Source organism: Streptomyces sp. C, assembly GCF_000158895.1.
GTDB classification, from domain to species: Bacteria; Actinomycetota; Actinomycetes; order Streptomycetales; family Streptomycetaceae; genus Streptomyces; species Streptomyces racemochromogenes.
The window spans coordinates 4,010,537-4,055,941 of sequence record NZ_GG657750.1; the positions used below are offsets into that span (position 1 = coordinate 4,010,537).

Annotated in this window: 43 protein-coding genes and 1 tRNA gene; 24 read left to right on the forward strand and 20 right to left on the reverse strand. The window is 72.1% G+C overall.

Features of this window, described 5'->3' with window-relative positions; translation table 11 throughout:
* Nucleotides 1–157: 157 nt before the first annotated feature.
* Complete coding sequence (locus tag SSNG_RS17930; protein WP_007265289.1) at nt 158–697, reverse strand: RNA 2'-phosphotransferase; 540 nt, start codon at nt 695–697, stop codon at nt 158–160.
* Nucleotides 698–831: 134 nt separating this feature from the next.
* On the opposite strand from SSNG_RS17930, the gene SSNG_RS17935 reads away from it, so the two are divergent.
* Complete coding sequence (locus tag SSNG_RS17935; protein WP_007265290.1) at nt 832–1,617, forward strand: aquaporin; 786 nt, start codon at nt 832–834, stop codon at nt 1,615–1,617.
* 115 nt (nt 1,618–1,732) lie between these two features.
* Here the strand turns inward: SSNG_RS17935 and SSNG_RS17940 are convergent, their stop codons facing one another.
* The 3 genes from SSNG_RS17940 to SSNG_RS17950 form a co-directional block, all read right to left on the reverse strand.
* Nucleotides 1,733–2,647 (reverse strand): MerR family transcriptional regulator, encoded by a 915-nt coding sequence (locus tag SSNG_RS17940; protein WP_007265291.1) that lies wholly within the window; start codon nt 2,645–2,647, stop codon nt 1,733–1,735.
* A gap of 171 nt (nt 2,648–2,818) precedes the next feature.
* Nucleotides 2,819–4,591 (reverse strand): SDR family oxidoreductase, encoded by a 1,773-nt coding sequence (locus SSNG_RS17945; RefSeq protein WP_007265292.1) that lies wholly within the window; start codon nt 4,589–4,591, stop codon nt 2,819–2,821.
* A gap of 5 nt (nt 4,592–4,596) precedes the next feature.
* On the reverse strand, nt 4,597–5,466 hold the full coding sequence (locus SSNG_RS17950) for a M24 family metallopeptidase (protein ID WP_007265293.1): 870 nt from the start codon (nt 5,464–5,466) through the stop codon (nt 4,597–4,599).
* 212 nt (nt 5,467–5,678) lie between these two features.
* On the opposite strand from SSNG_RS17950, the gene SSNG_RS17955 reads away from it, so the two are divergent.
* The 5 genes from SSNG_RS17955 (at nt 5,679) to SSNG_RS17975 (ending at nt 9,923) form a co-directional block, all read left to right on the forward strand.
* Nucleotides 5,679–6,668 carry an ABC transporter ATP-binding protein gene (locus SSNG_RS17955; RefSeq protein WP_007265294.1) on the forward strand — a complete coding sequence of 330 codons (990 nt, stop codon included), beginning with the start codon at nt 5,679–5,681 and terminating at the stop codon, nt 6,666–6,668.
* Nucleotides 6,658–7,545 carry an ABC transporter permease subunit gene (locus SSNG_RS17960; protein ID WP_007265295.1) on the forward strand — a complete coding sequence of 296 codons (888 nt, stop codon included), beginning with the start codon at nt 6,658–6,660 and terminating at the stop codon, nt 7,543–7,545. Before SSNG_RS17955 ends, SSNG_RS17960 begins: the two co-directional genes overlap by 11 nt.
* The gene (locus SSNG_RS17965; RefSeq protein WP_007265296.1) at nt 7,542–8,453 is read left to right on the forward strand and encodes an ABC transporter ATP-binding protein; all 912 of its coding nucleotides are present in this window, start codon (nt 7,542–7,544) and stop codon (nt 8,451–8,453) included. Before SSNG_RS17960 ends, SSNG_RS17965 begins: the two co-directional genes overlap by 4 nt.
* 14 nt (nt 8,454–8,467) lie before the next feature.
* Nucleotides 8,468–9,187: an ABC transporter permease subunit gene (locus SSNG_RS17970; protein WP_007265297.1), complete on the forward strand. Its 720-nt coding sequence runs from the start codon at nt 8,468–8,470 to the stop codon at nt 9,185–9,187.
* An 82-nt stretch (nt 9,188–9,269) separates the two neighbouring features.
* Complete coding sequence (locus SSNG_RS17975) at nt 9,270–9,923, forward strand: rhomboid-like protein (protein WP_007265298.1); 654 nt, start codon at nt 9,270–9,272, stop codon at nt 9,921–9,923.
* A 232-nt stretch (nt 9,924–10,155) separates the two neighbouring features.
* On the opposite strand, the gene SSNG_RS17980 is transcribed toward SSNG_RS17975, so the two are convergent.
* The 9 genes from SSNG_RS17980 to SSNG_RS18020 form a co-directional block, all read right to left on the reverse strand.
* A complete protein-coding gene (locus SSNG_RS17980) occupies nt 10,156–10,968 on the reverse strand; it encodes an HAD family hydrolase (protein WP_007265299.1) in 813 nt (270 codons plus the stop codon).
* Nucleotides 10,965–12,242, reverse strand: coding sequence for a serine--tRNA ligase (gene serS, locus SSNG_RS17985; RefSeq protein ID WP_007265300.1), 1,278 nt, complete (start codon nt 12,240–12,242; stop codon nt 10,965–10,967). Before serS ends, SSNG_RS17980 begins: the two co-directional genes overlap by 4 nt.
* 562 nt (nt 12,243–12,804) lie before the next feature.
* A complete protein-coding gene (gene pheA / locus SSNG_RS17990) occupies nt 12,805–13,740 on the reverse strand; it encodes a prephenate dehydratase (RefSeq protein ID WP_007265301.1) in 936 nt (311 codons plus the stop codon).
* Between the two features lie 42 nt (nt 13,741–13,782).
* Complete coding sequence (gene efeB / locus SSNG_RS17995; RefSeq protein WP_128637008.1) at nt 13,783–15,147, reverse strand: iron uptake transporter deferrochelatase/peroxidase subunit; 1,365 nt, start codon at nt 15,145–15,147, stop codon at nt 13,783–13,785.
* The gene (locus SSNG_RS18000) at nt 15,072–17,108 is read right to left on the reverse strand and encodes a copper resistance protein CopC (RefSeq protein WP_042801281.1); all 2,037 of its coding nucleotides are present in this window, start codon (nt 17,106–17,108) and stop codon (nt 15,072–15,074) included. The genes efeB and SSNG_RS18000 overlap by 76 nt, the downstream gene beginning before the upstream one ends.
* A gap of 22 nt (nt 17,109–17,130) precedes the next feature.
* Nucleotides 17,131–17,673 carry a copper chaperone PCu(A)C gene (locus SSNG_RS18005; protein ID WP_042801284.1) on the reverse strand — a complete coding sequence of 181 codons (543 nt, stop codon included), beginning with the start codon at nt 17,671–17,673 and terminating at the stop codon, nt 17,131–17,133.
* Nucleotides 17,670–18,323 carry an SCO family protein gene (locus tag SSNG_RS18010; protein WP_007265305.1) on the reverse strand — a complete coding sequence of 218 codons (654 nt, stop codon included), beginning with the start codon at nt 18,321–18,323 and terminating at the stop codon, nt 17,670–17,672. Before SSNG_RS18010 ends, SSNG_RS18005 begins: the two co-directional genes overlap by 4 nt.
* Nucleotides 18,324–18,403: 80 nt before the next feature.
* The gene (locus SSNG_RS18015) at nt 18,404–19,147 is read right to left on the reverse strand and encodes a YcnI family protein (RefSeq protein ID WP_007265306.1); all 744 of its coding nucleotides are present in this window, start codon (nt 19,145–19,147) and stop codon (nt 18,404–18,406) included.
* A 110-nt stretch (nt 19,148–19,257) separates the two neighbouring features.
* Nucleotides 19,258–20,073 carry a hypothetical protein gene (locus tag SSNG_RS18020; RefSeq protein WP_007265307.1) on the reverse strand — a complete coding sequence of 272 codons (816 nt, stop codon included), beginning with the start codon at nt 20,071–20,073 and terminating at the stop codon, nt 19,258–19,260.
* Nucleotides 20,074–20,398: 325 nt separating this feature from the next.
* On the opposite strand from SSNG_RS18020, the gene SSNG_RS18025 reads away from it, so the two are divergent.
* Nucleotides 20,399–20,890: an ATP-binding protein gene (locus SSNG_RS18025; protein ID WP_007265308.1), complete on the forward strand. Its 492-nt coding sequence runs from the start codon at nt 20,399–20,401 to the stop codon at nt 20,888–20,890.
* A 115-nt stretch (nt 20,891–21,005) separates the two neighbouring features.
* Here SSNG_RS18025 and SSNG_RS18030 read toward each other — a convergent pair whose 3' ends face one another.
* Both SSNG_RS18030 and SSNG_RS18035 read right to left on the reverse strand, forming a co-directional pair.
* Nucleotides 21,006–22,472 (reverse strand): aminopeptidase P family protein, encoded by a 1,467-nt coding sequence (locus tag SSNG_RS18030; protein ID WP_007265309.1) that lies wholly within the window; start codon nt 22,470–22,472, stop codon nt 21,006–21,008.
* Nucleotides 22,473–22,606: 134 nt separating this feature from the next.
* A complete protein-coding gene (locus tag SSNG_RS18035) occupies nt 22,607–24,196 on the reverse strand; it encodes a PP2C family protein-serine/threonine phosphatase (RefSeq protein ID WP_128637009.1) in 1,590 nt (529 codons plus the stop codon).
* Between the two features lie 423 nt (nt 24,197–24,619).
* Here SSNG_RS18035 and SSNG_RS18040 point away from each other — a divergent pair, with 423 nt between their 5' ends.
* Together SSNG_RS18040 and SSNG_RS18045 are read left to right on the forward strand one after the other, a co-directional pair.
* Entirely contained in the window at nt 24,620–25,348 is a 729-nt protein-coding gene (locus SSNG_RS18040; RefSeq protein ID WP_007265311.1) for a bifunctional DNA primase/polymerase, read from the forward strand.
* 118 nt (nt 25,349–25,466) lie between these two features.
* On the forward strand, nt 25,467–26,027 hold the full coding sequence (locus tag SSNG_RS18045) for a hypothetical protein (protein ID WP_042801288.1): 561 nt from the start codon (nt 25,467–25,469) through the stop codon (nt 26,025–26,027).
* A 181-nt stretch (nt 26,028–26,208) separates the two neighbouring features.
* Here the strand turns inward: SSNG_RS18045 and SSNG_RS18050 are convergent, their stop codons facing one another.
* From SSNG_RS18050 to SSNG_RS18060, 3 genes are all read right to left on the reverse strand, one after another.
* Nucleotides 26,209–27,183, reverse strand: coding sequence for a DUF5926 family protein (locus tag SSNG_RS18050; protein WP_007265313.1), 975 nt, complete (start codon nt 27,181–27,183; stop codon nt 26,209–26,211).
* Between the two features lie 167 nt (nt 27,184–27,350).
* Nucleotides 27,351–27,968, reverse strand: coding sequence for an ATP-binding protein (locus SSNG_RS18055; protein ID WP_128637010.1), 618 nt, complete (start codon nt 27,966–27,968; stop codon nt 27,351–27,353).
* 81 nt (nt 27,969–28,049) lie between these two features.
* Complete coding sequence (locus SSNG_RS18060) at nt 28,050–28,850, reverse strand: glycerophosphodiester phosphodiesterase (protein ID WP_007265315.1); 801 nt, start codon at nt 28,848–28,850, stop codon at nt 28,050–28,052.
* A gap of 290 nt (nt 28,851–29,140) precedes the next feature.
* Here SSNG_RS18060 and SSNG_RS18065 point away from each other — a divergent pair, with 290 nt between their 5' ends.
* The 15 genes from SSNG_RS18065 (at nt 29,141) to SSNG_RS18135 (ending at nt 43,652) form a co-directional block, all read left to right on the forward strand.
* Complete coding sequence (locus tag SSNG_RS18065) at nt 29,141–30,748, forward strand: trypsin-like peptidase domain-containing protein (RefSeq protein WP_042801292.1); 1,608 nt, start codon at nt 29,141–29,143, stop codon at nt 30,746–30,748.
* 125 nt (nt 30,749–30,873) lie between these two features.
* Entirely contained in the window at nt 30,874–31,779 is a 906-nt protein-coding gene (locus SSNG_RS18070; protein ID WP_007265317.1) for a LysR family transcriptional regulator, read from the forward strand.
* Nucleotides 31,780–31,878: 99 nt separating this feature from the next.
* On the forward strand, nt 31,879–32,427 hold the full coding sequence (locus SSNG_RS18075) for a cysteine dioxygenase family protein (RefSeq protein WP_007265318.1): 549 nt from the start codon (nt 31,879–31,881) through the stop codon (nt 32,425–32,427).
* Nucleotides 32,428–32,507: 80 nt separating this feature from the next.
* Nucleotides 32,508–33,473, forward strand: a complete 966-nt coding sequence (locus SSNG_RS18080; protein WP_128637011.1) for a putative sulfate exporter family transporter — start codon at nt 32,508–32,510, stop codon at nt 33,471–33,473.
* A gap of 188 nt (nt 33,474–33,661) precedes the next feature.
* Nucleotides 33,662–34,609, forward strand: a complete 948-nt coding sequence (locus tag SSNG_RS18085; protein ID WP_042801294.1) for a peptidase — start codon at nt 33,662–33,664, stop codon at nt 34,607–34,609.
* A gap of 60 nt (nt 34,610–34,669) precedes the next feature.
* A tRNA-Ser gene (locus SSNG_RS18090) sits at nt 34,670–34,757 on the forward strand.
* Nucleotides 34,758–34,989: 232 nt separating this feature from the next.
* On the forward strand, nt 34,990–35,391 hold the full coding sequence (locus SSNG_RS39905; RefSeq protein WP_165365006.1) for a DUF6344 domain-containing protein: 402 nt from the start codon (nt 34,990–34,992) through the stop codon (nt 35,389–35,391).
* A 492-nt stretch (nt 35,392–35,883) separates the two neighbouring features.
* On the forward strand, nt 35,884–36,195 hold the full coding sequence (locus SSNG_RS18100; RefSeq protein WP_007265322.1) for a hypothetical protein: 312 nt from the start codon (nt 35,884–35,886) through the stop codon (nt 36,193–36,195).
* 180 nt (nt 36,196–36,375) lie between these two features.
* On the forward strand, nt 36,376–37,527 hold the full coding sequence (locus SSNG_RS18105; RefSeq protein ID WP_042801296.1) for an acyl-CoA dehydrogenase family protein: 1,152 nt from the start codon (nt 36,376–36,378) through the stop codon (nt 37,525–37,527).
* A complete protein-coding gene (locus SSNG_RS18110; RefSeq protein WP_007265324.1) occupies nt 37,524–38,465 on the forward strand; it encodes a bifunctional MaoC family dehydratase N-terminal/OB-fold nucleic acid binding domain-containing protein in 942 nt (313 codons plus the stop codon). Before SSNG_RS18105 ends, SSNG_RS18110 begins: the two co-directional genes overlap by 4 nt.
* Nucleotide 38,466: 1 nt before the next feature.
* The gene (locus tag SSNG_RS18115) at nt 38,467–39,597 is read left to right on the forward strand and encodes an acyl-CoA dehydrogenase (RefSeq protein WP_007265325.1); all 1,131 of its coding nucleotides are present in this window, start codon (nt 38,467–38,469) and stop codon (nt 39,595–39,597) included.
* Nucleotides 39,594–39,983 (forward strand): MaoC family dehydratase, encoded by a 390-nt coding sequence (locus tag SSNG_RS18120; RefSeq protein WP_007265326.1) that lies wholly within the window; start codon nt 39,594–39,596, stop codon nt 39,981–39,983. The genes SSNG_RS18115 and SSNG_RS18120 overlap by 4 nt, the downstream gene beginning before the upstream one ends.
* Entirely contained in the window at nt 39,980–41,146 is a 1,167-nt protein-coding gene (locus SSNG_RS18125; protein ID WP_007265327.1) for a lipid-transfer protein, read from the forward strand. Before SSNG_RS18120 ends, SSNG_RS18125 begins: the two co-directional genes overlap by 4 nt.
* A gap of 134 nt (nt 41,147–41,280) precedes the next feature.
* Complete coding sequence (locus tag SSNG_RS18130; RefSeq protein WP_007265328.1) at nt 41,281–41,814, forward strand: SigE family RNA polymerase sigma factor; 534 nt, start codon at nt 41,281–41,283, stop codon at nt 41,812–41,814.
* 188 nt (nt 41,815–42,002) lie between these two features.
* Nucleotides 42,003–43,652, forward strand: a complete 1,650-nt coding sequence (locus SSNG_RS18135) for a long-chain fatty acid--CoA ligase (RefSeq protein WP_007265329.1) — start codon at nt 42,003–42,005, stop codon at nt 43,650–43,652.
* Nucleotides 43,653–43,662: 10 nt separating this feature from the next.
* On the opposite strand, the gene SSNG_RS18140 is transcribed toward SSNG_RS18135, so the two are convergent.
* Both SSNG_RS18140 and SSNG_RS18145 read right to left on the reverse strand, forming a co-directional pair.
* Complete coding sequence (locus SSNG_RS18140) at nt 43,663–44,238, reverse strand: antibiotic biosynthesis monooxygenase (RefSeq protein WP_007265330.1); 576 nt, start codon at nt 44,236–44,238, stop codon at nt 43,663–43,665.
* 14 nt (nt 44,239–44,252) lie between these two features.
* A partial coding sequence (locus SSNG_RS18145; RefSeq protein WP_241695077.1) for a response regulator occupies nt 44,253–45,405 on the reverse strand: 1,153 nt, incomplete at its 5' end.

Genomic DNA, 45,405 nt, shown 5'->3' on the forward strand with positions numbered 1-45,405 from the left:
GCTCGCTTGCTCGCGTGGTCGGTCGGCGATCGCGAGGTACCCCCCTCACTGATCCCGGAACGAGGAACAGCGTAGGTGGACGATCCGACAATCACTCCGTGAATTCCGTCCCGGTCGGCGTTCTCGGCCGGGGCCTTCGGTCGGGGCCTTCGGTCGGTCACCGGAAGCGGAGGAATTCCGGCGGTACGGCGTCCGCCAGCCACACCCCGTTGGCGCTGACCCGGAACACGTGCCCGGCCGCGCGCATCGCCGCCGCGTCCACGGCGAGGACCACCGGCCGGCCCCGGCGGGCGCCGACCCGGGTCGCCGTCTCGCGGTCGGGCGAGAGGTGCACGTGGTGGCGGGCCATGGGGCGCAGGCCCTCGGCGCGGATCGCGTCCAGGGCCGCGGCCACGGTGCCGTGGTAGAGGTACGCGGGCGGTTCGGCCTCCGGCAGGCCCAGGTCCACGGCGACGGTGTGGCCCTGGCTGGCCCGGATGCGGGTGCCGTCGACGGCGAACCGCTGCTTGTCGTTGGCGGCGACCACGTGGTCGAGTTCGGCCCTGCTGAACGGGAATCCGTGGTCCGCGGCGGCCCGTAGGAGATCGTCGATCTCCACCCAGCCCTGGGGGTCGAGCACCAGTCCGATCCGTTCCGGCTGGTGCCGCAGGTGTTTCGAGACGTATTTGGACACCTTCACGGTGCGCCGGTCATCCATGTGCCCAGCTTGACGGCTCGCGGGGGGCCGCGGCAGCGATTTTCCACCCCTCGGACGGGGGCGGCATCCCTCTATCGCTTTTCCAAGATACGGAATACATTTTCCGCATCACGACTTATCCAGAGGGAGAAACTATGACAAATAAGGCTTCACTGCTTCGGCGTGTGGCTGCCGAGCTCATCGGCACCGCAGGCCTGCTCGTGGTGGTGATCGGCTCGGGCATCCAGGCCGCGAACCTCAGCCGCGACACCGGTGTCGCCCTCGTCGCCAACTCGCTCGCCTCCGCGATCGGCCTCGGCCTGATCATCACCCTGTTCGGCCCCCTCTCCGGAGCCCACCTCAACCCGGTCGTCACCCTCACCGCCTGGTGGGCCCGGCGCACCGGCGGCGAGGGACTCGACGCGCGTGAGGCCTTCGCGTACGCCGCCGCCCAGACCACCGGCGCCATCGGCGGCGCCGTACTGGCGGAGACGATGTTCGGCCGCACCCCGGGAACCTTCTCCACCCAGGTCCGCGACGGGGGCCACCTGCTGATCGGCGAGATCGTCGCCACCGCCGGTCTGGTCCTGGTCATCCAGGGCCTCGGCCGCATCGGCCGGCCCAGGCTGATCCCGCCCGCGGTCGCCGCGTACATCGCCGCCGCGATCTGGTTCACCTCGTCGGGGTCCTTCGCCAACCCCGCCGGCACCATCGGGCGGGCCTTCAGCGACTCCTTCACCGGCATCGCACCGCAGTCGCTGCCCGGGTTCGTCGCGGCGCAGCTGCTCGGCGGCGTCCTCGGACTCGCCCTGGCCGTGCTCCTCTACGGCCGCGAGCGCCGTGACGACGGCACGACGGCACCACGCTCCGGACAGCCGGAGACAGAGGCAGCGGTGGCCGATATCCCCCGCACCGGCTCGGCGTTCGAAGCCATCGTCTAGCCGGCAACCCGTGTTGCCCACAGGCGGACGGGAGTTGTCCACAGCCGTTTCAGTGCGTTTCGGCGGCATCTGAGCGATTCGCCCGGGGGACCCCCTGTGGACTACCGATCGAGCATTACCGGCCGCGCCGGCTGGCCAGATCGTTCATCGTCCGGGCCTGGAGCTCCCGCTCCGTCGCGGCCCGGACGAACTCCGCCACGTACTCCGGCCCCACCAGCTCCTGCACCGCCCGTACCGTCCCGGCGGGCAGGGTCACCGGGGCGGGGCCCGCCGGCTGCGCCGCACCGGGCGCGCCCAGATGCCGCTGGAGGTGCCGGGTCGCGAACAGCCGCATCGCCCGGGCCAGCTCGGCGTCCACCGTCTGCTGGGCCAGCGGCCGCAGCCTGCGCACCATCGTCGCCGCCTCGGCCGCGTCCGCGTCGGTCGGCGGCACCTGCCCGAGGTAGCGGGCGAAGACGTGCTCGGTGGTGAACTCCAGGAAGCGCGAGGCGATGTGCTCCACCTGCCCGCGCAGCTCGCGCAGGTGCCCCGTGATCGCCCCCAGCGGCACCCCCGCCGCGTACAGCTCGGCCGCGACGGCCAGCTCCTGCGGCGAGGGCACGAGGAACTCGTCCGGGCGGCCGGGGATCCGCTCCAGCACCCCCAGCTCACAGGCCTCGTCCACGGCGTCGTCGTCGGGCAGGCCGCCGAACCGCGCGTTGAGGTCCTCCCGGCTGATCCGGTCGGCCTCCTCGTCGGTCCAGGGCCCGTGCACCTCGGCCACCAGACCGAGTACGCCGCCCAGCCCCCGCCCCGCGTCCCAGGCCTCCAGCAGTTCCTTGATGGAGGCCAGGGTGTAGCCGCGGTCCAGCAGGTCCGCGATCTGGCGCAGGCGGGCCAGGTGCGTCTCCCGGTAGACGTTGGACCGGCCCCGCCGCTCCGGCTTCGGCAGCAGGCCGCGGTCCTGGTACGCCCGGATCGTGCGCACCGTCGCCCCGCTGTGATGGGCCAGATCCTCGATCCTGTACTCGGCTACCGCCTGATCGGACAATCCCGGCTCCCTACGACATGGCGGCTCGGCCGACCGCGCCCGCCGCGGTCCGGGCGGCAGGAGACGCCGCCAGGTACTCGACCGCCTCGAGCAGCGAGCCCTCCTGCGAGGGATGGTACGACCGCGCGCAGGAGCCGGGTATGGCCGTGCCGCGCATGCCGTCGCACGGCATCACAGCCGGGGCTCCAGCCGCGCGATCCGGCGCAGCGTGTTCGGCGCGAAGCGGGACATCCACAGGGCGGCCTTGGACTCGGGCGTCACCGGGACCACGGCCCGGTTCTTCACCACCGCCAGCAGGATCGCGTCCGCCACCTTCTCCGGGGGGAAGTTGCGCAGCCCGTACAACCGCGAGGAGCGCTCCTGTCGGCGCTTCTCCTCGGCCGCGTCCACCCCGGCGAACCGGGAGGTGGCCGTGATGTTGGTGTTGACGATGCCCGGGCAGATCGCCGAGACGCCGATCGACTTGGACGCCAGCTCCGCGCGCAGGCACTCGCTCAGCATCAGCACCGCGGCCTTGGAGGTGCTGTACGCGGGCAGCGTCCGGGAGGGCAGGTAGGCGGCCGCGGAGGCGGTGTTGACGATGTGGCCGCCCTGCCCGCGCTCGGCCATCTGCCTCCCGAAGATCCGGCAGCCGTGGACGACCCCCCACAGGTTGACGTCCAGGACCTTCTTCCAGTCCTCCGAGGCGGTCTCCAGGAAGGCCCCCGAGAGGCCGATCCCCGCGTTGTTGACCAGCACGTCGACGATCCCGTACTCGGCGGCGACCTTCGCCGCGAGCTTCTCCATCGCCTGCTCGTCACTGACGTCGACGCACTCGCCCCAGGCCTCCGGGGCGCCGACGAGCCGTGCCATCTCGGCCGTACGGGCCGCGCCCTCTGCGTCCCGGTCCACCGCCACGACCCGGGCCCCGGCCTCGGCGAACGCGAACGCGGTGGCCCGCCCGATCCCGCTGGCGGCGCCGGTGACCAGCACCAGCTGTCCCCCGAACCGGTCCGCGTACTTGCCCGGAGCGCGCCGCTCCGGAGCCCGCGCGGCAGGCTCCTCGCGGGCCGTGACGAAGTCGGCGATCCACGCCGCCACCTGGTCCGGCCGGGTCCTGGGGATCCAGTGCTTCGCGGGCAGGGTCCGCCGCACCAGTCCCGGCGCCCAGCGCTCCACGTCGTCGTAGAGCCGCTCGGACAGGAAGACGTCCCCGGTCGGGACGATCAGCTGCACCGGTACGTGCGCGTACGCGTCGGGACGGGGCCGGCTCATCCGGGCCCGCACGTTGTCCCGGTAGAGCCAGGCGCCGTGCGCCGCGTCGGAGGGCAGCGAGGCCGTCGGGTACCCGCCGACCGGGATCCCCTCGCTGCGCTCCATGAGCTTGGGCCAGCGCTTGCCGAGCGGGCCGCGCCAGGCCAGCTCGGGCAGCACCGGAGTGTGCAGCATCCCCACGTACCAGGACCGGAGGCCCTGGCCCAGCAGTTGGGCGGCCCGGCGCGGGGAGGGCCGCCTCATCCGCTGCTTGATCCAGTGCCCGAAGTGGTCGAGGGAAGGCCCCGACATGGAGGTGAAGGAGGCGATCCGCCCCTCGGTGCGGGCCACCGTCGCGAACTCCCAGCCCTGCACGGAGCCCCAGTCGTGGCCGACCAGGTGCACCGGACGGTCCGGGCTGACCGCGTCCGCCACGGCCAGGAAGTCGTCCGTCAGCTTCTCCAGGGTGAAGCCCCCGCGCAGCGGCACCGGAGCCGAGGAGCGCCCGTGGCCGCGTACGTCGTAGAGCACCACGTGGAACCGGTCCGCGAGCCGCTCGGCGACCTCCGACCAGACCTCCTTGCTGTCCGGGTACCCGTGCACCAGCAGCACGGTCGGCCGGCCCGCCTCACCGAGCTCGACGACGCACAGCTCGATCCCGCCGGTGCTCACCCGGCGCTCGCGCGCACCCTCCAGAGCAGTCCCGCTCATCCCGCTCATGCCGCCTTCTCCTCAGCCCAGCGCCGCACGTGCGGCAGGTCGTCGTCCAGCCAGAACGCGCTCTCCCCGGGGTCCCGGGAGTCGGTGACGACCAGGATCTCCTCGAACTTCGCGCCGGTGCCCCGGAAGCCCAGGTGCGGCTCCACCGCCCACAGACCGGGCTGCGGCGGATGGTCGGAGAAGTGGTACGGACTCCACAGCGGAGACCAGCCCTCCCGGTGCCCGTGCAGGGCGTCGGAGGCCAGCCCCTTGAGGGACTGGGTCCCGAAGCCGAACGCGGTCGGGGACCAGCGGCGCTCCTTGACCCGGTCTATCTTGTGCGCGATGACGCCGAAGGGATAGGCCCGGTGCCGGTTCGCGTACCCCTGGCGGGTCATCAGCCGCTCGACGTTCTCGTAGATCTCCCGCAGCGGCCGGCGCTCGCGCACCTGCTCCAGGATCAGCTCCCGGTGCGGCCGGAGGTCCGACATCAGCCGGTCCTGCACCGGATTGAGCCCGAGGCTGCCGGAGTAGCCGATGTCGGCCGCGTAGCCCCGGTACACCGGCGCCATGTCGAGGATGAACGGCATCCCCGGCTCCAGCCGCCGCGAGGTCGGGAAGAACTGGAGGGGGATCTTGAAGTTCGCGAAGGCGGTACGGTCCCCGAACCACGCGAAGGGCAGGTGGAACCAGTCCCGCACCCCGCGCTCGCGCAGCCAGTCGCGCTGCATCCGCGCCGCCTCGCGCTCGGTCACTCCCGGACGCAACTGCGCCGCCACGGTCTCCGCGCACTCGTACGCGAGCCGCTGGACCTCTCTGAAGCCGCGCAGCCCGGCGGAAAGCTGCCCGGAGTCGTGCGCGGTGCGCTGCTTGGTGTCCCCAGTCATGCCGGCCGTCCGTCCCTGTCGCCCAACGCTCCCGAAACCTGCCACTGATGAATGTGACAATGGCCGGAGATCACGTCAAGGCCCCTGCGCGGACCTGTGGACAAACTTCGTCGGCATCAGCCTTCCGTCAGGGCCCGTAGTCCTCAAGGCGGATACACGATCCCGCTCCAGGTCTGACGATCCGCGGCTCCCCCGGCACTAACGTCGAAGCCGTGACTGTCATCGCGACCGAAAGCCTGAGCAAGCGGTACCCCCGAGTGACCGCCCTCGACCGGCTCTCCCTGGACATCGGGCCCGGCGTGACCGGCCTCGTGGGCGCCAACGGAGCCGGCAAGTCCACGCTGATCAAGATCCTGCTGGGACTGTCCCCCGCCACCGAGGGCCGCGCCGCCGTGCTCGGACTGGACGTCGCCACGCATGGCAGCGCCATCCGCGAACGGGTCGGCTACATGCCCGAACACGACGCCCTGCCGCCCGACGTCTCGGCCACCGAGTTCGTCGTCCACATGGCGCGCATGTCCGGCCTCCCGCCTACCGCCGCCCGTGAGCGCACCGCCGACACCCTGCGCCATGTCGGCCTGTACGAGGAGCGCTACCGCCCCATCGGGGGTTACTCCACCGGCATGAAGCAGCGGGTCAAGCTCGCCCAGGCGCTGGTCCACGACCCGCAACTGGTCCTCCTCGACGAGCCGACCAACGGCCTCGACCCGGTCGGCCGCGACGAGATGCTCGGCCTGATCCGCCGCGTCTACACCGACTTCGGCATCTCGGTCCTGGTCACCTCCCACCTCCTCGGAGAGCTGGAGCGGACCTGCGACCACGTGGTCGTCGTCGACGGCGGCAAGCTGCTGCGCTCCAGCTCCACCAGCGACTTCACCCAGACCACGACCACCCTCGCGGTCGAGGTCACCGACTCCGACGCGTACCCGGACGGCACCGCCGCCCTGCGCAAGGCGCTCACCGCGGCGGGCATCATCCTGCACGCGGGCGAGGAGCAGGGCCTGCCCGGCGCCGGCCACATCCTCCTCGTCGAGGCCACCGGCGAGGAGGCGTACGACACCGTCCGCGACACCGTCGCCGAGCTCGGCCTCGGCCTGGTCCGCATGGAGCAGCGCCGCCACCACATCGCCGAGGTCTTCCGCGACAGCGACCGGTCCTCGTCCCCCGCCCACCCGAAGGGAGCCGGCCCCGATGGCGCCTGAGACCTCGACCCAGATCCACAACATCGGCTACCGGTCCTACGACGGCCCCCGGCTCGGCCGCGGCTACGCCCGCACCTCGCTGTTCTCGCAGTCCCTGCGGGGCGCGTACGGGCTCGGCCGCTCCGCCAAGTCCAAGGTGCTGCCGATGATCCTCTTCGCGGTGATGTGCATCCCCGCGCTGATCATCGTCGCGGTGGCCATCGCCGTCCCCGGCTCCAGCGACCTGCCGATCAAGTACACGACGTACGCCCTGACCACGCAGGTGGTCATCGGCCTCTACCTCGCTTCCCAGGCGCCCCAGTCGGTCTCGCGCGACCTGCGCTTCAAGACGGTGCCGCTCTACTTCTCGCGGCCCATCGAGCGGGTCGACTACGTGCTGGCCAAGTACGCCGCCATGGCCTCGGCCCTCTTCATCCTCACCGCCACGCCGCTGCTGATCATGTGGATCGGCTCGCTGCTGGCCAAGTTCGACTTCGGTCACCAGACCAAGGGATTCGGGCAGGGACTGGTGTCGGTACTGCTGCTTTCGCTCCTCTTCGCCGGCCTCGGCCTCGTCATGGCCGCACTCACCCCGCGCCGCGGCTTCGGCGTGGCGGCCGTCATCGCCCTGCTGCTCATCCCCTACGGAGCCGTCTCCACCATCCAGGCCGTCGCCTACTCCACCGGGAACACCGGGGCCATCGAGTGGATGGGCCTGTTCTCGCCGATCTCGCTGGTCGACGGGGTGCAGACCGCCTTCCTCGGCGCCACCTCCGCCTTCCCGGGCGGCGAGGGCCCCTCCGCCGGCACCGGAGTGGTGTACCTGCTCGTCGTACTCGGCCTCATCGCCGGCTCCTACGCCGCCCTGATGGCCCGCTACCGGAAGGCCGGGCTGTGACCATCATCGACATCGACCACACCTCCCGCTGGTTCGGGAACGTCGTCGCCGTCAACGACGTGACCATGCGCATCGGTCCCGGCGTCACCGGACTCCTCGGCCCCAACGGCGCCGGCAAGTCCACCCTCATCAACATGATGGGCGGCTTCCTCGCCCCCTCCACGGGCACCGTCACCCTCGACGGCGCGCCGATCTGGCGCAACGAGCAGGTCTACAAGCAGATCGGCGTCGTGCCCGAGCGCGAGGCGATGTACGACTTCCTCACCGGCCGGGAGTTCGTCGTCGCCAACGCCGAGCTCCACGGGCTCGACGACGCGGCGGCCCAGCGGGCACTCGCCACGGTCGAGATGGAGTACGCCCAGGACCGCAAGATCGCCACGTACTCCAAGGGCATGCGCCAGCGCGTGAAGATGGCCTCCGCCCTGGTCCACGAGCCGTCCGTGCTCCTCCTCGACGAGCCCTTCAACGGCATGGACCCGCGCCAGCGCATGCAGCTCATGGACCTGCTGCGGCGGATGGGCGCCGAGGGCCGCACCGTCCTGTTCTCCTCCCACATCCTGGAGGAGGTCGAACAGCTCGCCTCCCACATCGAGGTGGTCGTGGCCGGCCGGCACGCGGCGTCCGGCGACTTCCGCAAGATCCGCCGCCTGATGACGGACCGCCCGCACCGCTACCTGGTCCGCTCCTCCGACGACCGGGCCCTCGCCGCGGCCCTGATCGCCGACCCTTCCACGGCAGGCATCGAGGTCGACCTACAGGAAGGCGCGCTGCGCATTCAGGCCGTCGACTTCGGCCGCTTCACCGAGCTGCTGCCGCGCGTCGCCCGCGACCACGGCATCCGGCTGCTGACGGTCTCCCCCTCCGACGAGTCCCTCGAGTCGGTCTTCTCCTACCTCGTCGCGGCCTGAAGGAGCTGGCACCCATGTACAACCCCACCGTCGCCCGGCTCACCTACCGAGCCCTGCTCGGCAGGCGCCGCGCGCTGATCCTCTTCGCGCTCCCGGCGCTGCTGATCGTCATCGCCTGCGCCGTCCGCTTCTTCACCGGTGTGGACGACAAGGTGGCGGCCGACCTCCTCGGCGGCTTCGCCCTCGCGACGATGGTCCCGCTGATCGGCGTCATCGCCGGCACCGGAGCCATCGGCCCCGAGATCGACGACGGCTCGATCGTCTACCTGCTCTCCAAGCCGGTGAAGCGTCCCACGATCATCATGACCAAGCTGATCGTCGCGATCGCGGTCACGATGGCCTTCTCCGCGATCCCCACCCTGATCGCGGGCTTCATCCTCAACGGCAACGGCCAGCAGATCGCCATCGCCTACACCGTGGCCGCCCTCGTCGCCTCGATCGCCTACAGCGCCCTGTTCCTGCTGCTGGGCACCGTCAGCCGGCACGCGGTCGTCTTCGGCCTGGTCTACGCCCTCATCTGGGAGTCCCTCTTCGGCAGCCTGGTCTCCGGAGCCAAGACGCTCAGCGTCCAGCAGTGGGCCCTGGCCCTTGCCGAGAAGGTCGCCGGACAGGGGTACGTAGACGCCGGCGTCGGCCTGCCCACCGCGGTGGTCCTGCTCCTCGCGGTCACCGTCGGCGCAACCGTGTACGCGGGCCAGAAACTGCGCCGCCTCACCCTCGCCGGCGAGGAGTAGGACTCGGCGGCAGCGTCCACGACTGTGCCCCGCCCGGCCCATCGGCCAGGCGGGGCACAGCTTTGCGGGGCATCATCGGTGCATGATCCAGCATCCAGAGCCTGAGCCGTCCAGGCCCTTGCGGTCCTGGATACGCTCCTCGCCCGGCACTCACATATGGCTGCTGATCGTCGCCGTCACCAGCCTCGTGGTCGCGATCTCCCCGGACCGGCTCGACCACGTGCTGCTCCACCGCAACAGCAGCAACATCCACCAGCTGGTCAAATACCCCGTCCGGGCACTGCTCAGCAGCGCCTTCTGGATCGAGAACCCCGCCTCGCTCGCCCTGTACGCCGTGCTCTTCGAGCTCTTCCACGCGCCCGTGGAGCGCTGGCTCGGCACCCTGCGCTGGCTCCTGATCGTCGCCACCGCGCATGTCGTCGCCACCCTCCTGAGCCAGAAGGTGCTCCTGATGGCCATCCAGGACAACCGTGCGCCGCACAGCATGACCCACGTCGTCGACATCGGCGTCAGCTACGGGCTGGCAGCCTCCATCGGAGTGCTGACCTACCGCCTCCCGAACCCCTGGAGATGGTTCTACCTCCTCGGCGTGGTCGCCTTCTTCGGACTGCCGCTGCTCACCGGGGGCACCTTCACCGACCTCGGCCACGCCACCTCGCTCGCCGTGGGGCTCCTCGCCTGGCCGCTCACCCTGCATCCGCACGGACACGGGCCGACGGCTAGATGTTTCACGTGAAACACGCGTCTGACCCCTGTGCCACGCGGGGTCAGCACGGGCAGCAGCTGCCCGGGGCCCTCCGCGGCTGACCGGCGGAAATTCGCTGGTACCGCCCGTGCGGCCGGGGCACAGTGAGTGGTGCGGGGAGCAACAAAAGGTCCGGGACGGCCACTTCGAGCGCGCCTCGCGGCGCGGGCCGTCCCGGACCTCTCGTACGTCCGGTCCCGGGACGCCGCTGCGTCCCGGTGCGCTACATGGCGCCGAGCAGGCGCTCCAGGACCACCGCGATGCCGTCCTCCTGGTTGGAGGTCGTCACCTCGTCGGCCACCGCCTTCAGCTCCGTGTGGGCGTTGGCCATGGCGACGCCGTGCGCGGCCCAGCCGAACATGGGGATGTCGTTGGGCATGTCGCCGAAGGCGATCGTCTCGGCGGCCTTGACCTTCAGCCGGCGCGCGGCGAGTGAAAGGCCGGTGGCCTTGCTCAGGCCCAGCGGGAGGATCTCCACTATGCCCGGGCCCGCCATGACGATGTCGACGAGGTTGCCGACGAGCTGCCGGGCGACCTTGACGAGTTCGTCCTCGCCCATCCCCGGGTGCTGGATGTAGAGCTTGTTCAGGGGGGCGGTCCAGACCTGGGCGGTGTCCTCCAGGTAGAGCGCCGGCAGGCCCTCCTGCACCTGGTAGCCGGGACCGAAGAGGACCTCGCCGTTCACCCCGTCACGGCTGGCTGCGAGCGCCAGCGGACCCACCTCGGCCTCGATCTTCGACAGGGCCAGCCCGGCGAGCTGCCGGTCCAGCGTCACCGAGGTCAGCAGCCGGTGCGCTCCCGCGTCGTAGACCTGGGCGCCCTGCCCGCACACCGCGATCCCCCGGTAGCCGAGGTCGTCCAGGACGTGCCGGGTCCAGGGCACGGCACGGCCGGTGACGACGATGTGCGCCGCGCCCGCCGCGGTGGCCGCGGCGAGGGCTTCACGGGTGCGCTCCGAGACGGTGTCGTCGTCACGCAGCAGCGTGCCGTCGAGGTCCGTCGCGACGAGCTTGTACGGGAAGGGAGCGGGGCTCACTTGGCGATCGGCTCCAGGACCTCGCGGCCGCCCAGGTAGGGGCGGAGCACCGGGGGGACCCGCACGGAGCCGTCGGCCTGCTGGTGGTTCTCCAGGATCGCGACGATGGTGCGCGGGACGGCGCACAGGGTGCCGTTCAGCGTGGAGAGCGGAGCGGTCTTCTTGCCGTCGCGGTAGCGGATCGCCAGGCGGCGGGCCTGGAAGCCGTCACAGTTCGAGGCGGAGGTCAGCTCGCGGTACTTGCCCTGGGTCGGGATCCAGGCCTCGCAGTCGAACTTGCGGGAGGCGGAGGCGCCCAGGTCGCCGGTCGCGACGTCGATGACCTGGAACGGCAGCTCCAAGCTGGTCAGCCACTGCTTCTCCCACTCCAGGAGCCGCTTGTGCTCGGCCTCGGCGTCCTCCGGCGCGACGTAGGAGAACATCTCGACCTTGTCGAACTGGTGGACGCGGAAGATGCCGCGGGTGTCCTTGCCGTACGTACCGGCCTCGCGGCGGAAGCACGGGGAGAAGCCGGCGTACCGCAGGGGCAGCTTCTCGGCGTCGATGATCTCGTCCATGTGGTACGCGGCGAGCGGGACCTCGGAGGTGCCGACCAGGTAGTAGTCGTCCTTCTCCAAGTGGTAGACGTTCTCCGCCGCCTGGCCGAGGAAGCCGGTGCCCTCCATGGCGCGCGGGCGGACCAGCGCGGGGGTCAGCATCGGGATGAAGCCGGCCTCGGTGGCCTGCGCGATAGCCGCGTTGACCAGGGCGAGTTCCAGCAGGGCGCCGACACCGGTGAGGTAGTAGAACCGCGAGCCGGACACCTTCGCGCCGCGCTCGACGTCGATGGCGCCCAGCGACTCGCCGAGCTCCAGGTGGTCCCGGGGCGCGAAGCCCTCGGCGCCGAAGTCGCGGATCGTGCCGTGCGTCTCCAGGACGGTGAAGTCCTCCTCGCCGCCGACGGGCACGTCCTCGTGGACGATGTTGCCGAGCTTGAGCAGGAGCTGCTTGGCAGCCTCGTCCGCCTCGTTCTGCTCGGCCTCGGCGGCCTTGACGTCCTGCTTGAGCTGCTCGGCCTTGGTCAGCAGCTCGGCCCGCTCCTCCGGAGAGGCCTTGGGGATGAGCTTGCCGAGCGACTTCTGCTCGTTGCGCAGTTCGTCGAAGCGCATGCCGGAAGACCTGCGGCGCTCGTCGGCGGAGAGCAGTGCGTCGACGAGCTCGACGTCCTCTCCACGGGCGCGCTGCGAGGCGCGGACACGGTCAGGGTCTTCACGGAGCAGCCGGAGGTCAATCACCCCTCCAGGCTACCGGGCTGGGCTTCCCGGGCTCACACCGATATCACGCTGCGTGTCGCTATGTCCCAATTCGTGCGAATGGAATTGGCTGGGTCCGGGCTTGTCCCGTGCCCGCTGGACGGCTGGATCCAGCCCCTGGGGGCCTCGACGATAAAATCGGCCCCTTTCTCCGAAAAGGGGCACAACGGCGATCGGCGTCCGGGGTCTGAGCAGGGCAGGAGGGCGGGAGGGGGCGGCCCTTGTCCACAGGAATTCCCGCCGGACCACTCTTATCCACAGGCTGTGCGCCGGATCTGTGGACATCGAATTAGATCAATAGGTGGCCGCGACCGGTCCTGGCCGATCAGGGTTCAAACCGCCCCCACACACTCATTCGGGTGGGAATGGCTCGCTCCAAAGAGTTGATCGGCGATACGGAGGTGACGCGGTTCACCTACCGCTCCCCAGCGCGAAACCTGGGCCACCCGACCGATATGTCGACCTCGCCGTGCCGCTCTGTCGACTTGTCCCCAGGTCACCACCCAGGCCTGTGGATAACTCTTTTGGTTTTGTGGACGGAGGACTACGCCCGGCCGTCGAGGCAGCGCGCCAGCCAGTCGGAGGCCTCCGTGAAGTCGCCGTCGGAGGTTCCCGGCCGTGCGGCCCGCACCTCGCTCAGCGCGACACCGGCACGCGGATAGGAGCCGAGGAAGCGCACCTGGGGACAGGTCCGCTTCAGCCCCATCAGCGCCTCGCTGACCCGGCGGTCGGAGATGTGCCCCTCCGCGTCGACGGCGAAGCAGTAGTTGCCGATGCCCTCGCCGGTCGGGCGGGACTGGATCAGCATCAGGTTCACCCCTCGGACGGCGAACTCCTGGAGCAGTTCCAGCAGCGCACCGGGGTGGTCGTCGCCGAGCCACAGCACGACGGAGGTCTTGTCGGCGCCGGTCGGCGCGGCCGGCCGGGCGGGCCGTCCGACGAGCACGAAACGGGTCTCGGCGTTCTGGGCGTCGTGGATCTCGGTGACCAGCGCCTCCAGCCCGTACGTGGCGGCGGCGAACTCGCCCGCGAAGGCCGCGTCGAAGCGGCCCTCCTGCACCAGCCGGGCACCGTCGGCGTTGGAGGCCGCCGACTCCCACACCGCGTCGGGCAGGTGCGTCCGCAGCCAGTTGCGCACCTGCGGCTGGGCGACGGGATGACCGGTGACCGTCTTGATGTCCGACAGCTTGGTGCCCGGCCGTGCCAGCAGCGCGAACGCGATGGGCAGCAGCACTTCGCGGTAGATCATCAGCGGCTCGCCGGAGGCCAGCTCGTCGAGCGTGGCGGTGACCCCGCCCTCCACCGAGTTCTCGATCGGCACCAGCGCCGCCGCGGCCTCGCCGTTGCGCACGGCGTCCAGGGCGGCCGGGACCGACACCATCGGGACGAGCTCCCGGGTGGCTGCTTCCGGCAGAGTGCGCAGGGCGGCTTCGGTGAAAGTGCCCTCGGGACCGAGATACGTGAAGCGGGTGGCCGACATGCGGTCAGCCTAATGCCGGGCCACCCGCCGGTGCGGTGCTGTTCACCCTTCGAGCAGGCGCTGCCCGACGTACTCCCCGTCGCCCGGACCGGGCGGGACCGCGTACAGCCCGCTGGACTCGTGGCGGATGAATTCCGACAGGGCGTCGCCCCGGTCGAGCTTGCGCTGGACCGGGACGAACCCGCGCAGCGGATCCGCCTGCCAGCAGATGAACAGCAGGCCGGCGTCGGGGGTGCCGTCGGGACCGATGCCGTCGTGGTACGAGAAGGGCCGCCGGAGCATGGCGGCGCCGCCGTTCTGCGCCGGCGCGGAGATGCGCGCGTGGGCGTTGGACGGGATGACCGGCTTGCCGTCGGGGCCGAGCTTGTCCAGGGCCATCGCGGTCTTCTCGTCGCCGCCGGTCAGCGGCGCGCCGGTGGCCTTGGTCCGGCCGATGACCTGCTCCTGCTGGGCGAGGGACTGCTTGTCCCAGTCGTCGAGCAGCATCCGGATCCGGCGGACGACGGCGTACGAACCCCCGGCCATCCAGGAGTGCTCGGCAGGACCGGGGCCGGCGCCCGGCACGAAGATCCGCTTGTCGAAGTCGGGGTCCTTGGGCCGGGGGTTCGCGGTGCCGTCGACCTGGCCCATCAGGTTCCGGGCCGTCATGGGCGAGGCCGTCGCACCGGGGGACCGGTTGAAGCCGTTCATCTGCCAGCGCACCCGGGCGGCCTCGCCGGCGTCCTTCTGCACGGCGCGCAGGGCGTGGAAGGCGACGAGCGCGTCGTCGGCACCGATCTGGACCCACAGGTCGCCGTTGCTGCGCTGGGGGTCGAGCCGGTCCGAGGAGAAGTCGGGCAGCGGGTCCAGGGCCACCGGGCGCCGGGCGGTGAGGCCGGTGCGGTCGAAGAAGGAGTGGCCGAAGCCGAAGGTCAGGGTGAGGGAGGAGGGGCCCGCGTCCAGGGCGATCCCGCTGTCCGCGGTCGGCGCCGTCTCGCCCGCCATGAGCCGCCTCGCGGTGTCGGACCAGCGGCGCAGCAGCGCTGCGGCCTCCTTGCGCCCGGCGCCGGGCGCGAGGTCGAAGGCGAGGACGTGGCCCTTGGCCTGGAGCGGGTCGGTGATCCCGGCCTGGTGCTCGCCGTGGAAGGCGACCCGGGTGGCGCCGAGGGAGGCGAGCGACCCGGCGGCCCCTGGGGAGCCGGCCGGCGAGTCCGAGAGCGCTGACTGCACGAGCGCGCCGCCCGTGGCGCCGAGCGCGAGCCCCGTGGCGCCCGCGGCGCCGACGGTGCCCAGCAGCCGGCGCCGGGAGATCTCGATGTCGGGGGTGCTAACGGTGCTGTCGGTCACGCTGTTCAGCCGATCTTCACGTTCTTCTGGACGGTCGTCTGGTCGATGTCGGAGGTGCGTACGGTCACGTCGATGCGCCATTCGCCCGCGAGAGGCAGCTGGACTCCGGAGGCGGTCCAGTGTCCGGCCGCGGCCCGGTCGGGTGCGAGCGGCAGCGGGCCGATCTCCTTGGCGGGCAGGGTGAAGGAGATCTTGACCTCGGGGAGGTCGAGGGGCTTGCCGTCGGGGCCGTCCGCCCACAGGTGGAGGGTGTTGGCGCCGACCCGGCCGGGGTCGAGCTCCAGCCGTACGTTGCCCTTGCCGTTCTGGCCGCCGGTGTCGAAGGGCAGGGTGATCTTGACCGGGCGGTTGGGCACGGCGGGAGCGGACGCTCCGCCGCGGCCGGCCTCCTTCTCCACCGCGCGCCCGGGCTCGGTGCTGGTCAGGACGGTGGTGACGGCCAGGAGCACGACGGCTACGCCGGCCTCGGCGAGCACCGAGCGGCGCAGGCCGGCACGGCCAGGATCGGAATCGCGGACGCGGGTCTCTCGGGCCTTCTCACGGGCCGCGCGCTGCCGGGCGAGCTGGGCGGCCCGCTTGGGGTCGGTGCCGGCCGCCTCGGCTTCGGCTTCGGGGCTCGCCTCGATGTTCGCGCCGGCCCGGGCGGAATCGCCCGCGGTGCTCCCGGCCGATGTTTCACGTGAAACATCGGCGCCCGCGAGCACCTTCTCCGGCTCTTCGGCCCGGACCTCCCCGAGTCGGGCGGTCCACTTGCGTGAGAGGTAGGCGATGCCGACGAGGACGGCGACGAGCGCGATCTTGATGAGCAGCAGTCGGCCGTAGCTGGTGCCGGTGAGGGCGGACCAGCTGCCGACCTGGCGCCAGGACTGGTAGACACCGGTGACGGCGAGGACGAGGACGCTGATGAAGGCGACCCGGGAGAAGCGCCGGACGGCTTCCCGCTCGATGTCCGGCACCTTGCGCAGGGCGACCAGCAGCGCGGTGAGCCCGCCGAGCCAGGCGGCCACGGCCAGCAGGTGGAGGATGTCGGCCGGCATCGCGATCGCGGGCTGGATGCCGGTGGAGGCGTGCTCGGCAAGGGCCCAGGTGGCGGCGATGCCGCCGGCCACGACCGTGCCGCCGACGCCGAGCCCGAAGGCGAGGTCGCTCGTCTCCTTCTTCTCGTCGGCGCGGTCTTCGGCGCCCTCGGCCCCCGTCGCGTCCGCGGCGGCTGCCTTCTGACGGCGGGCATAGGCACCGAAGAGCACGGCGATGAACAGCGCGGCCGCACCGAGCAGCAGCAGCCGGGAGAGGAAGGCGGCACCGCTCTTGGTGTCCAGGACGGCCTTGAGGCCGTCGAGGTCGAAGGCGTCGGCGAACTTCCCCGAGCCGGTGTACGGGGTGCGCAGAACCAGCATCGCCAGGGTGGCGGCGGTGAGGGTGACCCAGCCGCCTACCACCAGCTTCTGCAGCGGGCGCTCAGCGGCGCCCCGGCGCCAGCACAGCAGGATGAAGGCGGCCCCGCCGACGAGGACGGTGAACCCGGCGTAGGCGGCGTAGCGGGCGATGGCGTACGCGATGCCGACGGGGCCGCCGCCCACCTTCCGGTCGGGCAGGGTGACGCTGGTAGCCGAGGGAGCGCCGACGGAGAAGGTGAAGGCGCCGGAGATCGGGTGGCTGTCGGCGGAGACGGCCTGCCAGGCGACGGTGTACGTGCCGTTGGGCAGGCCCGGGTGCAGGGCGGTGCCGTAGCGGACGGTCGATCCGCTGCACATGTCCCTCAGCTCGCCGGTGTCGACGCGCTTGCCCTGCGGGTCCATGACGCGGATGGAGTCGTCGCCCATGGCGACCTGCTCCGAGAAGGAGAGGGTGACCTGGGCGGGCGCCGTGGCGACCACCGCCCCGTCCTGGGGGTCGCTCGCCGTGAGTGCCGCGTGTGCCGTGGCCGGGGCGGCCGCGGTGAACAGGGTGGCCAGCAGGGCTGCGATGACCAGCGCGAGGCGTGGCAGGAGTGCCGTGGCGCGGACGCGGGCCGAAGGAGGAGCGGGGGCGATGGCCGTCATGGCGTGTCAGTTCCTCGGTCCGTCAGTGGGCGGTGGAGTTCTGTGCGTTGAACGTCCGTTCCTTGACGTCCAGCTCGACCTTGACGGGGTCGGCCTTCTCGAAACGCAGCTCGATGGTGATCTTGTCACCGACCTTCGGCTGGTTCTTGAGCCCCATGAACATGATGTGGTTGCCGCCGCGCTGCAGCCGGAGCTCGCCACCTGCGGGCACGTCTATCGACTGGACCTGCTGCATCTTCTGGTCCTTGGTCTCGTGGATCTGGAGATCGTCCGAGAGCGGGCTGGTGACGGAGACCAATTTGTCGGCGGTCTTCGAGTCGTTCTTGATGACCATGAAAGCGCCGGCCATCTTGTCGTTGACCGGTTCGGGCATGTACCCGCCGCTGACCGTCAGCACGGGCTTGCCGGCCTCCGGGGCACCGGAGGCCTTCGTGTCGGCGGCGGCCTTCGTGTCGGCCGACGAGCCGGACGCGGAGTCCGAGTCCGACGAGGAGCAGCCGGATATGGCGAGCGCTGCCGTCAGGGAGAGGGTGGCGGCGATGGTGCGGATGGTGCGGGCGTTCACGGGTTTTCTCCCTTGATGATCTTCGGCAGGTCCTTGGTGTAGTCGTCGACGGTCGTGCCCTCGCCGTAGAGGACGTAGCCCTCGTCGGTCTTGGGCGAGAACGCGATGACCTGGGCCCCGTGCATGGAGACGACGGTGCCGTCGGCCTCCTTCTTGGGGGCCTCGATACCGATGCCGAGAGATCGGGCTGCGGCCTGGATGGTGGCGAAGTCCCCGGTCAGTCCGGTGAAGGACGGGTCCTGGGCCCTGAGCCACGCGCCGAGGGAGTCGGGGGTGTCCCGCTCCGGGTCAGTGGTGACGAAGACGACCTGGAGCTTGTCCTGGTCGGCCTTGGGGAGTGCCTTCTTGGCGACGGCGATGTTGCTCATCGTCAGGGGGCACACGTCGGGGCAGTTGGTGTAGCCGAAGTAGATGAGCGTCGGCCGTCCCTTGGTCTGCTCGCGCAGGTTCCACGGCTTGCCGGTGGTGTCCGTGAGGACGAGCTCCGGCTTGTCGAAGGGGCGGTCGAGTACGGTCGCGGATCCGGCCTTCTTCTGACCGGTGATCTGCGTGACCGAACCGGTGTTCTTGGCCGTCTCACTGCCACAGGCAGTGAGGGCGAGCGCGGTCGCCACCGCGAGGGCGGCGACCGTCACACGTGTGGTGCGCATGAGGAAATGTCCCTGGGAATCGGGGATGGTGCGGATGTCGTGCGTACGACGGTGGAGCGGCGGGCCGGGGGCCCGCCGCCTCAGTTGGCGGCGCGGCGGCGCGAGGTGATGCCGAAGGCGACGCCGGCGAGACCGACGACGATGCCCACGATGCCGAGCGTGCGGGCGGTCGTGTCGGAGGCGCTCTTGGCGGCCTCGTCGTGCCCGCCCTTCTCCTCGCCCTTGTCGTTCTTGTCGCCGCTCTTGGCCCCGTCGGCGGCCGGCTTGGCGGCGGCGCCGTGGTCGTCCGCGCCCTTGGCGGCGGCCAGCTTCAGCACGGGCGCCGGGGTCTGCGGCTCCGGGGCGCCTTCCTTGGGCTCCTCGATCCAGCGGACGACCTCGTTGTTGTCGTACGTCTGGATCGCCTTGAAGACCATCTTGTCGGCGTTCTCGGGCAGCTTGCCCACGGAGACCGGGAACTGCTGGAACTTGCCCGGCTCGATCTTGCCGCCGGTCCAGGTCACCTTGGTGACGACCTCGTTGATCTGCTTGCCGTGCACGGTCAGCGGCTTGTCGAGCTTGGTCTTCTCGACGGTGGACGTCCAGCCGGGGAGCTCCTGCGGCATGACGGACGTGAGCGGCTGGTCGGCCGGGAAGTTGACCTCGATCTGGGTGGTCGAGGCGTTGTCCCGCTCGTTGGGGACCTTGAAGTTGATCGTCGCGTAGCCGCCCTTGGCGGCCTCACCGGCCGGCTGCACGCTGACGTGCGCGAAGGCGGTACCGGACAGGGCGAGGACGGTGCCGGCGGCGAGGGCGGCGGCGAAGGAGACGCGAGAGGTCTTCACGGCAGGAACACTCCATGGAAGCAGTGGTGACGTCGGCCCCGCACGCGGGCGCGCGCGGAGGTCGCGGCACCGGTGCTCCCGCCGGGTGTTCCGGGGAGGAGGGTGCCGCGTCAGGCTGCGAGGACGAGCCGTGCCGTCGGCGGCCCGCGCCGGACCACGGTGTGCTGCAGGGCGTCCCTGCCCGTCGAGACGGCGGGCGCGGCGGCGCTCCGGCGGGCCCGGGGGCCGCGCGCGGGCGTGCCGGGAAGCCCGGCGGCGAGGGCGCGTACGAAGGCGAGCGCGGCGCGCAGCGGACGTACGGGGTCGGCTTCGCCGGAGAGCCGGGAGAGTTCGACGAGCCGGAACAGCGCGGCGTCGCCCCGGGCCAGCAGCCAGCCGGCCGCGAGCGCGGCCAGCAGGTGGCCGATCAGCATGGCCGGGCTGAACAGCCCGGTCGCCGGCGCCGCGGCGCCCCCCGCCAGGTGGGCGTGGGCCATGTGGCCCTGAGCGGCGGCCTGGGCGGCCACGGCGGCCGGGTCCAGTCCGGCGGCCTCCAGGATCTGCCGGGCGTCGGCCGCGCTCAGCGGCACGGAGTTGCCCCCGCAGACCAGCTGGGCGGCGAGCGCCGCCAGCGAGGTGTCGGTGCTGCCGACCGGTGCCTGGGCGGCCGCGGCGCCGTGCTGGCCGAGGCCGAACAGCGCGTGCAGCCCGAGCTGGCCGACGGCCAGGCCGGCGGCGATGCCGGGCAGCGGGCGCCGGCGTCCCGCGAGGGGGGCTGCGACCGCGAAGACGGCGATGAAGGCCAGGGCCAGGGCCCACCACGGCACGGTCGCGCAGGAGGCCACCGCGTGGCCGGCCGCGGACAGCACGACGCAGACCGCGGTGAACACCGCGGCCCGGGTCATCCGGAGACCTGCTCCGGCGCGTGTCGTGTGGGATCCAGTCATGGCCGGGCCATCATCGCACTGGGCCCGGGCCCTGCCTACGGCAGGTGCTGGAGGGACCCTTGGGTTCCGGTCGCCGGTCGGCGTCCCGTCCGTACCGGGTCAGCCCGCCGTCAGTTCCGCACCCGGTGCCGACCGGGCCCTGACGGCGGCCCGACGGCGCCGCGCCGTGGCCCCCGGCCAGGGGCGGAGCACCGGGTCCGGCCGGGGTGGCCGGTGGCGCCGCGCCCCGCATACACCGCGGCCCCAGAAACGCGCATCGGCCGAATGAGGGCTGCGTCGGCCGCCGGGGGCTTACGGCCCGGTGCGGGCGGCAATAGGTACCCGTATGAGCATCTGGTGGTCTCTCCACTTGAGGCGCGAAGCCGCGAGCGTGCCGCTCGCCCGGCGGCTGCTGCTGGGAACGATGGAGACCGCGGGGGTGGACCCGGAGATCTGCCACGACCTGTCGGTCGCGCTGAGCGAGGCCTGCGCGAACGCGGTCGAGCACGGCGGCCGCGTCGGCCGTCCCGGCGAAGGCCCCGGCGGTAGCCCCGCCGGCGCCGCCGCGGACGGGACCGAGGCGTACCGTGTCACGGCCTATCTGGACGGGGACCGCTGCCGCATCGAGGTGGCCGACTCGGGTCCGGGATTCCCGCCCTCGACGGTCGCCCGGCCCAGACCCGTCGGCTCCTGCCTCGCCGAGAACGGCCGGGGGCTGCACCTGATCGAGCAGCTCTCCGACCACGTCCGCTTCCGCAACCGGCCGGGCCGGGGTGCGGTGGTGAGCTTCGACAAGATGCTGAAGTGGCGCGACGGCGCGCTCCTGAAGGCTTCGTAGGGCAACGGGCCTGAAGGACTCGTAGGACGAGGGGCCTCCCCGTACGGCCGCGGGATACGGCGGTGGGCGGGAACCGCATCCGGTTCCCGCCCACCCGTACGTCCGTGCGCCGGCGTCAGCCCTTCAGCCGCGCCATCCACGCCTCGACCTCGACCGAGGTGCGGGGCAGCCCGGCCGACAGGTTCCGGTTGCCGTCCTCGGTGACGAGGATGTCGTCCTCGATCCGGACGCCGATGCCGCGGTACTCCTCCGGCACGGTCAGGTCGTCGGCCTGGAAGTACAGACCGGGCTCGACGGTCAGGCACATGCCCGGCTCCAGCGTGCCGTCGACGTACGCCTCCGTGCGGGCGGCGGCGCAGTCGTGGACGTCCATGCCCAGCATGTGGCCGGTGCCGTGCAGGGTCCACCGGCGCTGCAGCCCGAGCTCCAGGACGCGCTCGACCGGGCCCTCCAGCAGGCCCCACTCGACGAGCTTCTCCGCCAGGACGTGCTGGGCGGCGTCGTGGAAGTCGCGGAACTTGGCGCCCGGCTTGACGGCGGCGATGCCGGCTTCCTGCGCCTCGTACACGGCGTCGTAGACCTTGCGCTGGATGTCCGTGTACGTGCCGTTGACCGGCAGCGTGCGCGTCACGTCCGCGGTGTAGAGGGAGTGGGTCTCCACGCCGGCGTCGAGCAGCAGCAGGTCGCCCGAGCGGACCGCACCGTCGTTGCGGACCCAGTGGAGGGTGCAGGCGTGGGCACCGGCGGCGGCGATGGTGCCGTAGCCGACGTCGTTGCCCTCGACGCGGGCGCGCAGGAAGAAGGTCCCCTCGATGTAGCGCTCGGAGGTGGCCTCGGCCTTGTCGAGGACCTTCACGACGTCCTCGAAGCCGCGGACGGTGGAGTCGACGGCGTTCTGCAGTTCGCCGATCTCGAAGGCGTCCTTCACCGCGCGGGCCTCGGAGAGGTAGACGCGCAGCTCCTCGTCGCGCTCCTTGGTCACCTTGTCGGTGAGGGCGGACTCGATGACGGAGTCGTGGGCGCGGACGACGCGGACCGGGCCGGTGGCCTCGGCCAGGGCCTCGGGGAGCTCGCGCACGTCCTTGGCCGGGATGCCCAGGAGCTGCTCGGCCTCGGCGAGGGAGTGCCGGCGGCCGACCCAGAGCTCGCCCTGGCCGGACAGCCAGAACTCGCCGTTCTCGCGGTCGGAGCGGGGCAGCAGGTAGATGGCGGCCTGGTGGCCGGCCTCGCCGGTGGGCTCCAGGACCAGGACGCCGTTCTCGGTCTGGTCGCCGGTGAGGTACGCGTACTCGGTGGAGGCGCGGAAGGGGTACTCGGTGTCGTTCGAGCGGGTCTTCAGCCGGCCCGCCGGGACGACCAGGCGCTCGCCGGGGAAACGCGCGGACAGCGCGGCGCGGCGGTCGGCGGTGTGGCCGGCCTGGGCGATGGGCTCCAGGCCGTGCAGCTCGGTGTCGGCCCAGCCGGTGCGCATGTTCTCCGCGAGTTCGTCGCTGACGCCCGGGTACAGCCCGTTCTTGCGCTGCTTGTGCTTCTTCTGGGGCTGCTCTTCTTCCGGGGTCTCCGGGGTGAGCTCGTCAGCCACGTCTTCTCCTCAGCTGCTACGACATGCAAGGACCGGGTGCGGACCCCGTCCATCGTATGTGCGAGGGGAAGGCTCCCGGCTCGACCTGTGACATATCAGTCAAACCGGGCGCACGTCTCGGGTGGACCCGTGTCTCAGTCGAACCGGGCCGCGAGCAGTACGACGTCCTCGGAGTCCTCGGCCTCGCCGGGCCCCTCGTCCGGGAGGACCGTCTTCAGGATGTGCTCGCAGATGGCCGCCGGGTCCTCCCGCGCGCTCCGCGGAACCCCCGCGGCGGCCGCGTGCAGCCGTGCGTAGGCCCGGTCCATGGCGTCGCCGGTACGCCGCAGCAGCCCGTCGGTGTAGAGAAGCACCGTTTCTCCGCGCGCGGGCTCGATCTCCACGCTCGGCGCCTCCCAGCACGCCAGCATCCCGAGCGGAGCCGAGAGGGAGGTCTCCACGTACTCGGTCCGGCGCTCGCCGATGAGCAGCGGCGGGGTGTGTCCCGCCCCGGCCAGGATGATCTTGCGGGCGGCGGGCTCGCAGTACGCGAACAGCGCGGTCGCCGAGCGCGCGGGCTCGGTCAGGCGCAGCAGCAGCTCCAGGTCGGACAGGACCGCGACGGGGTCCTCCCCCTCCATCACGGCGTACGCGCGCAGCGAGGCCCGCAGCCGCCCCATCGCGGCGACGGCGCTCGGGCCGGAGCCGGTGACCGACCCGACGGCCAGCCCCAGGGCGCCCTCGGGCAGCGGCAGCGCGTCGTACCAGTCGCCGCCGCCGCGCGGCCCCGTGCGGTGCCGGGCGGCGAGCTGGACCCCGGGGATCCGGGGCAGCCGGCTGGGCAGCAGCTCCTCGGCGATGGTGGCCAGCCGGTCGCGCGAGCGCGTGACCTCCACCATCCGGGCCAGGTGCTCGGCGGCGTGCCGGACGTACAGCCCGGCCAGGTCGCGCTGGCGGTCACTCGGCTCGGCCTGCTCGTCGTACAGCCACACCGCGGCGCCGAGCCGGCCCGTGGCGTCGGCGGCCACCGGGAGCGCGTAGCTCGCGGCGTAGCCGAGCCGGGCCGCGACCTCCCGGTGCCGGGGGTCGACGGGGCGCTCGTGGCCGCCCGCCGCGGCATGGCCCGGCTCGGGCAGCACCTCGGATCCGCCGTGGGCGTCGGGGAGTCCGTCGAGGATGCGGCCGTAGGAGGTGGCGCTGCGCGGCACCGTCTCGATGTGCCCGAGGTCGGCGCGGCCGAGGCCCAGGCCGATGGTGGTGGCGGGGCCGAGGCCGTCGGAGGGCTCCAGGACCACCAGTCCGCGGCGGGCGCCGACGAGGGCGGCTCCGGCGCGGAGGAACTCGTGGAGTGAGGAGTCGAGGTCACCGGCCCGCGCGAGGCGCTCGGTGAGTTCGTGGAGGGTGGTGAGGTCGGAGACCATGCCCGCCAGTCGGTCCTGGATGACGCTGCTCGCCGCGGGCGGGGCGCCCTGGGCGGGGGCGGTCCGGGCGGAGCCGGCGGAGGAGCCCGGCGCGGTCGTGGACGTGGGCGCCGTGGAAGTGGAGCCGGGCGTGGGCGCGGCAGTGTGCGCTGACGGTGTAACCGCTGGATCGATTCCAGCCACTTTCGGCAGATGCGGGGCGCTCATGGCGTCCGCCTTTCCACCTGGTGCGATTCGCCATATAGCATCGCAAACCCCCAGATCGTGCTGCGCCGCCATCAATGGATCCACATCTACACGCACACGAGGATCGATGTCCAGCATTGCCCAGGCGGGAATACTGGTGTCCGTGGGACAGCAACTCACTGTCCAGCCGGGGCTAAAACTTGGCCGGAAAAAGCGCCAAGCAGACGGTTTTTGCGATCGACTGGACAGGCGCTCCAGGGGCTCCGGGTACGTACTCGATGGTGCCCGGGGTCAGTTGACGCCCTCCCGCGCACCGCCGGGGAACCACCCGGCGCGGGGAGCCGTCCTTAGCGGCGGCAGCCGGTTTCGAGACCGGCGCGGGTCGCCCGGACCGCTCGCTCCGGGTCCCCGCCGGACGTTTGACGGACCCGTAAGAAAACTGCACGAACCGTGTGAACCTGCTTCTGGCGGACAGTGACGCGAAACGTGTACGTGTGGTGAAACACCGGATACATGGTGTGATGTGGCCCTTCGACGTTCAACGGAAAGGAACGAGCGCTCATGCGCGAGATCCTCGGAAGGCGTCTCCAGCGGCTCCGCGATCGCTTGAAATTCCCGCGGGCCGCCTCCCGCCCGGACCCGGCGAGTGAGGACGGCGCGGCGGCCGCCTCCCTCCTCGACGGGGCGCTGACCTGCGTCGGCGTCTGGAACTGGCCCGTACTCCCGGGCGTCGGCCGGGCCGGCGCCGACAGCGCGCGGTGCGCCTGCCCCGACCCCGACTGCGTGGTGCCCGGCGCGCATCCCTTCGACCCCGGGCTGCTCGCCGCCACGACCGACGCCCGGATGGTGGCCTGGTGGTGGGCCCGGCGGCCCGCCGCCCCGCTGCTGCTGGCCACCGGCGGGAAGGCGCCGTGCGCGGTGAGCCTGCCGGCCGGTGCGGCCGCGCGGGCCGTCGGGCGCCTCGAGGCACAGGGCATGCGGCTCGGCCCGGTCGTCGCCACCCCGACCCGCTGGTCCCTGCTGGTGGCCCCCTACTCGCTGGAGCGGCTCGGCGAACTCCTCTACGCCAAGGACCACGTGCCCTCCTCGCTGCGCTTCCACGGCGAGGGCGGCTACCTCCTGCTGCCGCCGTCCACGGCCAGCGGCGGCGGGCAGGTCCGCTGGGAGCGGGAGCCCGCCGCGGTGCCGGGCCCCGACGGGCTGTGGCTGCCGGAGGTCGAGACGGTCGTGGACGCGCTCGTCGAGGCGAGCAGCGGCGCCCCGGGCGGCGGCAGCCGGCTCGCCTACTGACGTCAGGCGGCGGCGTCGGGCCTCCGCATCACTCGTACGGGTGCCAGCGCGACGGGTTTCCAAGGGAATTGGGCGCGGGGATCTCCGCGCCCCTTTCTCGCGTCGCTATCTTCGGCGAATGAATCTCCGCCTGATCGGTATCGGCGCCGGTGTGCTGATCATCTTGTCGCTTCCCCTGGCCGGAGCGATCGCCGGGCCGGATTTCGCCGGTCAGGGTGACGGAAAAGGCGGGGGGCTGCTCTCCTCGCTGGGCCTTTCCCACGCTTCCGGTGCGCCCGACGGGTCGCGGCCCGCCGCGCAGCCGGCGCGGCCGGGACCTGCCGAACAGCCGCGCACCGACTCGCGGTGCGGACCCGAACTCTCCGCCCCGCAAGGGCTGGAGGCGCAGACCTGCGTCCTGGAGAGCGCGGGGCAGACCTGGGGTCGCAGCTACTACCGGAACACCAGCGGGCGCGCGCTGGACGCCGTACTGACCGTGATGGGTCCGGCCGGCCGGACGGTGCAGATCCGCTGCGCGGTGGGCGCGGGCGACGAGCCGGGGCTCTGCGAGACCCCCCGGGGCGACTCGGCGGGGGCACCGGAGGACTACTCGGCCGTAGCGGAGTTTGCAGTTCCGGATGAGGAAGGGCGGCTGCTGCTGAGGTCCGGGAGCAACTCGCCGGGCCCGGGCGAAGGTTGAGCGCCACCGGAAAGACAAGGGCCCGGTCGCTGGCGACGGGGGATGCACCAGCGACCGGGCTACAAGAACGGTAACAAGAGATCGCCTGTTCGCAAATTCGATCTCTGATATTCAGACATCGATTTGCAGGCGATTAGCGGGAGTTGTGACCCCAGTCACCGGACCCGTACGTGTCCGTCCGTCAGCTGAGCGTGATCTGGCGGTTGGTGAGTCCGCCCCGCGCCCGGCGCTCCTCGGCGGTCAGCGGGGCGTCGGCGGACAGGGCCGCGGCCAGCCGCTCCGCGAACTCGGCGGCGGGCTTCTCCACGTCCTCCGCGGTGACCCCGGTCGGCAGGTCCCAGACCGGGACCACGAGGCCGTGGGCGCGGAAGGAGCCGACGAGCTTGGTGCCCTCGCCGAGGGAGGAGGTGCCGGCCGCGTGCAGCCGCGCGAGGGCGTCGAGCAGCTTCTCCTCGGGGTGCGGCATGACCCAGCGCAGGTGGTTCTTGTCCGGCGTCTCGCACCAGTAGGCCGCGTCCACGCCCGTCAGCTTGACGGTCGGGATGGCGGCGGCGTTGGCGCGTTCCAGCGAGGCGGCGATCTCCGGGGAGGCGTTCTGGGCGTTTTCGGCCTCCGGAATCCAGAATTCGAAGCCCGTGTGTACAACCGGCTCGAAAACGCCGTCCAGGTCGAGGAGATCCTGAAGTCGGGGACCCTCGGCCGGCACCCGGCGGGCCGGGACCGGGGTGCCGGGCTCGGCGACGAGCGCGCGCTCCAGGGTGTCGGCCATGTCGCGGGCCAGGTCGCCGGTGGTCGAGTCGTTCTGGAGGCCGAGCAGCACCGAGCCGTCCTCGCGCCGCAGGGCCGGCCAGGCCATGGGCAGTACGGTCACCAGCGTGACGGACGGGACGCCCTCGGGCAGGCCGCCCTTGAGGGTGAGCGGGATCGTGGCCGCGGGGACGAGCTCGCGCAGCGCCACCCAGTCGCACTCGCCCGGCAGTCCCTCGAACGGGCGCTGCACGTGCTCGGTCACGGCGTGCGAGGCGGCCGCGCCGTGGCACGCCTTGTAGCGGCGCCCGGAACCGCAGGGACAGGGCTCGCGCGCGCCGACGACCGGGATCTCCCCGTTCTCGAGCTGGGGCTTCGCGGTCTTCGCGGCGGGGCGCTTCTTGGCCATCGTGGGTGTCTCCCGGTTGCGGCGGTACGGCGGTGTCTCTGGGCGCGAGCCTAGCCGTTCGTACCGCCGGAACCGGTGGGGTGCGGCCGGGAGCACGGTCGGCGTGCGCTCCCGGACGGCCGCCTGCGCGGATGGCCGGTGCTACTGGTCGTGCGGGCGGGCCCGCTTCAGCAATCCAGGTCGTCGAAGGCCGAAGCGAAGTCCATCGCCGGGGCGGTGACGCGCGTAGCGAAATCCTCGTGCCGGGGCCCCCGGGCGACGATCACCCAGACGGTGACCTCACCCGCCGCTCCGTCCCGGACACCCCAGTCCTGTGCCAGGGCGCTGATGATGTTCAGCCCCCGGCCGCCGTGCGCGGTGACCGAAGGCGTGGCCGGGATCGGGCGGGTGGGGCCGCCGCCGTCCGTGACCTCGACCGTCAGCCGCCCCGCGGCGTCGACGCGCCACGCGGCGCGTATCTCCCCGTCTCCGATCTCGTGCCGGCCCAGCGGCCGGCCGTGTCGGCAGGCGTTGCTGAGCAGTTCTGAAAGGATCAGTACGGCATCGTCCACGACGGATTCGGACAGGCCGCTCATGCGCAGCTGTTCGCGCATCCGGCGCCTTGCCTCGCCCACGCCCGCAGGACCATGGCGTATGTCCATGCACGACGACGTGGGCACTTCCTGTGCCATCACCAACGCCACCCCCGGAACCTCCTTAGCCCCACGCCATGGTCTGGATGCCCCACTGGCCTGGACCGGAAACCGCCCTGACGAGGCCCTCTGACACCGTCCTGACGCATTCATGACCGTCGGATGCGGAGCGGATGCGCCGGTGCACTCCCTGTCACGCACGAGGCGGGCGTGACGGGTGGGCAAATGGGGACGTCAGCGTCCGAGTTGTGACAGAACCTGACGTGGCCTGTTCGTGATGATCGCTTCTACACCCAGATCAGCGCATAGCTGAACATCTTCGGGAGCGTTCACCGTCCATACGTGCACGGAGTGGCCTGCGGCCTGGAGCTTGCGGATGAAGCCGGGGTGGTTGCGCACGATCCGCATCGCCGGACCGGCGATGCGGACGCCCGCGGGCAGCCGCCCGTCGCGCATCCGGGGGGAGATGAACTGCATCAGGTACACGGTCGGCACCGTCGGCGCGGCCGCCCGGACCCGGTGCAGGGAGCGGGCGGAGAAGCTCATGACCCGGACCGGGTGCGGCCCCCCGGCGGGCGGGGCGTCCAGCCCGAAGCGCTTGAGGAGGAAGAGGAGGCGCTCCTCCACCTGTCCGGCCCAGCGGGTGGGGTGCTTCGTCTCGATCGCCAGCTGGACGGGCCGGCCGGCGTCGGACACCAGCTCCAGCAGCCGTTCCAGGGTGAGGACGGAGGTGCGCTCGGGGTCCGCGTCCCAGTCGGGGGACTCCTCGCGGTCCTTCCAGGAGCCGAAGTCGAGGGCGGCGAGGTCGGCCAGCTCCAGGGCGGAGACCGCGCCGCGGCCGTTCGAGGTGCGGTTCACGCGGCGGTCGTGGACCAGGACCAGGTGTCCGTCGGCGGTCAGCCGGATGTCGCATTCGAGGGCGTCGGCACCGTCCTCGATGGCCTTCCGGTACGCGGCCAGGGTGTGCTCGGGGGCGTCCTCCGAGGCGCCGCGGTGGGCGACGACCTGGATGGGGCTCGGCGATGCGTGGGTCACCCGGTCATGGTGCCATCGAGGAGGCCTCGCGCGTCGGGGTGAGTCCTGTGGATGCGTCTGATATGTCGGATATAAAGAATAGGGGGAGATGCACAGGTCCGGCTTACAGTGCCCTGACGGGTCATGGGAAAGGCTTCGTCCTGGAACTTGTACGGCACCTCGAACGTTCAGTCGGACCGATGCCAGGTGGGTGTCGGGACGGTTTCGCCTGATATGCCCAGTAGCTGAGACGCCCAGAGCCTGTGCAGCCGTGTAAGCCTGTAAGCCGTGTGTGACGAGGAGAGAGCGCTGTGAGCACCGAGAACGAGGGCACCGCGGCCCCGACGCCCCCCGCGGCCCCGTCCGTACCCCCCGCGCCGGCCGCCTCCACCCCCGACCTGACCAAGGCCCCGGCCGCGCCCGCCGCGGCACCGGCGGACCAGGGGTACGCGCCCGGCGAGCCCGAGGCGGCCCCCGGCCCGCGCCGGCCCAGGACCCCGGCCGCGCCGGCCGTGCACCCCGCCGCGGCCCCCGCGCAGGGTGCCGAGCAGACCCAGCAGCTGCCCCCGGCCCCGGCGGCGCCGCCCGCCGGGCCCCCGGCGTACGGCTACGACCAGACCCAGGCTCACGGCCAGAGCCCGGCCCAGCCCCCGGCCCCCGCCGCGCACACGGCGTACGGTTCCGAGGCCTGGCCCCCGCCGCCGCCCGCGGTCCCCGCGTACGGCGGCCAGGGCGGCCACGGCGGCGGAGCCTGGGGCGCCCCCCTCACCACCGACGGCACCCCGCCCAAGCCGAAGGGCAAGGGCGGCATGGTCGCGGCCGTCCTGGTGGCGGCCCTGCTCGCGGGCGGCGTCGGCGGCGGCGTCGGCTACTGGGCGGCCGAGCGCAACAGCGGCGGCGGCTTCGGCTCCACCACCATCACCGCGGGCAACACCCCCAAGGACCTCAAGCGCGACGCCGGCTCCGTCGCCGGCCTCGCCGCGAACGCCCTGCCCAGCGTCGTCACCATCGAGGCCTCGGCCGGCGACGGCGAGGGCGGCACCGGCACCGGCTTCGTCTACGACCAAGAGGGCCACATCCTCACCAACAACCACGTGGTGGCCTCCGCCGCGAACGGCGGCAAGCTCTCCGCGACCTTCTCCAACGGCAAGAAGTACGAGGCCGAGGTGATGGGCCGGGCCCAGGGCTACGACGTCGCGGTGATCAAGCTGAAGAACCCGCCCGCGGGCCTCAAGCCGCTTCCGCTGGGCGACTCCGACAAGGTCGCGGTCGGCGACCCGACCATCGCGATCGGCGCCCCCTTCGGCCTGTCCAACACGGTCACCACCGGCATCGTCAGCGCCAAGAACCGTCCGGTGGCCTCCGGTGACGGCTCCGGCGGCAAGAACTCGTACATGAGCGCCCTGCAGACGGACGCCTCCATCAACCCCGGCAACTCCGGCGGCCCGCTGATCGACGGCCGCGGCGCGGTCATCGGCATCAACTCGGCCATCCAGTCCGCGGGCGGGGGCGGCGGCTTCGGCGGCGGCGGCCAGGCCGGCTCCATCGGCCTCGGCTTCGCCATCCCGATCAACCAGGCCAAGAACGTCGCCGAGTCCCTGATCAAGACGGGCAAGCCGGTCTACCCGGTGATCTCCGTCTCCGTCGACCTCCAGGCCAAGACGGACGGCGCCAAGATCTCCGAGCAGGGGGCCCCCGCCAACGAGCTGGTCGACCCCAACGGCCCGGCCGGCAAGGCGGGCCTCAAGCCCGGCGACATCATCACCGAGTTCGGCGGCAAGCAGGTCGACAGCGGCCCGACCCTGATCAGCCTGATCTGGACGTACAAGCCGGGCGACACGGTGAAGCTGACCTACCTGCGCGGGGGCAAGCCGACCACCGTCGACATCACGCTCGGCTCGCGCGTCGGCGACAAGTAGCCGCGACGGGACGCGGGCGGGCCGCGGGCGCCGGGGTGAACAGGCGCTCGACAGTGGCTTGATGGGAGGGGCCGTGGGCGCGATTCCGCCTACGGCCCCTCCCAATATCTGCTTATGCTTCGCTCGTGTTCGATTCACGGCACATACGGACATTCCATGAAGTGGTCGCAGCGGGCTCGTACTCGGCGGCCGCCCGCGTCCTGGGCTACACCCAGCCGGCGATCACCCAGCAGATGAAGGCCCTCGAACGTGCCGTCGGCACACCGCTGTTCACCCGCGTCGGCCGCCGCATGAAGCTCACCGAGGCGGGTGAGTCCCTGGCCAGGCACGCCGAGTCCATCCTGGGGAGCCTCTCCGCCGCCGAGGCCCAGCTGAAGGCGTACACGCGGCTGCGCACCGGGCGCGTACGGGTCTGCGGATTCCCCAGCGCCAATGTCACGCTCGTCCCGGAAGCCCTCAGCGGCCTGGCCAAAGACCATCCCGGAGTCCAGGTCGAGCTGCTGGAAGGAGAGCCGCCGGAGTCCCTGCGCAGGCTCCAGCGCGGCGAGTGCGACATCACCCTCGCCTTCACCTACCCGGGCCTGCACGAGGAGATCCCGGAGGAGGTCGCCGAGGTCAGGCTGCTGGAGGACCAGCTCACGGTTCTGCTGCCCACGGGCCATCCGCTGGCCCGGCGCCGGGCCGTGCACCTCGCCGACCTCGCCGAGGAGCGGTGGATCGCGGGCTGTCCGCGCTGCCGGGCGAACCTGCTGCACGAGTGCGCCGAACTGGGCTTCGTACCCGACATCCGCTTCGCGACCGACGACAACCTGGTGGTGCAGAGCCTGGTCGCACAGGGGCTGGGCGTGGCGATGATGCCCGCTTTGGTGCTGCCCTCGCTCTCCCTCAGCCGGGTCTGCGGGCGGGTTCTGCAGCCGGCCGCCCGCCGCCACATCGCCGCGTACGTCTACCGGGACCACCTGCGGGTCCCGGCGACCGCAGTGGTGCTGGACGAGCTGAAGAGGGTCGCTTCGAACCGCGTCGGCTGCTGATCCGACGACTCCAGCGGTCCTCAATCCATAAGCGCTGCTTGGGATTTCAGGTCATAACTGTCGTTGGACGTGATGGATGCGCCGACCGACGCTGCTTGTATGACCACCACCACGCCGGCCCGTACGACCACGAGGATGGCCGCCCTCGTCACCGAGATCCGCAGCGTCGTGGACCGGGGCCTGGCTCCCGACCTGACCTCCTACCTGGTCGGTGAACGGCTCGCCCCGCACCTGGGCGCGGCCGACCTGCTGACCGCGGAGCAGCAGGAGGGGGACCCGGAGCACTACCGGCAGCACATCCTGCACGCGGAGCCCGACGGCAGCTTCTCGGTCGTGGCCCTGGTCTGGATGCCCGGCCAGGAGACCTGCATCCACGACCACGTCTCGTGGTGCGTGGCGGGCGTGCACCAGGGCGAGGAGAGCGAGCGCCGTTACCGGCTGGCCCCGGGCCCTGACGCCGCCCGTCTGGTGGCCACCGAGGACGTGGTCAACACCCAGGGCGAGGTCTGCGGCTTCGCACCGCCCGGGGACATCCACAAGGTGCGCAACTCCTGTACCGGCACCGCGATATCGATCCACGTCTACGGGGCCGACGTCTCCCGCCTGGGCACCAGCATCCGCCGCGTCTACACGCTTCCCGTCGACTGATGGCCCTCCTCCACCGCCCCCAGAGCGAGGCGGTCCGCCATGTTTCACGTGAAACACCCTCTCCCTGGCCCGGGTTGGGGATGGCCGCCACCGGCGCGCTGGTGGCATGGGTGGTGCACCGGCTGGTGCCGGGTGTGCCGATGCTGACCGCCTCGGTGGTGCTCGGTATCACCGTGGCCCACCTTCCCGGCGTACGGACCGTCGTGCGCGGGCCGGCCCGCCCGGGCCTCTCGCTGGCCGGACGGCGGCTGATGCGCATCGGCATCGTCCTGCTGGGCCTCGGCCTCGGCCTGGACCAGGTGCTGCGCCTCGGCTGGGCGACGGTGGCGATGGTGTGCGCCGTGGTCGCCGCCACCTTCTTCGGCACGGTCTGGCTGGGCCGCCGCCTCGGCCTGCCGGGGGACCAGCCCCTGCTGATCGCCACCGGGTACTCGATCTGCGGGGCCTCGGCCATCGGCGCGGTGAGCGAGGTTTCCGGCAGCGACGAGGAGGACGTGGCCGCCTCGGTGGCCCTGGTCACCCTGTGCGGGACGCTGGCCATCGCGGTACTCCCGCTCCTCCAGGACCCGTTGGGGCTCTCGGACCCGGCCTTCGGGCGGTGGGTGGGGGCGAGCGTCCACGACGTGGGCCAGGTGGTGGCGACGGCCCAGACCGCGGGTCCCGGGGCGCTCGGCGAGGCGGTGCTGGTCAAGCTCATGCGGGTGGCCCTGCTGGCCCCGCTGGTGGCGGCGGTGGCCTTCTCGATGCGGGCCCGCCGGCGCGGCGTACGCACCGCCTCGGGGCGGCGTCCGGCTCCGGTGCCGCTGTTCGTCGCCGGGTTCCTGGCGGCGGCCGCGCTGCGCGCCACCGGCCTGCTGCCCGGGGTGGCACTGGACTGGGCGCACACGGCGCAGGAGGCCCTGCTCGCGGCGGCCCTGTTCGGGCTGGGCAGCGCGGTCCACCTGCCGACCCTGGCCCGCACCGGAGGGCGCGCCGCACTGCTCGGGCTCGGAGCCTGGGTGGTGGTGGCGGGGGTCTCCTACGCGGGTGTCCTCGTGACCACATGACGGTTGGAAACAAGGCGAGTTGGCCATTTCCTGGCCGGAACCGACCGAACGTCCGGACTGCCCCCTGACATCTTCGGGCCCCCGTGCGACTCTGCCCCCGCAAGCCGAACAGCCGATCCGCACCGACAGCTCTTCACCCCCACCCCTGCCGGGTCGCTCCGGCACGGGCACGGCAGAAGGAGTCCTGCGTGAATCGTCATCGCACCGCGGTATCCGTCCTCCTGGCAGCGGGCGCCCTGCTCGCAGGGGCCCTCACGGCGGCCTCTCCTTCGGCGGCGGCCGAGCCGCCCTCCTCGTTCCGGCCCGGGCAGACCCCCGGCTTCTGGACCGCCGAGCGGATGCGCCAGGCCACCCCGCTCGACCTGGAGGCGGCCCCCGGCGGCGCGCGTACGGCGCCCGCGAAGGCGGCCCTCCCCACCCGGGTGCCCCCGACCTCCCCCACGTCCGTCATGGCGTTCCCGCAGGCGGGCGGTGCCTGGACGGGCGGCGGGACGGTGGTGAGGACCTCGGGCCGGGTGTTCTTCACCTTCCAGGGCCGTACGGCCTCCTGCTCGGGCGACTCGGTCACCAGCCAGAACGGCAGCACGGTCATCACGGCCGGCCACTGCGTGAAGTACCAGGGGGCCTGGCACACCAATTGGATCTTCGTGCCGGCGTACGACAACGGCAACGCCCCGTACGGCCAGTGGTCGGCGGTCAAGACCTTCGCCACCGACCAGTGGGCGGCGAGCGAGGACATGAACATGGACGTGGGCCTCGCCGTCGTCGCCCCGCTGAACGGCCAGAAGCTCAGCCAGGTCGTCGGCGCCCAGGGCATCCTGTTCAACGGCGGCTACAACAAGCGGATGTACTCCTTCGGCTTCCCGGCGGCGGCTCCGTACGACGGCACCAAGCTCGTCTACTGCAGCGCGAACACGGGCAAGGACTTCCTGCTGACCAAGGACCACAGCATGGCCTGCAACATGACGGGCGGCTCCAGCGGCGGCCCCTGGTTCCAGGACTTCAACGAGTCCACGGGCCTCGGCACCCAGGTCTCGGTGAACAGCTTCGGCTACAACTTCCTGCCCAACACGATGTTCGGCCCGTACTTCGGCAACGAGGCCAAGGCGGCCTACGACAAGGCCCAGACCTCCTGACCCGGCCGACCGCAACTCCCACCCCACCCACCCCGACATCCCGGTACTCTGTACCGGCCAGGTGGGTTGCCCGAGCGGCCTAAGGGAACGGTCTTGAAAACCGTCGTGGCGCGAGTCACCGTGGGTTCAAATCCCACACCCACCGCCACACCTCAGCGCACGCGCTGACCAGGAGGGGCGCCCCGATCGCGGGGCGCCCCTCCTGTGTGTTCGGGGCGCCGCTCCGGCGTCACCAGGACCGGCGGCAGGGGGGCCTGGGCCTTCCGGGTGGTGTTTGTCGGAAGATCGGCGCGCGTGGTGGGGGTCGTGCGGTTGCGGCCACATCATGACGAATGTATGCAGATCCGCCCGTCGGAACATCGCGAAATGAGGGGCTCGTCATGACCCACCGCAGCACCGCCTCGATCTGGACCACCGTCCTCGCCGCGCTCGTGGCGCTCCTGGCCGCCCTCGGCCTCGGCGGGAAGGCGGCCCCGGCGGCCGCGGGTGAGGCGGTCGCCGCTCCGGTGGCGCCGGCGGTGCGCCGTCGGCCGGCCGTGGTGGCGCGGCGGACCTGGCGGGCGGTGATGCGGGGCGGTTCGCTCCCGCCCACGATCAAGCAGCGGATCCGGGCCGAGGCCCACGGCAAGGCCCCGTCCGTCCGGCGCTCGACCACCGCCGCGGCCCTCGCCTCCGATGCGTTCGCCGCCTCCGACACGCTCCTCGCCCCCGCCGTGGCCCTCGGTTCCGACGACGCCCTCGCCTCCCGTGCGGATCGGGGCCGGCTCGACCTCGCCGCATAGCGGGAGCGCGACCAGCAGTATCAGCGGCACCAGGAACGGCAGGAACGGCAGGAACGGCAGGATGCGGCGCAGGCGCGCCGCGCAGTGCCCCCGGCGATGGGGCACAGGGGGTCGCACCGGCGTTCGTCCGGGGCGCGTGGGGGGCGTGAAGCTTGGTACGGCAGGGCCGCAGGGCCGGGAGACGGTGGGGTTCCCGGACGGTGCGGCCCTTTTCGGCATGCCCGGGGCGGGCCGGTTTGGCGAAACGGTTCGCCTCTTGCGCACGCAGGACCGCGCGCGGTGCGGGTGCGCCGCGTGGGGCGGCAGGGGCGCGAACGGGGTTTATCCGTAGTTGGTCATGCTTGCGGGGGAATAGCAGGCTGCGGGGTGGTTCGCCGGGGATTCGGTGGGCAACTCTGGTCTCGCGACGTCGTCAGCAGCACGAACGACCGAGGCGGTCGGCCAACTGCCTTGGAGTACACCCGACTTCGGTTTCCTGGAGGAAAATCAGACATGGCAAGCATCCGTACCGCCCGCGTCATCGCCGCCGTCGCCTCGCTCCCCCTCGCCGTCGCCGTCTTCGGAGGCGTGGCCGCGGCCGACAACGGCTCCTTCGCGAACGACGGATCGAATGCGAGCGTCGCGAGCATCATCGGCAGTGGTGTGGGCGGCAGCAGCAGCGGCAACTCCTCCACCTCGCAGCAGGTGGCCACCGGCTCCGGAGCGTCGAACCAGAACAACACCGCGCAGGTCAACGGCTCCGCGTACACGGCGATCCACCAGGCCAACTCCAATGTCGCGGTGAACTTCTTCCCGTGGTGGTAGGCGGCGCTGCCGGAGCCGCTTGACCGCTGAGGGCGCCCGTACGACCGGACCGGCTGGGGTCCGGTAGTGCGGGCGCCCTTCCGCGTGTCCGGCCTCCCTCCCTCCCGACCTTGACATCCGCAGCGAATCTGACGGACAGTCAGTTTTACTCGTCCGCTGCGATGCCGGGAGGCCAGCGCCGTGCACCTCGCCCCGTCCGAAGGCCAGGCGCGACTGCGCGCCGAACTGCGCGAGTACTTCCGCGACCTGCTCCCCGACGGGGTCCCCAAGGATCCGGACGCCCAGCGCGCACTGCTGCACCGGATCGGTGCCGACGGCCTGCTCGGCCTCGGCTGGCCCGTCGAGTACGGCGGCCAGGGCCGCGGCCCCGACGAGCAGTTCGTCTTCTTCGACGAGGCCTACCGGGCCGGCGCCCCCGTCTCGATGGTCACCCTCAACACGGTCGGCCCCACCCTCATGAAGTACGGCACCCAGCGGCAGAAGGACTACTTCCTCCCCCGGATCCTCCGCGGCGAGATCGTCTTCGCCATCGGCTACTCGGAGCCCGAAGCCGGAACCGACCTGGCCTCGCTGCGCACCAGGGCCGTCCGCGCCGGCGGGGACTGGGTGATCGACGGACAGAAGATCTTCACCTCGAACGCCCAGAACGCCGACTGGATCTGGCTGGCCTGCCGCACCGACCCGGGGGCGCCCAAGCACAAGGGCATCTCGATCATCCTGGTGCCCACCGACAGCCCCGGCTTCGCCTGGACCCCGATCGAGACCGTCGGCGGCCTCACCACCACCGCGACGTACTACGACGCCGTCAGGGTCCCCGAGGGCAACCTCGTCGGCCCCGAACACGGCGGCTGGGGCCTGATCACCAACCAGCTCAACCACGAACGCGTCGCCCTCGCCGCCATCGGCATGCAGGCCGAGGACTTCTACGAGCGCGCCCTGCGCCACGCCCGCACCCCCAACCCTGCCACCGGCGAACGCCCCGCCGATCGCCCCTGGGTGCGCTCCCGGCTCGCCGAGGCCCACGCCCGGCTGGCCGCCGTACGCCTTCTCAACTGGCGCCTCGTGCAGGACGTGGGAGCGGGCACCCTGGCCCCCGGCGACGCCAGCGGAGTCAAGTTCCTCGGCACCGAGTCCACCGTCGAGGTCTACCGGATCTGCCAGGAGGCGGTGGGAGAGGAGGCCCTCGTACGCGGTCCGGACGCCTTCGCCGGCGGCGAGCTGGAACGGATGAACCGGGCCGCCCAGATCAACACCTTCGGCGGCGGGGTCAGCGAGGTCCAACGGGAGATCGTCGCCATGATGCGGCTCGGAATGAAGGGGAGGAAGCGATGACCGTCGGGGAGAGCGACCCGTTCCACGAGCGGCTCAAGGCCTTCGAGGGGCGGCCCGCCGCCACGGCGGGCCGGGCCAAGGACGCGGTCAACGAGCCGATGATCCGCCACTGGTGCGAGGCGATGGGCGACACCAACCCCGCCTACACCGGACCCGACGCCATCGCCCCGCCCACCATGCTCCAGGCCTGGACGATGGGCGGCCTCTCCGGCCACACCGACCGCTCCTCCGCGTACGACGAGCTGTTCGAGCTCCTCGACGGCGCCGGCTGCACCTCCGTGGTCGCCACCGACTGCGAGCAGGAGTACCTCCGCCCGCTGCGTCCGGGCGACGAGGTGAGCTTCGACGCCGTGATCGAGTCGGTCTCGCCGCGCAAGACGACCAGACTGGGCACCGGGCACTTCGTCACCACCCGCATGGACGTCCGGGCGAACGGCGAACTCGCCGGGACCCACCGCTTCCGCATCCTGAAGTACGCCCCCGCCGCCCGGCCCGAAAGCCGCCCGGCGGCCCCGCCCCGGCCACGTCCGGTGATCAACCGCGACAACCAGGGCTTCTGGGACGGGGTCCGCGAGCACAGGCTGCTGATCCAGCGCTGCACCGCCTGCGCGACCCTGCGCTTCCCCTGGCTGCCCGGATGCAACGCCTGCTCCTCCCCCGACTGGGACACCGTCGGGGCGAGCGGCGCCGGCACGGTCTTCTCGTACGTCGTCATGCACCACCCGCCCTTCCCCGCCTTCACCGCGCACGAAGATCCCGCTGCCGCGGGGGGGCCGTACGCGGTGGCCCTGGTCGAGCTGGCCGAGGGTGTCCGGATCATCAGCAACATCACCGGGGTCCCCTACGACAAGGTCCGCATCGGCATGCCCGTCCGGCTGGAGTTCCTGCGCGTCGACGACACCCTCGAACTCCCCGTCTTCCGAGGGGAGGCGGGCTGACATGGACTTCCACCCCACCGAGGAACAGGCCGCCGCGGCCGGCCTCGCCGCGCGGATCTTCCGGGACCTCGCCACCCACGAACGGCTCGCCGCCGCCGGCACCGGAAGCGACGCCGAACTCTGGAAGGCCCTGACCTCCGCCGGCCTGACCGCCGCCGTCGAGGACGTCGGCCTGCTCGGCCTGGTCCTGCTGCTGGAGGAGCAGGGCCGCACCACCGCGCAGGTCCCGTACGCCGCCACCTGCACGTACGGAGTCCTGCCGGTGGCCGCGCACGGCAGCCCCGAGCAGCGGGCCCGACTGCTGCCCGCCCTCGGCTCCGGCGAGGCCGTCGCCACCGGCGCCTTCCCCGAGCGCGGCCGGTTCACCGCCACCCCCGACGGCCTCCTCACCGGCACCGCCCCCGCCGTGCCCTGGCTGCGCGACGCCACGCACGTCCTGGTCCCCGACACCGGCCGGACCCTGTGGCTCGTACGGACCGACGCGCCCGGAGCCACCGTCCGGCCGGTGGAGACCACGGCGCCCTGGGCGTCGGGGAGCCTCACCCTGGACGGGGCGCCGGGGGAGCGGCTCGGCAGCCCGGGGGCCTACGACCAGGTGCTCGGCGCCGCCCGCACCGCCTTCGCCGGACTCCAGGCGGGGGTCTGCGCGGGATCGCTGGCCCGGGCCGTGGAGTACACCTCCACCCGCGAGCAGTTCGGCCGGCCGCTGTCGACGAACCAGGCCGTCATGCTCCGCGCGGCCGACGCGTACATGGACACGGAGGCGATCCGGGTCACCGCGTACGAGGCTGCCTGGCGCGTCGACGAAGGACTCCCGGCCCGCGACCACGCGCTCACGGCGGCCTGGTGGGCCTCCGAGGCGGGCAAGCGGGTCGTCCACGCGGGCCAGCACCTGCACGGCGGGATGGGCGCGGACCTGGACCACCCCGTCCACCGGCACTTCCTGTGGGGCCGCCAGCTGGACGCCTACCTGGGCTGCGGCAGCGAGCTGCTGGCCGAACTGGGCGCCCTCATATCCGAGGGGGAGGACTCCGCGTCCCAAGGGGAGGACCCCGTGTCCGAGGGGGAGGACCCCGTGTCCCAAGGGCAAGACCGCATGCCCGAGCGGGAGGAAGAGGGGGAACACGCATGAACGTCGGCGACGCGCTGCCGCCGCTGGAGATCCCGGTGACCCGCACCCTGATCGTGGCGGGGGCGATCGCCTCCCGCGACTACCAGGACGTGCACCACGACGCGGAGCTCGCCCGCGCGAAGGGCTCCCCGGACGTCTTCATGAACATCCTGACCACCAACGGCCTGGTCGGCCGCTACATCACCGACCACCTCGGCCCGCGCGCGGTCCTGCGCAAGGTCGCGATCCGCCTCGGCGCCCCGAACTACCCGGGCGACACCATGACCCTCACGGGCACGGTCACCGCCGTCGACGGGGACACCGCGGAGATCAGGGTCGTCGGAGCCAACCGCCTCGGCCACCACGTCACGGGCACCGTGACCGTCACCCTGGGGGCCGCCGCATGAGCGTCCGTACCCGCGACGGCCTCGGCGGCCGTGCCGCCATCGTCGGCATCGGCGCGACGGAGTTCTCCAAGGACTCCGGCCGCAGCGAGCTGAAGCTCGCCGTCGAGGCCGTGCACGCAGCCCTCGACGACGCCGGACTCACCCCAGCCGACGTCGACGGCATGGTCACCTTCACCATGGACACCAGCCCCGAGATCACCGTGGCCCAGGCGGCCGGCATCGGGGAGCTGTCCTTCTTCTCCCGCATCCACTACGGCGGCGGCGCGGCCTGTGCCACCGTCCAGCAGGCCGCTCTCGCCGTCGCCACGGGGGTGGCCGAGGTCGTGGTCTGCTACCGCGCCTTCAACGAACGCTCCGGCCGCCGCTTCGGCTCCGGCGTCCAGCAGCGCGAACCCTCCGCGGAAGGTGCGGCCCTCGGCTGGTCCCTGCCCTGGGGCCTGCTCACCCCCGCGTCCTGGGTGGCCATGGCCGCCCAGCGCTACCTGCACACCTACAACCTGGCCCCCGATGCCTTCGGCCACGTCGCCGTCACCGGCCGCAGGCACGCCGCGAACAACCCCGCCGCTTACTTCCACGGCAAGCCCATCACCCTGGCCGACCATGCCGCCTCGCGCTGGATCGTCGAGCCGTTGCGGCTGCTGGACTGCTGCCAGGAGACCGACGGCGGTCAGGCCCTCGTCGTCACCACGGCCGAGCGGGCCCGGGACGTGCGGCAGAAGCCCGCCGTGATCACCGCTGCCGCGCAGGGCGCCGGCCGCCGCCAGGAGGGGATGACCTCTTTCTACCGGGACGGCCTCACCGGCCTCCCGGAGATGGACGTGGTCGCCCGCCAGCTGTGGCGCACCAGCGGACTGCGGCCCACGGACATCGACGTGGGCATCCTCTACGACCACTTCACCCCGTTCGTGCTCATGCAGCTGGAGGCGTTCGGCTTCTGCGGCCCGGGCGAGGCCGCGGACTTCACGGCGGCCGGGGCGCTTCCCCTCAACACCCACGGGGGGCAGCTCGGGGAGGCGTACCTGCACGGCATGAACGGCATCGCCGAAGCCGTCCGCCAGGTGCGCGGCACTTCCGTCAACCAGCTCCCGGGGGCGGAAAACGTCCTGGTCACGGCGGGAACGGGGGTACCGACCTCCGGCCTGATCCTGGGAGCCGGGCTCTGACTCCGGTCCCAGTGGGCGGCCGCGTCCTCCACCTTCAGGAGGTGGGGCGCGGCCCGGCCGTACAACCTGAGAGGGACCCGGCTCCGGCACCTGGGGCCGATCCCAGGAAGGCGTCCCGCTTCTAGCGTGGAGCCATGACCACGCCTGTGTGCACGCTCGCCGCGACCCCGACGCAGTACCCGTCGTTTTCGGCGTACGTCCGGACCCGTGGCACCGTCCTCCTGCGTACCGCGCGCTCCCTGACCGCCAACCCCTGTGACGCCGAGGACCTGCTCCAGACGGCCCTGGCGAAGACCTACGTGGCCTGGGACCGGATCGAGGACCACCGGGCCCTCGACGGCTACGTCCGGCGGGCCCTGGTCAACACCCGCACCTCCCAGTGGCGCAAGCGGAAGGTCGACGAGTTCGTCTGTGACGAGATCCCGGAGGGCGAGACCCCGGCGGGAACGGACCCCGCGGAAGCGCAGGCGCTGCGCGACGCGATGTGGCGTGCGGTCACCCGGCTGCCCGACCGGCAGCGGGCCATGGTCGTCCTGCGCTACTACGAGGACATGAGCGAGGCGCAGACCGCCGAGCTGCTCGGAGTCTCGATCGGCACGGTCAAGAGCGCCGTCTCCCGGGCGCTGGTCAAGCTGCGCGAGGACCCCGAGCTCACCCCCGTGCGCTGAAGGGCGGCCGGTGCCGCTGCGGCGCCGACCCACGTGTTTCACGTGAAACATCGGCCACGGAACGGCGCCGGACAGTGATTGGCCAGCCTGTTTGTACTCCCGGGTAGTGACATGCCGACCGGTACGTGCGCAGAATCGGCAGCATCCGACAGCCGCCGCAGCGCCGCAGCGCTCACCGGGAGGACGCTTTGCTGAGCACCATGCAGGATGTACCGCTGCTGATCTCGCGGATCCTGGCCCACGGGTCGACGATCCACGGGAAGTCCCAGGTCACGACCTGGACCGGTGAGGCCGAGCCGCACCGGCGCAGCTTCGCCGAGATCGGCGTCCGCAGCGCACAGCTCGCGCACGCCCTGCGCGACGAGCTCGGCGTCCAGCAGGACGAACGCGTCGCGACCCTCATGTGGAACAACTCCGAGCACGTCGAGGCGTACTTCGCGATCCCGTCCATGGGCGCGGTCCTGCACACGCTCAACCTGCGGCTGCCCCCGGAGCAGCTGGTCTTCATCGTCAACCACGCCGCGGACCGGGTCGTGCTGGTGAACGGCACCCTGCTGCCGCTGCTGGCGCCGCTGCTGCCGCACCTGCCGACGGTCGAGCACGTCGTGGTCGCGGGCATCGGGGACCGCTCCGCCCTCGACGGCCTGGCCGTCCGGGTCCACGAGTACGAGGAGCTCATCGCGGGCCGCCCCGAGCGCTACGACTGGCCCGAGCTGGACGAGCGCCAGGCCGCGGCCATGTGCTACACCTCCGGCACCACCGGTGACCCCAAGGGCGTCGTCTACTCCCACCGCTCGATCTACCTGCACTCCATGCAGGTCAACATGACCGAGTCGATGGGCCTCACCGACCGCGACACCACCCTGGTCGTGGTGCCCCAGTTCCACGTGAACGCCTGGGGCCTGCCGCACGCCACCTTCATGACCGGCATCAACATGCTGATGCCGGACCGGTTCCTCCAGCCGGCCCCGCTCGCCGAGATGATCGAGCAGGAGAAGCCCACCCACGCCGCTGCCGTCCCCACCATCTGGCAGGGGCTGCTCGCCGAGGTCACCGCGAAGCCGCGCGACCTCACCTCGATGAAGCAGGTCACCATCGGCGGCGCCGCCTGTCCGCCCTCCCTGATGGAGGCCTACGACAAGCTCGGCGTCCGCCTCTGCCACGCGTGGGGCATGACCGAGACCTCCCCGCTGGGCACCATGGCCCACCCGCCGGCCGGGCTGACCGCCCAGGAGGAGTGGCCGTACCGGGTCACCCAGGGCCGCTTCCCCGCAGGCGTCGAAGCCCGCCTCATCGGCCCCGTCGGCGACGTCCTGCCGTGGGACGGGGAGTCGGCCGGCGAGCTGGAGGTCCGCGGCAACTGGATCGCCGCCTCCTACTACAACGGCGTGTCCGGCGAAGCCCTACGCCCCGAGGACAAGTTCAGCGCGGACGGCTGGCTCAAGACCGGGGACGTCGGCGTGATCAGCGCCGACGGCTTCCTGACCCTCACCGACCGTGCCAAGGACGTCATCAAGTCCGGCGGCGAGTGGATCTCCAGCGTCGAGCTGGAGAACGCCCTGATGGCCCACCCCGAGGTGGCCGAAGCGGCGGTCGTCGCCGTCCCGGACGAGAAGTGGGGCGAACGGCCCCTCGCCACCGTCGTCCTCAAGGAGGGCGCCACGGTGGACTACGACGGCCTGCGCGCCTTCCTCGGCCGCTCCATCGCCAAGTGGCAGCTCCCCGAGCGCTGGACGGTCGTCGAGGCCGTGCCGAAGACCAGCGTCGGCAAGTTCGACAAGAAGGTCATCCGCAAGCAGTACGCGGACGGCGCCCTCGACGTCACCACCCTCGCGTAGTTCCCGGGAGTCAGCCGCGCGTGAGCCATGGCCGCAGCAGCCTGCTGACGGCGGGCATGGCCACGTAGGTCATCAGGGTGCTGAAGACGACCGCGAAGGCGGCCGTCCGCACCACGAAGTGCAGGTCCACCAGGTACGGCCCGAGCAGCGCGTTGCCCGCGAGCGAGATCGGGAAGATGGCCAGCCCCGAGCTGATCGCCATCTTCCAGCGCGGCGGCGCGGGCCGGGTCGTGCCCGGCTTGGCGAACCATGTCTCCATTCCGTGCAGTTCACGCCGGGCTATCTCGGTGTGGTGGTGGCCCAGGCAGTTCGAGAACCACTGGGCCCGCTCGGGGGAGTCCTGCCAGCGCTGGAAGGCAGCCTGGTTGCGGAAGCGGTGCACCAGGAACCACGGACCGCCCTCGGTGGCCGGCCGGAACAGCCCGTACCCGAGGTGCCCGGGGAAGGCGGCGGCCGTCTCCAGGATCCCGTGGGCCCAGGCCTCGAAGGTCTCCTCGTGGCCGGGCTCCACCTGCCGGGCGATGAGGAGGTTGACCTCCCCGTTGTCCGCGGGAACGGTGTGCTCGGACGTGTCGGTGATGGCCATGGGCCCCAGGATCGCTAGTTGGTCCCGATCTTGGCCAGCAAGTCCACGATGCGGCCCTGCACGTCGGCCGTGGTGGCCCGCTCGGCGAGGAACAGCACGCTCTCGCCCGAGGCCAGCCGCGGCAGGTCGGCGGGAGCGATCCCGGCGGTCGTGTAGACGACCAGCGGGGTGTGGTTCAGCAGCCCGTTGGCACGCAGCCAGTCCACGATCCCGGCCCGCCGGCGACGGACCTGCATCAGGTCCATGACCACCAGGTTGGGCCGCATCCGGCTCGCCAGCTCCACGGCGTCGGTGTCCGCGCCCGCCCGGCCGACCTGGAGGCCGCGCCGCTCCAGCGCGACGGTCAGGGCGGTGGCGATCTCGTCGTGTTCCTCGATCAGCAGGACCCGGGACGGGTGCTGCTCGCTGTCGCGCGCGGCGAGCGCCTTGAGCAGCACGGCCGGATCGGCACCGTACGCCGCCTCGCGCGTGGCCTGTCCCAGCCCGGCCGTCACCAGTACGGGCACCTCGGCAGCCACCGCGGCTTGGCGCAGGGACTGCAGGGCGGTCCGGGTGATCGGCCCGGTCAGCGGGTCGACGAACAGTGCGGCGGGGAACGCCGCGATCTGCGCGTCCACCTCCTCGCGCGAGTGCACGACCACCGGGCGGTAGCCGCGGTCGCTCAGCGCCTGCTGCGTCTGCGCGTCGGGCGCCGGCCAGACCAGGAGCCGGCGCGGGTTGTCCAGCGGCTCCGGCGGCAGCTCGTCGTCCACGGGCTGCGGTACGGGCCGGTTGACCACCTCGACCGCTCCCCCGGGGCCGTCCAGCGGCTCGGGGCCCTCGGCGGCGCCCGCTTCGGGGGCCCCTATGGCGAAGGCCCGCCCCTGGGGCGCGGGTTCTGCGAGCCGGCGGCGCCGACCGGAACCGGAACCTTCCGCGCCCGCGGCGCCCGGGTCCACGGCGATGCCCTGGCCCAGGGTGCCCAGAGCGCGCACGCTGATCGGCTGCCCCGCACCCACGGGCGCCTCACCGGGCCGGCGGGCACCGGGGACCGAGGGCTGCCCGGGGGTCTCGCCGTCCTCGGGGGCGGTGCGCGCGGCGGGCACCGGCCATGCGGGGGTAGCGGGCAGCGCACGCCGCCGCCCGGTCGGGAGCGCGGGCTCCGTACCGTCCGCCGGCTGCTGCGGC

What these genes read in the sequence shown, in the direction of transcription:
- SSNG_RS17930 (WP_007265289.1), bottom strand. Translation starts at nt 697, where the DNA reads ATGGATGACCGGCGCACCGTGAAGGTGTCCAAATACGTCTCGAAACAC.
- SSNG_RS17935 (WP_007265290.1), top strand. Translation starts at nt 832, where the DNA reads ATGACAAATAAGGCTTCACTGCTTCGGCGTGTGGCTGCCGAGCTCATC.
- SSNG_RS17945 (WP_007265292.1), bottom strand. Translation starts at nt 4,591, where the DNA reads ATGAGCGGGACTGCTCTGGAGGGTGCGCGCGAGCGCCGGGTGAGCACC.
- SSNG_RS17950 (WP_007265293.1), bottom strand. Translation starts at nt 5,466, where the DNA reads ATGACTGGGGACACCAAGCAGCGCACCGCGCACGACTCCGGGCAGCTT.
- SSNG_RS17960 (WP_007265295.1), top strand. Translation starts at nt 6,658, where the DNA reads ATGGCGCCTGAGACCTCGACCCAGATCCACAACATCGGCTACCGGTCC.
- SSNG_RS17970 (WP_007265297.1), top strand. Translation starts at nt 8,468, where the DNA reads ATGTACAACCCCACCGTCGCCCGGCTCACCTACCGAGCCCTGCTCGGC.
- SSNG_RS17975 (WP_007265298.1), top strand. Translation starts at nt 9,270, where the DNA reads ATGATCCAGCATCCAGAGCCTGAGCCGTCCAGGCCCTTGCGGTCCTGG.
- pheA (WP_007265301.1), bottom strand. Translation starts at nt 13,740, where the DNA reads ATGTCGGCCACCCGCTTCACGTATCTCGGTCCCGAGGGCACTTTCACC.
- efeB (WP_128637008.1), bottom strand. Translation starts at nt 15,147, where the DNA reads ATGGCGCATCGACGTGACCGTACGCACCTCCGACATCGACCAGACGAC.
- SSNG_RS18000 (WP_042801281.1), bottom strand. Translation starts at nt 17,108, where the DNA reads ATGACGGCCATCGCCCCCGCTCCTCCTTCGGCCCGCGTCCGCGCCACG.
- SSNG_RS18010 (WP_007265305.1), bottom strand. Translation starts at nt 18,323, where the DNA reads ATGCGCACCACACGTGTGACGGTCGCCGCCCTCGCGGTGGCGACCGCG.
- SSNG_RS18020 (WP_007265307.1), bottom strand. Translation starts at nt 20,073, where the DNA reads ATGACTGGATCCCACACGACACGCGCCGGAGCAGGTCTCCGGATGACC.
- SSNG_RS18025 (WP_007265308.1), top strand. Translation starts at nt 20,399, where the DNA reads ATGAGCATCTGGTGGTCTCTCCACTTGAGGCGCGAAGCCGCGAGCGTG.
- SSNG_RS18035 (WP_128637009.1), bottom strand. Translation starts at nt 24,196, where the DNA reads ATGCTGGACATCGATCCTCGTGTGCGTGTAGATGTGGATCCATTGATG.
- SSNG_RS18040 (WP_007265311.1), top strand. Translation starts at nt 24,620, where the DNA reads ATGCGCGAGATCCTCGGAAGGCGTCTCCAGCGGCTCCGCGATCGCTTG.
- SSNG_RS18045 (WP_042801288.1), top strand. Translation starts at nt 25,467, where the DNA reads ATGAATCTCCGCCTGATCGGTATCGGCGCCGGTGTGCTGATCATCTTG.
- SSNG_RS18050 (WP_007265313.1), bottom strand. Translation starts at nt 27,183, where the DNA reads ATGGCCAAGAAGCGCCCCGCCGCGAAGACCGCGAAGCCCCAGCTCGAG.
- SSNG_RS18055 (WP_128637010.1), bottom strand. Translation starts at nt 27,968, where the DNA reads ATGAATGCGTCAGGACGGTGTCAGAGGGCCTCGTCAGGGCGGTTTCCG.
- SSNG_RS18075 (WP_007265318.1), top strand. Translation starts at nt 31,879, where the DNA reads ATGACCACCACCACGCCGGCCCGTACGACCACGAGGATGGCCGCCCTC.
- SSNG_RS18080 (WP_128637011.1), top strand. Translation starts at nt 32,508, where the DNA reads ATGGCCGCCACCGGCGCGCTGGTGGCATGGGTGGTGCACCGGCTGGTG.
- SSNG_RS39905 (WP_165365006.1), top strand. Translation starts at nt 34,990, where the DNA reads ATGACCCACCGCAGCACCGCCTCGATCTGGACCACCGTCCTCGCCGCG.
- SSNG_RS18100 (WP_007265322.1), top strand. Translation starts at nt 35,884, where the DNA reads ATGGCAAGCATCCGTACCGCCCGCGTCATCGCCGCCGTCGCCTCGCTC.
- SSNG_RS18110 (WP_007265324.1), top strand. Translation starts at nt 37,524, where the DNA reads ATGACCGTCGGGGAGAGCGACCCGTTCCACGAGCGGCTCAAGGCCTTC.
- SSNG_RS18115 (WP_007265325.1), top strand. Translation starts at nt 38,467, where the DNA reads ATGGACTTCCACCCCACCGAGGAACAGGCCGCCGCGGCCGGCCTCGCC.
- SSNG_RS18120 (WP_007265326.1), top strand. Translation starts at nt 39,594, where the DNA reads ATGAACGTCGGCGACGCGCTGCCGCCGCTGGAGATCCCGGTGACCCGC.
- SSNG_RS18125 (WP_007265327.1), top strand. Translation starts at nt 39,980, where the DNA reads ATGAGCGTCCGTACCCGCGACGGCCTCGGCGGCCGTGCCGCCATCGTC.
- SSNG_RS18130 (WP_007265328.1), top strand. Translation starts at nt 41,281, where the DNA reads ATGACCACGCCTGTGTGCACGCTCGCCGCGACCCCGACGCAGTACCCG.
- SSNG_RS18140 (WP_007265330.1), bottom strand. Translation starts at nt 44,238, where the DNA reads ATGGCCATCACCGACACGTCCGAGCACACCGTTCCCGCGGACAACGGG.